The sequence below is a fragment of the Bradyrhizobium tropiciagri genome (genome assembly GCF_001189845.1).
Classification (GTDB): Bacteria; Pseudomonadota; Alphaproteobacteria; order Rhizobiales; family Xanthobacteraceae; genus Bradyrhizobium; species Bradyrhizobium tropiciagri.
Window position 1 is genome coordinate 1 of the sequence record NZ_LFLZ01000063.1, and the last position, 52,318, is coordinate 52,318.

Annotated in this window: 46 protein-coding genes and 1 pseudogene; 21 read left to right on the forward strand and 26 right to left on the reverse strand. The window is 65.2% G+C overall.

Going from position 1 to position 52,318, the window contains the following annotated elements:
- Positions 1-446 precede the first annotated feature (446 nt).
- The 6 genes and pseudogenes from AKN84_RS34110 to AKN84_RS34135 form a co-directional block, all read right to left on the reverse strand.
- Entirely contained in the window at positions 447-1,667 is a 1,221-nt protein-coding gene (locus tag AKN84_RS34110; protein WP_050424855.1) for an ABC transporter substrate-binding protein, read from the reverse strand.
- Positions 1,668-1,911: 244 nt separating this feature from the next.
- The gene (locus tag AKN84_RS34115; RefSeq protein WP_050424856.1) at positions 1,912-3,342 is read right to left on the reverse strand and encodes an amidase family protein; all 1,431 of its coding nucleotides are present in this window, start codon (positions 3,340-3,342) and stop codon (positions 1,912-1,914) included.
- 40 nt (positions 3,343-3,382) lie between these two features.
- Positions 3,383-4,801 (reverse strand): amidase family protein, encoded by a 1,419-nt coding sequence (locus tag AKN84_RS34120; RefSeq protein ID WP_050424857.1) that lies wholly within the window; start codon positions 4,799-4,801, stop codon positions 3,383-3,385.
- Between the two features lie 44 nt (positions 4,802-4,845).
- On the reverse strand, positions 4,846-5,640 hold the full coding sequence (locus AKN84_RS34125; protein ID WP_050424858.1) for a FadR/GntR family transcriptional regulator: 795 nt from the start codon (positions 5,638-5,640) through the stop codon (positions 4,846-4,848).
- 130 nt (positions 5,641-5,770) lie between these two features.
- Positions 5,771-6,891, reverse strand: a pseudogene (locus AKN84_RS34130) (amino acid ABC transporter permease).
- A gap of 1 nt (position 6,892) precedes the next feature.
- Positions 6,893-8,080, reverse strand: a complete 1,188-nt coding sequence (locus AKN84_RS34135; protein ID WP_050424859.1) for an amino acid ABC transporter permease — start codon at positions 8,078-8,080, stop codon at positions 6,893-6,895.
- A 95-nt stretch (positions 8,081-8,175) separates the two neighbouring features.
- Between AKN84_RS34135 and AKN84_RS34140 the strand changes: the two genes are divergently transcribed.
- The 5 genes from AKN84_RS34140 to AKN84_RS34160 all read left to right on the forward strand — a co-directional run bounded on the left by AKN84_RS34140 (position 8,176) and on the right by AKN84_RS34160 (position 13,415).
- Entirely contained in the window at positions 8,176-9,051 is an 876-nt protein-coding gene (locus AKN84_RS34140; RefSeq protein ID WP_050424860.1) for a MurR/RpiR family transcriptional regulator, read from the forward strand.
- 5 nt (positions 9,052-9,056) lie between these two features.
- Positions 9,057-10,406 carry an aspartate aminotransferase family protein gene (locus AKN84_RS34145; protein ID WP_050424888.1) on the forward strand — a complete coding sequence of 450 codons (1,350 nt, stop codon included), beginning with the start codon at positions 9,057-9,059 and terminating at the stop codon, positions 10,404-10,406.
- 48 nt (positions 10,407-10,454) lie between these two features.
- Positions 10,455-11,465: an amino acid ABC transporter substrate-binding protein gene (locus AKN84_RS34150; protein ID WP_050424861.1), complete on the forward strand. Its 1,011-nt coding sequence runs from the start codon at positions 10,455-10,457 to the stop codon at positions 11,463-11,465.
- 204 nt (positions 11,466-11,669) lie between these two features.
- On the forward strand, positions 11,670-12,302 hold the full coding sequence (locus AKN84_RS34155; RefSeq protein WP_050424862.1) for an aspartate/glutamate racemase family protein: 633 nt from the start codon (positions 11,670-11,672) through the stop codon (positions 12,300-12,302).
- Between the two features lie 171 nt (positions 12,303-12,473).
- Positions 12,474-13,415, forward strand: a complete 942-nt coding sequence (locus AKN84_RS34160; protein ID WP_128971414.1) for a YiiG family protein — start codon at positions 12,474-12,476, stop codon at positions 13,413-13,415.
- Between the two features lie 135 nt (positions 13,416-13,550).
- Here the strand turns inward: AKN84_RS34160 and AKN84_RS34165 are convergent, their stop codons facing one another.
- The gene (locus AKN84_RS34165) at positions 13,551-14,885 is read right to left on the reverse strand and encodes an MFS transporter (RefSeq protein WP_050424864.1); all 1,335 of its coding nucleotides are present in this window, start codon (positions 14,883-14,885) and stop codon (positions 13,551-13,553) included.
- Positions 14,886-15,201: 316 nt separating this feature from the next.
- Between AKN84_RS34165 and AKN84_RS34175 the strand changes: the two genes are divergently transcribed.
- Positions 15,202-16,401: a multidrug effflux MFS transporter gene (locus AKN84_RS34175; RefSeq protein WP_430649953.1), complete on the forward strand. Its 1,200-nt coding sequence runs from the start codon at positions 15,202-15,204 to the stop codon at positions 16,399-16,401.
- Positions 16,402-16,497: 96 nt separating this feature from the next.
- Here AKN84_RS34175 and AKN84_RS34180 read toward each other — a convergent pair whose 3' ends face one another.
- Positions 16,498-16,926 carry a DUF983 domain-containing protein gene (locus AKN84_RS34180; protein WP_050424889.1) on the reverse strand — a complete coding sequence of 143 codons (429 nt, stop codon included), beginning with the start codon at positions 16,924-16,926 and terminating at the stop codon, positions 16,498-16,500.
- A 95-nt stretch (positions 16,927-17,021) separates the two neighbouring features.
- Here AKN84_RS34180 and AKN84_RS34185 point away from each other — a divergent pair, with 95 nt between their 5' ends.
- Both AKN84_RS34185 and AKN84_RS34190 read left to right on the forward strand, forming a co-directional pair.
- Positions 17,022-18,398 carry an aminotransferase-like domain-containing protein gene (locus AKN84_RS34185; protein ID WP_050424867.1) on the forward strand — a complete coding sequence of 459 codons (1,377 nt, stop codon included), beginning with the start codon at positions 17,022-17,024 and terminating at the stop codon, positions 18,396-18,398.
- Between the two features lie 138 nt (positions 18,399-18,536).
- The gene (locus AKN84_RS34190) at positions 18,537-19,805 is read left to right on the forward strand and encodes a serine hydrolase domain-containing protein (protein ID WP_244485661.1); all 1,269 of its coding nucleotides are present in this window, start codon (positions 18,537-18,539) and stop codon (positions 19,803-19,805) included.
- Positions 19,806-19,928: 123 nt separating this feature from the next.
- On the opposite strand, the gene AKN84_RS46380 is transcribed toward AKN84_RS34190, so the two are convergent.
- On the reverse strand, positions 19,929-20,132 hold the full coding sequence (locus AKN84_RS46380; protein WP_128971416.1) for a hypothetical protein: 204 nt from the start codon (positions 20,130-20,132) through the stop codon (positions 19,929-19,931).
- Positions 20,133-20,308: 176 nt separating this feature from the next.
- Between AKN84_RS46380 and AKN84_RS34195 the strand changes: the two genes are divergently transcribed.
- Positions 20,309-21,376 (forward strand): NHL repeat-containing protein, encoded by a 1,068-nt coding sequence (locus AKN84_RS34195; RefSeq protein ID WP_128971417.1) that lies wholly within the window; start codon positions 20,309-20,311, stop codon positions 21,374-21,376.
- A 102-nt stretch (positions 21,377-21,478) separates the two neighbouring features.
- On the opposite strand, the gene AKN84_RS34200 is transcribed toward AKN84_RS34195, so the two are convergent.
- Positions 21,479-22,711: a rhodanese-like domain-containing protein gene (locus AKN84_RS34200; protein WP_050424868.1), complete on the reverse strand. Its 1,233-nt coding sequence runs from the start codon at positions 22,709-22,711 to the stop codon at positions 21,479-21,481.
- Positions 22,712-22,957: 246 nt separating this feature from the next.
- Between AKN84_RS34200 and glgC the strand changes: the two genes are divergently transcribed.
- Positions 22,958-24,220 (forward strand): glucose-1-phosphate adenylyltransferase, encoded by a 1,263-nt coding sequence (gene glgC / locus AKN84_RS34205; RefSeq protein WP_050424891.1) that lies wholly within the window; start codon positions 22,958-22,960, stop codon positions 24,218-24,220.
- A complete protein-coding gene (gene glgA, locus AKN84_RS34210) occupies positions 24,217-25,668 on the forward strand; it encodes a glycogen synthase GlgA (RefSeq protein WP_050424869.1) in 1,452 nt (483 codons plus the stop codon). The genes glgC and glgA overlap by 4 nt, the downstream gene beginning before the upstream one ends.
- Positions 25,669-25,758: 90 nt before the next feature.
- Here the strand turns inward: glgA and AKN84_RS34215 are convergent, their stop codons facing one another.
- The 11 genes from AKN84_RS34215 to AKN84_RS34260 form a co-directional block, all read right to left on the reverse strand.
- On the reverse strand, positions 25,759-26,076 hold the full coding sequence (locus AKN84_RS34215) for a hypothetical protein (RefSeq protein WP_050424870.1): 318 nt from the start codon (positions 26,074-26,076) through the stop codon (positions 25,759-25,761).
- 151 nt (positions 26,077-26,227) lie between these two features.
- Positions 26,228-27,358 carry a serine hydrolase gene (locus AKN84_RS34220; protein ID WP_128971418.1) on the reverse strand — a complete coding sequence of 377 codons (1,131 nt, stop codon included), beginning with the start codon at positions 27,356-27,358 and terminating at the stop codon, positions 26,228-26,230.
- A 511-nt stretch (positions 27,359-27,869) separates the two neighbouring features.
- On the reverse strand, positions 27,870-30,092 hold the full coding sequence (locus AKN84_RS34225) for a fused MFS/spermidine synthase (protein WP_202814717.1): 2,223 nt from the start codon (positions 30,090-30,092) through the stop codon (positions 27,870-27,872).
- Positions 30,093-30,266: 174 nt separating this feature from the next.
- Entirely contained in the window at positions 30,267-30,755 is a 489-nt protein-coding gene (locus tag AKN84_RS34230; protein WP_050424872.1) for a DUF417 family protein, read from the reverse strand.
- 141 nt (positions 30,756-30,896) lie between these two features.
- A complete protein-coding gene (locus AKN84_RS49475; RefSeq protein WP_244485662.1) occupies positions 30,897-31,205 on the reverse strand; it encodes a type 1 periplasmic-binding domain-containing protein in 309 nt (102 codons plus the stop codon).
- Positions 31,202-32,113 (reverse strand): ABC transporter substrate-binding protein, encoded by a 912-nt coding sequence (locus AKN84_RS34235; RefSeq protein WP_244485663.1) that lies wholly within the window; start codon positions 32,111-32,113, stop codon positions 31,202-31,204. The genes AKN84_RS49475 and AKN84_RS34235 overlap by 4 nt, the downstream gene beginning before the upstream one ends.
- A gap of 26 nt (positions 32,114-32,139) precedes the next feature.
- Entirely contained in the window at positions 32,140-33,114 is a 975-nt protein-coding gene (locus AKN84_RS34240) for an NAD(P)H-dependent flavin oxidoreductase (protein ID WP_050424893.1), read from the reverse strand.
- Positions 33,115-33,116: 2 nt separating this feature from the next.
- Entirely contained in the window at positions 33,117-33,890 is a 774-nt protein-coding gene (locus AKN84_RS34245) for a crotonase/enoyl-CoA hydratase family protein (RefSeq protein WP_050424873.1), read from the reverse strand.
- 9 nt (positions 33,891-33,899) lie between these two features.
- Positions 33,900-34,691 carry an SDR family NAD(P)-dependent oxidoreductase gene (locus AKN84_RS34250; RefSeq protein WP_050424874.1) on the reverse strand — a complete coding sequence of 264 codons (792 nt, stop codon included), beginning with the start codon at positions 34,689-34,691 and terminating at the stop codon, positions 33,900-33,902.
- Positions 34,688-36,238 carry a class I adenylate-forming enzyme family protein gene (locus AKN84_RS34255; RefSeq protein WP_050424875.1) on the reverse strand — a complete coding sequence of 517 codons (1,551 nt, stop codon included), beginning with the start codon at positions 36,236-36,238 and terminating at the stop codon, positions 34,688-34,690. The genes AKN84_RS34250 and AKN84_RS34255 overlap by 4 nt, the downstream gene beginning before the upstream one ends.
- The gene (locus tag AKN84_RS34260) at positions 36,235-36,885 is read right to left on the reverse strand and encodes a TetR/AcrR family transcriptional regulator (protein ID WP_050424876.1); all 651 of its coding nucleotides are present in this window, start codon (positions 36,883-36,885) and stop codon (positions 36,235-36,237) included. Before AKN84_RS34260 ends, AKN84_RS34255 begins: the two co-directional genes overlap by 4 nt.
- 96 nt (positions 36,886-36,981) lie before the next feature.
- On the opposite strand from AKN84_RS34260, the gene AKN84_RS34265 reads away from it, so the two are divergent.
- Together AKN84_RS34265 and AKN84_RS34270 are read left to right on the forward strand one after the other, a co-directional pair.
- A complete protein-coding gene (locus AKN84_RS34265) occupies positions 36,982-37,401 on the forward strand; it encodes a Zn-ribbon domain-containing OB-fold protein (RefSeq protein WP_050424877.1) in 420 nt (139 codons plus the stop codon).
- Between the two features lie 18 nt (positions 37,402-37,419).
- On the forward strand, positions 37,420-38,559 hold the full coding sequence (locus AKN84_RS34270; protein ID WP_050424878.1) for a thiolase family protein: 1,140 nt from the start codon (positions 37,420-37,422) through the stop codon (positions 38,557-38,559).
- A 25-nt stretch (positions 38,560-38,584) separates the two neighbouring features.
- Here the strand turns inward: AKN84_RS34270 and AKN84_RS34275 are convergent, their stop codons facing one another.
- Positions 38,585-39,220 carry a TetR/AcrR family transcriptional regulator gene (locus AKN84_RS34275; RefSeq protein WP_050424879.1) on the reverse strand — a complete coding sequence of 212 codons (636 nt, stop codon included), beginning with the start codon at positions 39,218-39,220 and terminating at the stop codon, positions 38,585-38,587.
- A gap of 252 nt (positions 39,221-39,472) precedes the next feature.
- Here AKN84_RS34275 and AKN84_RS34280 point away from each other — a divergent pair, with 252 nt between their 5' ends.
- The 8 genes from AKN84_RS34280 to AKN84_RS34315 are packed head-to-tail and all read left to right on the forward strand — an operon-like array spanning position 39,473 to position 48,247.
- Positions 39,473-40,783 carry a phytoene desaturase family protein gene (locus tag AKN84_RS34280; protein ID WP_244485664.1) on the forward strand — a complete coding sequence of 437 codons (1,311 nt, stop codon included), beginning with the start codon at positions 39,473-39,475 and terminating at the stop codon, positions 40,781-40,783.
- A 5-nt stretch (positions 40,784-40,788) separates the two neighbouring features.
- A complete protein-coding gene (locus AKN84_RS34285) occupies positions 40,789-41,643 on the forward strand; it encodes an ABC transporter ATP-binding protein (protein ID WP_050424880.1) in 855 nt (284 codons plus the stop codon).
- Positions 41,640-42,434, forward strand: coding sequence for an ABC transporter ATP-binding protein (locus AKN84_RS34290; RefSeq protein WP_050424895.1), 795 nt, complete (start codon positions 41,640-41,642; stop codon positions 42,432-42,434). Before AKN84_RS34285 ends, AKN84_RS34290 begins: the two co-directional genes overlap by 4 nt.
- On the forward strand, positions 42,431-44,368 hold the full coding sequence (locus AKN84_RS34295) for an AMP-dependent synthetase/ligase (protein WP_244485665.1): 1,938 nt from the start codon (positions 42,431-42,433) through the stop codon (positions 44,366-44,368). Before AKN84_RS34290 ends, AKN84_RS34295 begins: the two co-directional genes overlap by 4 nt.
- The gene (locus tag AKN84_RS34300) at positions 44,369-45,241 is read left to right on the forward strand and encodes a branched-chain amino acid ABC transporter permease (protein WP_050424881.1); all 873 of its coding nucleotides are present in this window, start codon (positions 44,369-44,371) and stop codon (positions 45,239-45,241) included.
- On the forward strand, positions 45,241-46,287 hold the full coding sequence (locus AKN84_RS34305) for a branched-chain amino acid ABC transporter permease (RefSeq protein WP_050424882.1): 1,047 nt from the start codon (positions 45,241-45,243) through the stop codon (positions 46,285-46,287). The genes AKN84_RS34300 and AKN84_RS34305 overlap by 1 nt, the downstream gene beginning before the upstream one ends.
- Positions 46,288-46,320: 33 nt before the next feature.
- Positions 46,321-47,481 (forward strand): ABC transporter substrate-binding protein, encoded by a 1,161-nt coding sequence (locus AKN84_RS34310; protein WP_050424883.1) that lies wholly within the window; start codon positions 46,321-46,323, stop codon positions 47,479-47,481.
- Positions 47,482-47,485: 4 nt separating this feature from the next.
- Positions 47,486-48,247, forward strand: a complete 762-nt coding sequence (locus tag AKN84_RS34315) for an NAD(P)H-dependent oxidoreductase (protein ID WP_050424884.1) — start codon at positions 47,486-47,488, stop codon at positions 48,245-48,247.
- Between the two features lie 231 nt (positions 48,248-48,478).
- Here AKN84_RS34315 and AKN84_RS34320 read toward each other — a convergent pair whose 3' ends face one another.
- Genes AKN84_RS34320 through AKN84_RS34335 form a run of 4 tightly spaced genes read right to left on the reverse strand, consistent with a single transcriptional unit; the run spans position 48,479 to position 52,153 of the window.
- The gene (locus AKN84_RS34320; protein ID WP_128971419.1) at positions 48,479-49,672 is read right to left on the reverse strand and encodes an acyl-CoA dehydrogenase family protein; all 1,194 of its coding nucleotides are present in this window, start codon (positions 49,670-49,672) and stop codon (positions 48,479-48,481) included.
- The gene (locus AKN84_RS34325; RefSeq protein WP_050424885.1) at positions 49,669-50,604 is read right to left on the reverse strand and encodes an alpha/beta hydrolase; all 936 of its coding nucleotides are present in this window, start codon (positions 50,602-50,604) and stop codon (positions 49,669-49,671) included. The genes AKN84_RS34320 and AKN84_RS34325 overlap by 4 nt, the downstream gene beginning before the upstream one ends.
- 1 nt (position 50,605) lies before the next feature.
- Positions 50,606-51,355, reverse strand: a complete 750-nt coding sequence (locus AKN84_RS34330) for an SDR family NAD(P)-dependent oxidoreductase (protein WP_050424886.1) — start codon at positions 51,353-51,355, stop codon at positions 50,606-50,608.
- 3 nt (positions 51,356-51,358) lie between these two features.
- On the reverse strand, positions 51,359-52,153 hold the full coding sequence (locus AKN84_RS34335; protein ID WP_050424887.1) for an enoyl-CoA hydratase/isomerase family protein: 795 nt from the start codon (positions 52,151-52,153) through the stop codon (positions 51,359-51,361).
- Between the last annotated feature and the right edge of the window lie 165 nt (positions 52,154-52,318).

Here is a 52,318-nt window from a genome sequence, read left to right on the forward strand (position 1 = left end):
ACCGTATTTGATTGTGAACGCGACCGTGGCCCCAGCGTCGTGCAACATTTGAGATTTGGGGTAATGGGTCCTGGCTTTCGCCAGGACGACGATGCGGACAGCTCTCGATTCAAGCCGCCAAACAACGCGGTGTCATCACCCGAAAGCGGGTGATCCAGTATTCCAGAGACAGCAGTGCTTGAGCGAGAGGCCGCGGCGTACTAGTCAAGCCGGGCGATGACAGGTGAGGATGAGGACGCCGCAGCGCATTCCTGATTTGCCCGACGACGGAAGCGCTCATTTGCCGGTCGGGGTGATTTGTCGCAGCCTTCTCCCCGCGTCATTCCGGGGCGCGCCTCTTGGCGCGAGCCCGGAATCCATTAGGCCGCATAGCTCGTGGAGAAATGGATTCCTGGTTCTCGCCTCGCGAGCCCCGGAATTACGAAGGAAGGATTGCCTTGCTCGCCTCAATGCGCCTTGGCGACGTAGGGGCAACCGCCTTCATCGAGCGGACGGAACGCCTGGTCGCCCGGCACTGTCGCGAGATACTCGTAGAGATCCCATTTGCTCTTGGACTCTTCCGGCTTCTTGATGCGCATCAGATACATGTCGTGCACCATGCGGCCGTCCTCGCGCACGACGCCGTTCTGGGCGAAGAAATCATTCACCGGGGTTTTGCGCATCTGCGCGATCACGGTCTCGGAATCGACCGAGTTGGTCGCGGCGACGGCCTTGAAGTAGTGCCTGAGCGCCGAGTTGACGCCGGCCTGGTACGCGGTCGGCATCGCGCCGTGGCGCTTGAAGAACTCCTGGGCAAATGCGCGGGTCTCGGGCGTGCGATCCCAATAGAAGGAATCGGTGAACAGCAGATCGTGCGCATGCGCGAGGCCGAGCGCGGGCACGTCGGTGAGCGTCACCTGCAGCGCGACGAGCTGCATGCTGGCGCGGATGTTGAACTCGTCGGCCTGCGACACCGCGTTGCGGAAGTCGGAGCCGGCATTGGCGAGCGCCAGGATCTTGGCGCCGGAGGACTGGGCCTGCAGCAGGAAGGACGAGAAATCGGCGGTGTCGAACGGATGGCGGACCGCCCCCATCACCTTGCCGCCGGCCGATGTGACGGCCTTGCTGGCGTCGCGCTCCAGCGCCTGGCCGAACGCATAGTCGGCCGTGAGGAAGAACCAGGGCGTGCCGCCGCGCGCAACCACGGCCTTCGCGGTGGCGTTCGAGGAAGCATAGGTGTCGTAAGTCCACTGCACGCTGGTCGGCGAGCATTGCTTGCCGGTGAGATCGGATGAACCGGAGCCCGAGATCAGGAACAGCTTCTTGCGTTCGCGCGTCACGGTCTGGATCGCGAGCGCCACCGCCGAATTGACGCCTTCGGCGATCACGTCGACGCCCTTGTTGTCGATCCAGTTGCGCACGATGCCGGTGGCGACGTCAGGCTTGTTCTGGTGATCGGCCGAGATGATCTCGATCTTGCGTCCGGCGATCGTGCCGCCGATCTCTTCCGCAGCCATTTGCGCCGCAATCACCGATCCCGGGCCGTTGCCGTCGGAATATTGCCCGCTCATGTCGGTGATGATGCCGACACGTAGCACACCATCCTCCGCGCGAGCCGCGCCGGCGGCAAAGGAGAGACACACCGCAGCAATTGCGATCAGGACATGCGAGCGTTTCGTGATGGACATTTCGTTCCCAGGGATTCGGATGGTTCGGACGATCTCCTGAAGCAATCAGGGATCGCCGACAACCCCGCTGGCCGGCATGGCGCTCTGCGAATCCGCGATCAAAATTCCGGGAGGAGGAACACGGCAGCGGCGCGGGCTTACGCTCCTCGCTAATCATGCGAACGCCGCGACGAGATTTCGCCGCGGCGTTCCTTGGGACGTACGATTGGACGAATCGGCAATGCGAGATGGCGCCGAGATCGCCTCAGCGCCGCTCCCACAATTGCCTTGTGAGGATGCCGACCTTGCGCTCGATCGCCTCGGCGGCATCGAGACACATATCCTCGCGATAGCGCGAGCCGACGATCTGGACGCCGACCGGCACGCCCTCATGCAGGCCGACCGGCACCACGGCCGCCGGCAGCCCAAGCACGTTGATCGACGAGATGAAGCGCAGATCGTTCCAGAACAACTCCTTGACGCGCTGGTCGCCACCGAGATCGGCATTGACCTCCGGCGTCTTGCGCACCGAGGTCGGTGTCAGCACCAGCGGATATTGTTCGAGGAACGTCATCCAGTTCCTGATGTGACGGGACCGCTCGGCGATCGCCTTCATGTAGCCGGCCTGATCGAGCGGGTTCGCCAGCGCCATGAAGCCGTGGAACGTCTTCTGGAAGTCGGCGCTGGTGGTCGCCAGCATCTGGTCCTGCTGCAACACGCGGGTCTCGGTCATGATCAGGTCGCACCAGAGCTGCCAGACCTTGTTGAGATCGGGCACCTCGACCTCGCTGACCGCATAGCCGGCATCGGCCAGATGATCGGCCGCCTTGCGTTGGAGCGCGATCACGCCGCGATCGGTCGCCATGTCCTCCGGGATCTTCGCGAGCGCGACCTTGACCGGTGCGGCGGGCTTCGGCCCCGTCAATGGCGCCGGCACATACCAGGGATCGCGCGGGTCGCGCTGCGCCATCACCTCGAGGCCGAGGCGGACGTCAGCGACGTGGCGCGCCAGCGGTCCCTGCGACGACATGAACTGCGCCATCAGCGGCCGCTCTGCCGTGGCTGAGGGATTGAATGCCGGAATCCGGCCCTGGGTCGGCTTGATGGTGGCGATGCCGTTGCAATGCGCCGGCCAGCGCAGCGAGCCGCCGATGTCGTTGCCATGCGCGATGGTGCCGATGCCGGCCGCGATCGACGCGCCGGCGCCGCCCGATGACCCGCCGCAGGTCACGTCCGCGTTCCAGGGATTGCGCGTCAGGCCGTGCAGCGGGTTGTCGGTGAAGCCGCGCAGCGAGAATTCCGGCGTGTTGGTCAGGCCGATGATGATGGCGCCGGCCTTCTTGAGATTGGCCGTCACCGGCGAGTCGCCCGGGGCGATGTTGTCCTTGAAGGCGACCACGCCGTTCGAATTGGCCTGGCCCTCGACGTCGATGTTGATCTTGATCGTGACCGGCACGCCGTGCAGCGGTCCGACGGCGCCGCCCTTCCCTTTGCTCGCCGCCAGCGCCGCATCCGCCGCCTTGGCGGCCTGCATCGCCGATACGCCGAGATCGACGACGACGGCGTTGAGCGCCGGGTTGGCCTCCTGCATGCGGTCGAGATGGGCGCGAACCACCTGCTCCGAGGTCGCCTCGCCGTTCCTGATCGCCGCCGCCGTGTCCACGGCGGACCATTGCCAGATCGGTGTCTTCGTCACGTGGTATTCCTCCCGTTATGTTAGGTGCTTTGTTGTTGGTTCAGTCGCGCGGATCGATCGGCGTCAGCGTCGACGCACGCGCCTCGATCACCTCGGCGACGGCGAGACAGACATCCTCGCGGAAGCGGCCGGCGATCACCTGCACGCCGACCGGCACGCCGCCGGCGGTCCCTGTCGGCACCACGACCGACGGAAAGCCGAGCGCAGGCACCGCAAGCAGCGGCCGCTGCGCGTCGAGCAGCGCGTGCACCACATCAGCGTCTTCCTGATCCTGATCGAAGCGGAACGGCAGTTGCGCCGAGACCGGCAGGATGATGACCGGGCAGCGCTCCTGGAACAGCTGCCAGGCCCGCACGATGGCGAGCCGCTGCTCGAAGCAGGCCAGCACCTGATCGCCATCGAGCTCGGGCGCATACGCAATATGGCCCTCGAGATTGTAGCGGCTCCGATCGTCGCCGAATTTGCGGATCATCGGCGCCAGCACGCGCCGCTCTTCATTGATGACCAGGCGATGCCAGAGATCGGCAGCCTCGGCGAGCCGCGGCGGGGTGGTCTCCTCCACGGCAAAGCCGGCCTCCGCGAGCCAGCGTCCGGCGGCGCGGACCGCGGCGTTCACCTCCGGCGCCTCGTCGCCGAACGGCGCCGGCGCGATCGCAACCCCGATCGGCCGCTCGAGCGGCGCACCTTGCAGCGGCACCGGCAGCCAGGTGCCGTCGCGCGCATCCGCCTGTGCCATTGCGGCGAGGCCGGCGCGCAGATCGGCGATCGAGCGCGCGAGCGGCCCCTGCACCGACATCATCTGCGCCGTGATCGGACGATCGCTGGTGGCTGACGGATTGAAGGCTGGGATCCGTCCCGGCGTCGGACGCAGGCCGGCGACGCCGCAGGCGTAAGCGGGATAGCGGATCGAGCCGCCGAAATCATTGCCGTGTGCGATCGCGCCCATGCCGGAAGCGACCGCCGACGCGGCGCCGCCGCTGGAGCCGCCCGGCGTCAGCCGGCGGCCCCACGGATTATAGGTCGCGCCATGCAGATCGTTGTTGGTGAACCAGCGGTGCGAGAACGCCGGCGTGTTGGTGCGACCGACAATGACGGCGCCAGCCTTGCGAAGATTCGCGACCACCGGGCTGTCCTCGGTGGCGATGACGTCGCGGAAGGCGACGACGCCGTTGGTGGTGGCGTGACCGCGCTGATCGACATTGACCTTGATCGTGACCGGCACGCCGTGCAGTGCGCCGAGCTCCGCGCCGGATTTCACCGCGGCGTCCGCGGTATCCGCGGCGGCCAGGGCCTCATCCGCCAGCACCTCGACAATGGCGTTCAACGCCGGATTGACTGCGGCGATGCGGTAGAGGCTGGACTGCACGGCGTCCCGGCTGGAAATCGCACGCGTTGCGATCGCGCGCGCCAGGTCGACGGCCGACCAACTCCACAACTCATTCTCGCGCCGCGTGACCATTGTTGTTTCCTCCAACGCGTGATGCAGCAGTCTGCCGATGCGGTTCAGTCGAGCCGCAACGGCTGGTGAAAGACGGGCAGATCCATGCGCCGGTCTTCCGCGGGGACGACCACGGTTTCGGCGCTCAGCACATGATCGAGCATCACGCGCCGCGCGCGCGCCGCGTTGCCGGAGCGGAACGCAGCCATCAGGCGCTTGTGAAACTCGATGTTCTCGCAGGTGAAGCTGGATGCGAATTCCTGCACGCCGAGCTTGCTGATCAGATGGCGGATCGCCTCGTTGACGAAGCGGGCGACCAGGCCGAGCAGCGGATTGGGACAGGCCTCGATCAGGATGTCGTGGAAGTCGATCTCGGCGTGACGGTGATGCTCCCAGTCCTCCACGCCGCCGGGATGATGCTCCTGGACCGCGATCGCCTTGTCGAGCGCCTTGAAATGCTCCGCCGTGAGGTGGCCGACCACGCTGAAGGCGAGCTCCGGCTCGATCAGGCGGCGGATCTGGTAGATCTGCGCCGTAGAGATCGACTGGAAATAGAAGTAGTTGCTGAGCAGGCCGACGATCCGGTTGATCGACACCGGCGCCACCCGCGCGCCGCCGCCGGGACCGGTGGTGTTCTGCACCAGCCCCTGCACTTCCAACGATTTGAGCGCCTCGCGGATGGTCGAGCGGCTGCAGCCGAACATCTCGATCAGTTCGGATTCCTGCGGCAGCCGGTCGTTCGGCTGCAAGCCGGCCTGGAAGATGTGGCTGCGGATCAGGTCGGCAACCGCGTCCGACCGCTTGCGCTTGATCGAAGCGCGCCGCGACGGGTCCAGGGACGGAAGGGTCGATTTATCCATTTTATGATCATAAATAGGATCGAGACGGCTTGGCAAGGGGCGATCGCCCCAAAGGGCCATCGTGCCCCGGGGGCTCATCCCGGGCATGACGGCAGACCAAACATTTGAGGAATTGGCGAGCGACGATCGCTCAGTTGGTTCCGCGTTGCGCCTCGAGGCTGCGGCTGTAGCGCGACATCGCAAAGCAGAACACGAAGTAGATCACGCCGACGAAGACATAGACCTCGACGCTGAACGACTGCAGGCCGGGTCGACGATCGCGGTCTTGGCGGTCGTCAAGAGGTCGAAGATGCCGATGATCAGGACGAGACTGGTGTCCTTGAAGAAGGCGATGAAGGTGTTGACCAGCGGCGGGATGACGTGGCGGATCGCCTGCGGCAGCACGATCAGCGCGTGCTTCTGCCAATAGGACAGGCCGAGCGCATCCCCCGCTTCATACTGTCCGCGCGGCACCGCCTGCAGGCCGCCGCGCACCACTTCGGCAAGGTAGGCGCCGGCATAGAGGATGAAGGCGATCTGCGCACGCAAGAGTTTGTCGATGTTGACGCCGTCAGGCATGAACAGCGGGAACATCACGCTCGCCATGAACAACAGGCTGATCAGCGGCACGCCGCGGATCAATTCGACATAGAGCACGCAGAGCGAGCGGATCGCCGGCAGTTTCGAGCGGCGGCCCAGCGCGACGAGGATGCCGAGCGGGAAGCCGAACGCCAGGCCGAAGGTCGCAAGGATCAGCGTCACCGGCAAGCCGCCCCAGCGGTCCTGCGTGACAAAGGACAGGCCAAGGAAGCCGCCCCACATCAGGCAACCGATCACGATCAGGGCTGCGGCCCACAGCAGGAACAGCTCCTTGCGCCAGAAGCTGCGGCGGCTCGATACCGCGAATAGCGCGATGAAGATCACGACCGCGAGCGCCGGCCGCCACTGCTCGTCGAATGGATAGGTGCCGAACAGGATGAAGCGATACTTCTCCGGCACGACGGCCCAGCAGGCGCCGACGCCGCGCAGCGCGCGGCAGGCGCTGCTGTCGTTGCCGGAGACGATCCAGACCGCGTTGGCGATGCCCCATTGCCAGAGGCCGATGCACGCCTTGCCGAGCAGGAACAGCAGGAGCAGCGTCATGATGCTCGAGGGGATCGAGGCGAACAGATTGGCGCGCAGCCACGCTGTGAGCTGGCCGCCGAGCGCCTGCGGTGCGGGGCGCGGACCGATCGGCAATGGATCCTGCGGCAGATGGGCGACCGAGCTCATGTCAGCGCTCCACCAGCGCGATGCGCGCATTGTACCAGTTCATGAACAGGCTGATGCCGAGGCTGATGGTGAGGAACACCATCATGATCAGCGCGATCGACTCGATCGCCTGCCCGGTCTGGTTCAGCGTGGTGTTGGCGACCGAGACGATGTCCTGGTAGCCGACCGCGACTGCGAGCGAGGAGTTTTTCGTCAGGTTCAGGTACTGGCTCGTCATCGGCGGAATGATGACGCGCAGCGCCTGCGGCAGCACGATGTGCTGCAACACGAAGCTGCGCTTCAGCCCGAGCGCCTTGGCGGCGTCCGACTGGCCGCGCGGCACCGCCTGGATGCCGCTACGCACGATTTCCGCAATAAAGGCCGAGGTGTAGGTGACGAGCGCGATCAGCAGCGCGAAATACTCCGGCGCCAGGGTCAGCCCGCCGACGAAGTTGAAGCCGCGCAGCTCCGGCAGCGTGATGCTCCAGCTCGCGCCCGAGAGGAACGACACCAGCGCGGGCAGCGCGACGACGAGACCGAGCGCATAGGGCCAGGCCGGCCGCGCCCGGCCATCCAGCATCTGCTGCGCGATCAGGCGGCGCCTGACGAAAGTGAAGACGATCAGGCCTGCGACCAGCGCAAGGATGGTCCACCAATTGGCCTCATGCAGCGGGACCGACGGCAGGATCAGCCCGCGATTGGAGAGATAGACGCCCTCGACCGGCTTCCAGGCCTGGCGCGCCGCCGGCAGGCCCTGCATCAGCACGTACCAGAACAAAAGCTGCAGCAAGAGCGGCAGGTCGCGCAGCACCTCGACATAGACGGCGGCGAGCCGCGCCAGGAGCCAGTTCGACGACAGCCGCGCGATGCCGACCAGCGTGCCGATCACGGTCGCCAGCACGATGCCGATCACCGCGACGCGCAGCGTGTTGACGATGCCGACGATGAAGGCCCGCAGGTAAGTGTCCTTCGGCGTGTAGTCGATCCAGCTGTCGGCGATCGGCATGCCGGCTTCGCGGCCGAGGAAGGCGAAGCCGGTCGAGATGCGCCGTACCGAGAGATTATGGATCGCGTTCGACCACAGGAAGGCGACGACAGCGACCGCGATTCCGACCACCAGGACCTGCCAGAACAACCCGGCGACGCGGGGATCGCTGAGCGAAAGCCGCCAGGGCCGGGCGGGAGGGCGTTTCGGCGTCGATGTCGTCACAGCACAGGATCCCAATGAGAAGCGATCTTCTGCCATGCGCTTTTCTGCGCGCGTCATATGTTGCACCAAATTAACAACTGTGCAACATATGTTTCATGGCCCAGGCTCAGCCGAAACCATCGCCCCTCAACGAATTGTGCAGCGCGCTGCCGTCGCTGCCGATGCGGTTGCAGGAGGTCGGCCGGTTCGTCGCCGCCAATGATTACGACGCCACCACCCGCTCGATGCGCGAGCTTGCCTCCGTCGCCGGCGCCGATCCAGCTTCTTTCACTCGTCTGGCAAAGGCGCTTGGCTATTCCGGCTGGGACGAATTGCGCGCTGCACTCACCGAGGCGCGCAGGCCAGCGCAGGGTTCCCCGTTCTCCGGCCGCGCCAAGAGCCGCCGCGGCGGGCCGAATGCCGATGTCAAACTGGTGCACGACAAGCTCGAGGCGGAAGCTGCGGGCCTTGCGCGGATTTCCGCGAACGCGATTGCCGACGCCGCGCGTGCGCTGCACACGGCCAACCGGATCTGGATCACGGGATTTCGCAGCTGCCGCAGCGTTGCGGAACTGCTCACCTATCAGCTCCGCCTGTTCCGGCCCGATGCCGTGCAGCTGGTCGGCGGTTCCGGCCCGTTCGATCTCGACCACGGTGCCTTCCGTGCGGACGACGCGGTGGTCGTGATCGGCTTTGCGCCCTACACCCTGGTCAGCGTCGAGACGGCGCGTGCGGCGCATGAGGCGCGCGCCACGCTGATCGCAATCGCCGACACGATCGCAGCGCCAATGGCCGAGGGCGCCGATCACCTGCTGCTGTTCGAGGCCGCCTCCTCGCCCGGCTTCTTCCCCAGTCTCACGGGCGCGATCGCGGTGGCGCAGTCGCTCGCCGCCGTCGCCTTCACGCTGGGCGGCGCCGGGGCAAAACGCAAGCTGGAGGAGACCGAGGCCAGGCTTGCCAAGATGTCGCAATACACTGTCGAGAAAGGATGACCGTCATGGCCGCCAACAAGAGCCGCGTGATGCATCGAAGCCTGCGCGAGACCCCGCCGAAGGCGGTTGGCGGCGGAGGTGTCTGGTTGATTGGAGAGGATGGCCACCGCATTCTCGATTCCTCCGGCGGCGCCGCAGTGTCCTGCCTCGGCCATCAGCATCCGCGAATTCTGGCAGCCATCGCCAAGCAGGCCTCAAAGCTTGCTTACGCGCACACCAGCTTCTTCTCATCGGAGCCTGCTGAAGAGCTCGCCGAGCGCCTGGTCGGCCATGAGCCCGGCGGCCTCGGCTATGTCTATTTCGTCAGCGGCGGATCGGAGGCGATCGAGGCCTCGATCAAGCTGGCGCGGCAATATTTCATCGAGCGCGGCGAGCCGAAGCGCGCGCGCTTCATCGCGCGGCGGCAGAGCTATCACGGCAATACGCTCGGCGCGCTGTCGGCCGGCGGCAATGCCTGGCGTCGCGAGCCCTACGCGCCGCTGCTGTCGCCGTCGTTCAGCCACGTCACGCCGGCCTACGCCTATCACGAGAAGCGCGACGATGAATCGGAGGCCGCCTTTGTGGCCCGGCTCGCCGCCGAGCTCGAGGCCGAATTCCAGCGGCTCGGCCCGGAGAATGTTGCGGCCTTCATCGCCGAGCCCGTGGTCGGCGCCACCGCCGGCTGCGTGCCCGCGCCGGAAGGCTACTTCAAGGCGGTGCGCGAGATCTGCAACCGCCACGGCGCGCTGCTCATCCTCGACGAGGTGATGTGCGGCATGGGCCGCACCGGCACGCTGCATGCGTGGGAGCAGGAAGGCATCTCGCCCGACATCCAGGCGATCGCCAAAGGCCTCGGCGGCGGCTACCAGCCGATCGGCGCAATGCTCGCGCGCGGCGGCATCGTCGACACCGTGCGCAACGGCTCCGGCGCGTTCCAGCACGGCCATACCTATCTGGGGCATCCGCTCGCCTGCGCCGCCGCGCTCGCGGTGCAGAAGGTGATCGCCGAGGAGAAACTGCTCGACCAGGTCAAGGAGCGCGGCCGCCAGCTCGAGCAGCGGCTGGTCGAACGCTTCGGCAATCACCGCCATGTCGGGGACATCAGGGGCCGCGGCCTGTTCTGGGGCATCGAGCTGGTCGCCGATCGCGGCACGCGGCAGTCGTTCGATCCCAAGCTGAAATTGCATCAGCGGATCAAGTCCGCGGCGTTCGCCGGCGGGCTCGGCTGCTATCCGTCGGGCGGCACGGCCGACGGCCAGCGCGGCGACCATGTGCTGCTCGCCCCGCCCTATATCGCAACTTCCGGCGACATCGACATGATCGTCGAAAGATTAGGCGCTGCGGTAGACAGCGCATTGAAGGACATCGGTCACTGAGCATGAACCGGACAGGATCATGCTGAAACAAGGAGGGAGGAGGACAGAATGAGGAACGTATTGATCGCGGCGAGCCTGCTCGTCGCAGGGCTCTCGACCGCAAGCGCGGCGACGCTCGACACCGTCAAGCAGCGCGGCACACTGGTGTGCGGCGTCTCGACGGGCTTTGCCGGTTTCTCGGCGCCGGACTCGCAAGGCAATTTCAAGGGCCTCGACGTCGATTATTGCCGCGCGCTTGCTGCCGGCATCCTCGGTGATCCCGCCAAGGTGCGTTACGTCGCGCTGACTGCGCAGAACCGCTTCACCGCGCTGCAGTCCGGCGAGATCGACGTGCTCTACCGCAACTCGACGCAGACTTACTTGCGCGGCACCACGCTCGGCCTGCGCCAGGGTCCGGTCAATTTCTACGACGGCCAGGGTTTTGTGGTGAAGAAGGACCTCGGCGTGAAGGAGCTGAAGGATCTCAAGGGCGCCACCGTCTGCGTTGCGCAGGGCACCACGCATGAGGTGACGCTCGGCGATTACGGCCGGGCCAACGGCATCGATTGGAAGCCACTCGTGTTCGACCGTCCCGACACCATGTACCAGACCTTCTTCGGCGGCCGCTGCGATGCCATGACCCAGGACGCCTCCGCGCTCGCCGGCGCGGTCGCGACCGCGGCACCGAAAGCCGACGATTATGTCGTGCTGCCGCAGACCATCAGCAAGGAGCCGCTCGGCCCGTTCACCCGCAACGGCGACGAGGTCTGGAGCGACATCATCACCTGGCTGCATTACGGCCTGGTCGAAGCTGAAGAACTCGGCGTGACGCAGGCCAATGTCGACGAGATGACGAAGTCGCAGGTCCCGGCGATCCAGCGCCTGCTCGGCGCATCCGGCGATCTCGGCTCCCGGCTCGGCCTCGACAACAAATGGCTGGTCGCGACGATCAAGGCCGGCGGCAATTACGGCGAGATCTTCGAGCGCAATGTCGGCAAGGCGAGCCCCCTGAAGCTCGAGCGCGGCCTCAACGCCACCTGGAGCAAGGGCGGCTTGATGTACGCGATTCCGTTCAAGTGATGACCTGAGAATCGATCTCTCCCGTCATTGCGAGCGAAGCAAAGCAATCCATCGCGCAGCAAGTACAGAGATGGATTGCTTCGTCGCTATCGCTCCTCGCAATGACGAGTTGATAGATTTATGACCTCGCCCCGCTCGCGAGGAAAGAGCCCTCACCCCAACCCCCTCCCTGCAAAGAGCGGGGAGAGGGAGAAGAAAGAAGTCATGCGCATCACGCTCATTCACGCCCTGAAGCATTCGATCGTGCCGATCGAGGCCTCGTTCGCGCGGCATTGGCCGGAGGCGCGGCTGATGAACCTGCTCGACGACAGCCTGTCGGCCGACCTCGCGCGCGACGGCAAGCTGACCGAGCGCATGACCGAGCGCTTCCTCACTATGGGCCGCTATGCGGCCAGCACCGGTGCCAACGGCATTCTGTTCACCTGCTCGGCATTCGGGCCCTGCATCGAGGCGGTGGCGCGCGCGCACGCGCCGATGCCAGTGTTGAAGCCGAATGAGGCAATGATCGAGCAGGCGGTCGCGAAAGGAAAACGGATCGGCCTGCTCTCGACCTTCCCGCCGACATTGGTGTCGATGCCGCCGGAATTCCCAACGCCGGTGACGCTGGTGCCGAAACTCGCTGAGGGCGCGCTGGCCGCGCTCGATCGCGGCGACCGCGCCGAGCACGATCGGCTCGTGGTCGAGGCGAGCAAGGAGTTGCGCGACTGCGACCTGATCGCGCTCGCCCAATACAGCATGGCGCCGGCGGCCGAGCGCGTCGCCGAGGTGACCGGCCGGCCAGTGCTGACGACGCCGGACAGCGCGGTGCTCAAGCTGAAGGCGATGCTCGAGAAGTAGGCGCCGCCATCAACGCAGATCGATGGCTTTTGCCCGTAGCCGACAAACAAGTCTATCGATAGTGTGCCGCGCGGCCTCAGTGGAGGCTCGTGTGACGTCACGTTTTGCGTCACATAACCTCCCAGGCTGAGGCGCGGCCAACTTCCGGCCGAGATGAGGGGCAAACGCCTGATGCGAAATATCTGTTTCCTTGTGGTTGCAGCCATCGCTGCTTGTCTCGAACCGGCCGCCGGCCAACAGGCCCCGCCAGCGTCATCGGCGAGTGCGCAACTGACGCATAAGATGAATGCCTATGTCGGGTGCATCAACCGTCTCTCGTCGCGATCGTACGAGTCCCGCGACCGCTACTTCTCCTGGGCCGCCAAGAGCGGTCCCACCGGCAAGGAGCGGATCATCTACGGCACCTATACGATCTACGACACGTCCGACTGCAAGACGAACGTCGCGGCCGCCAATGCGGCGGACCCGCATGATGCCGAGCTTGAAGCCGCTGCGAATGCCTATGTTGCGGCCGTCACCACGCTCGAGCCGCTGTTGAAGGAGGCGGACGACTATTACAGCCAGGAGAATTACAAGGACGACAAGATGGCCAAGGGCAAGGCGCTGCATCCGCGCCTGGTCGCGGCATGGGACGCCTTTGCCAGCGCCGACAAGGCGCTGCGCGCCGGCGTCGAGGCGATCAATGACAAACGCGCCGCCGAACAGCTGGCCGCAATCGAGGCGAGCGAAGGCCGCAAGTCGCACTACTATGTCGAGGCCCTGATGATCCAGGCCAAACGCGTGCTGCGCGCGCAGCAGGCCGACAAACCCGACATCGACGCGATCACCCAGGCGCTCAACGAGTATGAGGCCACGGTGAAGGCAACCGAGGACGCCTCCGGCAAGGACGGCGACGTCAAGCTCGGCTCGATGTTCATCGGCAGCGCCAAATCATTCCTCACCACGGCGAAGCAACTGATGCGCCGCGTTCGCGACAAGGTGCCTTACAGCTCAGGTGAGAAGATGATGCTGAGCAACGCCGGCTCCGGCTGGATGGTGGAAGGATCGCCGGCTCGGCTGATGCGCGACTACAACCAGCTCGTCGACGGCTACAACCGCGGCGCCCGCATCTGAGTGACAGCGCCGACGCTTCAGCTACTGCGTGGGGTGGATTAGCCCATCGGGTCCGCGCGAAGCGTGGAGCCGATGGGCGTAATCCGCCTCGACATAAGAGGCGGATTACGCCTCGCGGCTAATCCGCCCTACGATTCACGTACCCGCATCATTCACGTTCAGGTCGACGCCCTGCGGGTCTTTGATGGTCGACACCGTGATCAGCGAGATCAGCGACAGCACCGCGATGTAGACGCCGACGCGCCAGGACTCGCCGTAGGTGCCGATGATCCATTGCGCGATCATCGGCGCGAAGGCGCCGCCGAAAATGGCGCCCAGCGCGTAGCCGATCGAGACGCCGGAATAGCGCACCTTGGCCGGAAACAGCTCGGCATAGAGCGCCGCCTGCGGGCCATAGGACAAACCAAGCGCGATGGTGAGGCCGACCGCGCTGATGAAGAACAGCAGGAGGTTCTTGCTGTCGATCAAAAACCACATCGGCACCGCCCACAGCACCATCAGGGAGTAGCCGATCTGGAAGCAGCGGACGCGGCCGATCTTGTCGCCGAGGATGCCGCCCAGCAGCGTGAAGATGAACCAGCTGACCGCCGCGAGCGTGCCGATCAGCAGCAACTGGTCGGACGGCATCTTCAGCGTGTTGGCGCCGTAGCTGATGATGAACGCGATCAGGATGTAGCCGGCCGCATTGTTGGCCATGAAGATCAGCGCCGTGCGGAAAATCTCCTTGGCATGATTGCGCATCAATTCCTTCAGCGGCGCGGAGGATTCCCGGTGCCGGCGCTGCATCGCCTTGAACACCGGCGATTCCTCCACGGTGCGGCGGATCACGATGCCGACGACGATCAGCAGGATCGACAGCAGGAACGGAATGCGCCAGCCCCATTCGATCATCGCCTGCTTGCCGAGCGTCGTCGTGAGCACCCACAACACGCCGGTCGCCAGGATCATGCCGAGCGGCGTGCCGATCTGCGGGAACGAGCCGAAGAAGCTGCGCTTGTCGCGGGGTGCCGATTCCACCGACATCAGCGCCGCGCCGCCCCACTCGCCGCCGGCCGAGAAGCCTTGCAGGATGCGCAGGAGAATAAGGAGTGCCGGCGCCCAGGCGCCGATCTGCGCGTAGGTCGGCAGCAGACCGACCAGCGCGGTCGCAGCGCCCATCAGCAGCAGCGTGACGACCAGCATGTTCTTGCGCCCGAAGCGGTCGCCGAGATGGCCGCAGACGACGGCGCCGAGCGGACGGAACAGGAATGACAGGCCGAGCGTCGCGAACGAGACGATCTGCGCCAGCAGCGGATTGTTGGCGTTCATCGGCGCAAAGAACAGCGCGCCGAACACCAGGCCCGCCGCCTGAGCGTAGACGAAGAAGTCGTACCATTCGATCGTGGTGCCGACGAGCGTTGCGGTGAGGACCTTGCGCTCCTCATCCGACAGCGTAGCGCCGCGCGAGCGCGCGGACATTTCGATGGACATGTGGCCTCCCCAAAAACGTTCTTGGCCGTGCGGGCGTGGTCGGCGGCGATGCGCCTGCCCTGCACGGATGCTGGTACCGGGATAGCAGAGCTTTCCGCGCGGCACGAGGAAATAGTTGCAGAAGCAACGATAATGCGCCAAACCGATGCCCGCCGGGCCGGTTCCATGACCGGATTACCTCACCGGCCGCCGACGGTCTCCCATCCCGAAACGTCGATTGTGCAACGCAACAAGGCCACTATGATCCTTGCTCTCCAAGAGGTCTTAAGTGTCTGACATCAATGCCGATGCCTGGGTATCCTCAGGCCACCGCCCGATGGGCTTTCCGGAATTCGTCGTCGTCATCGCTTCCATCATGGCGCTGAACCCGCTGGCGATGGACATGATGCTGCCGGCGCTGCCGAACATCCGCTCCGCGTTCCAGATCGCCGACGCCAACCGTCCGCAGATGGTGCTGTCGATCTTCCTGGTCGGCTTCGGCGTCGGCCAGTTCGTGATGGGCCCGCTGTCCGACCGCTTCGGCCGCCGCCCGGTACTGCTCGGCGGCATGACCGTCTACACCATCGCCGGACTGCTCGCGATCATGGCGCCCTCGTTCGAGACGCTGCTCTTGGCGCGCGCGCTGCAAGGGATCGGCACCGCGGCAACCCGCGTGATCGCAACCTCGATCGTGCGCGACTGCTATGCCGGACGGCGGATGGCAAGCGTGATGTCGCTCGCGATGATGGTGTTCATCGCAGTGCCCGTGATCGCGCCGTCATTCGGTCAGGCGGTGATGCTGCTGACGCACTGGCGCGGCATCTTCGTGCTCTTGATGATCTACGGCGTGATCGCGCTGGCCTGGAGCGCGATGCGGATGCCGGAGACGCTCCCTAAGGAACTGCGCAAGTCGCTGGCGATCCCGGAGGTGCTGTCCGCGTTCCGCCAGACCGTCACCAACCGCCAGACGCTCGGCTATGCGCTCGCCGCCGGCGGCGTGCAGGGCTCGCTGTTTGCCTTCGTGTTCTCGTCGCAGCAGATCTTCACCGAGGTCTTCAAGCTCGGGCATTACTTCCCGGTCGCCTTCGCCGCCTGCGCGGTCGGCGTTGCGATCGCCGGCTTCCTCAATTCGCGCATCGTCGGCCGCATCGGCATGCGCGTGATCTCGCACGCCGCGCTGACCGGCTTTGCCGTGGTCGCCGGGGTGCTGTTCCTCACCGTGAAAACCGGCATGCTGTCGCTGCCGCTGTTCATGGCGCTGTCGGGCCTGATGATGTTCGCGTTCGGGCTGATGATGGCGAACTTCACCGCGCTGGCGATGGAGCCGCAGGGCAAGATCGCCGGCACCGCCTCCTCGCTTTATGGCACCATTACGACCTTGCTCGGGATCGGCGTCGGCACCACGATCGGCCAGGATTACGACGGCACGCTGCTGCCGTTCGCGACCGGCTTCCTCCTCTGCACGCTGGCCGCGCTTGCGGTCGTGCTGGTGACGGAAAAGGGCCGGATGTTCCGGCCCCATCATCATCCGATTTGATCTTCGTAGGGTGGGTTAGCCGACTACGTCCCCGTAGCTCAGCGAGCGAAGGCGGAAGGCGTAACCCACCATCTTTCTCGCAAGCGGCACGGCGGATTACGCTTTGCTAATCCGCCCTACAGAGCCCACGCCGCTCCGCACCGGCACAGCACGGCGCCGCGTCGCCGCGAATCCCTCCATGCCGAGCTGCCACTGCAGGCCGACGATCGCACCCTTGGTCGGCTGCAGCAGCGCGAGCGCGCTGAACAGGGTCACCGGCAGCCAGATCGCCAGCTGCAGCCAGGCCGGCGGCGCGTAGGTCATCTCCATCCAGAGCAGCGCCGGCACCACGACGTGGCCGACCACGACGATCACGAGATAGGCCGGGAAATCGTCCGCGCGCTGCGGGGTGAAGTCCTCGCCGCAGACCTCGCAATGGTCAGCGACTTTAAGGAAGCGGCCGAACAGATGGCCGCGCCCGCAGTTCGGGCACTTCATGGTGAAGCCGCGCAACATCGCCTTTGGCAGGGAAACCGTCTCGGTCATTGTCGTGATCCTTTGGTCGTTGTCCTTGACCTGATCTGATGATCCATACAATATGCCTCGAAGAGCATACAATCAAAGACAAAGCGTCGGATTGCATGGATTGGATCCCTACAGTTTCGGAATGGCACGGCCCGATGTTCCTGCGCATCGTCGATGCCCTGGCCGCGGATATCGCGAGCGGCCGGCTGGTCCGCGGCCAGCGGCTGCCGACCCATCGCGCGCTGGCGACTGCCCTCGACATCGATCTCACCACGGTGACGCGCGCCTATGGCGAGGCGCGGCGGCGCGGGCTGCTCGACGCCCGCGTCGGCCAGGGCACCTTCGTGTCGGAGACCACGGCGCGCGCGGCGTCCGACCTGCCGACACCGGTGAACATCGACCTGTCGATGAACCTGCCGCCGCAGCCGGTCGAGGCCAATCTCGACCTGCGCATCGCGCAGGGACTTGCCACCATCCGCTCCGAGGCCGGGTTCTCCGCCTATCTCGGCTATACGCGGCCCGGCGGCACCGCCGACGAGCGCGAGGTCGGTGCCGCGTGGCTGGCGCCGCGCGTGCCCAATGCTTCGGCCGACCGGATCGTGATCTATCCAGGGTCGCAGGCGATCATCTTCAACGCCCTGCTGGCGCTGACTTCGCCCGGCGATGTCGTGCTGACGGAGACGCTGACGTTTCCCGGCATCAAGGCTGCGGCCGCGCGGCTCGATGTTAGGCTTGTCGGCGTTGCGATGGACGCTGAGGGCGCAAGGCCCGACGCGCTCGACGAGGCCTGCCGCAAGCACAGACCGAAGGCAGTCTATCTGATCCCGACGCAGCAGAACCCGACCACGGCGACGATGGGCGCTATCAGACGCAAGGCGATCGCCGACGTCATCAGGAAGCGCGGCTGCGTGCTGATCGAAGACGACGTCTACGGCCCACTCGAACCGCAGGTGGCACCGATTGCCACGCTGATCCCCGAACGCACCTACCTTGCCGCGAGCATCGCGAAATGCATCGCGCCCGCCTTGCGCGTCGCCTATCTGCTGGCGCCAGACGCCGCCGCCGAGCAGCGGATGCGCGCCGGCATGCAGGCCACCATGCAGATGCCGCCGTCGCTGATGGTGGCGCTGGTGACGCAATGGCTGCGCTCCGGCGTCGCCGCCGACATCATCCGCGCCATCCGCAACGAGGCGGCCGCCCGCCAGCAGCTCGCGGCCCGCTTCCTCAAGGGCGTGACCTTTGCGGCGCGGCCGGCCAGCCACCATCTCTGGATGCCGCTGCCGAAACATTTCGACGGCACCGACCTGCTGTCGCATCTGATGCGCAACGGCCTCGCGGTGGTCGGCGAAGACGCCTTTACGGCCGGAGAAGCCGCGCCGCGCGGCTTGCGCGTGTCGCTCGGCGCCGCGCGCAACCGCGCCGAACTGAGCCAGGCACTGCAGGTGCTGTCGAATGCAGTGCGCACGCCGGTTGGCGCAACGCAAATTGTGTAAATTTTCGATAGTCGTGCGGGAATAATCTTGCTCGAAAATGATTATGGTGCGCGGAGCGCTCTGACTTAAAAAGGGCGTTCAGGGCATCAGGCAGGGGCGGGCTTTTCAATGTCATGCGGATATGACCGGGCGATTGACATGCCCGTGCGGACGCTTCGTAGGGCAATAGTCGCGATCGGGTGTCTTGCGCTTGTCACATCGGGCGCGGCGCGCGCCTCCGATGCCCCTGCCCCGTCGCCGGACAAGCTGGAACGCATCACCGCGTTCTTCGACAACGAGGTCGCGAGCGGCAAGCTGCCCGGCGCGGTCATCCTGATCCAGCAGCATGGCAAGCCGGTCTATCTGAAAACCTTCGGCTACCGCGACGTCACGACCAAATCGCCGATGCGGCCGGACACGATGTTCGCATTGCATTCGATGACCAAGCCGATCACCAACACCGCCGCCATGATGCTCGTCGACGAGGGCAAGCTGTCGCCGCAGGACCCGCTGTCGAAATACATTCCGGCCTTCGCCGACGTGAAAGTCGCGATCGAACCGGATGGTGGCAACGATCCGGCCAAGGTGGAGCTGGTGCCGCCGATCCGCCCCGTCACGATCGAAGACCTGATGCGGCACACCTCGGGCATCACCTACGAATATATCGGCGCCGACTGGATCCAGAAGATCTATCGCGACGGCCATCTGTTCGACGGCAAGTTCGACAACAAGGAATTCGCCGCGCGGCTGGCCAAGCTGCCGCTGTCGCGGCAGCCCGGCACGCTGTGGCGCTACGGTCATTCCACCGACGTGCTCGGCCGGGTGATCGAGATCGTCGCGGGCAAGACGCTCTATCAGTTCGAAAAGGAGCGCATCTTCGATCCCCTCAAGATGAACGACACCAGATACGTGCTCGATGCGGAGACCGAACGGACCCGGCTGGCCGAGCCGCTGCCGTCGGACACGATCCTGATCGACGGAGAGAACGACCGCCGCGCGCATCCTGAGTGGGAATCCGGCGGCGGCGGCTTGGTGTCGACCATTCTCGATTATGCCCGCTTCGCACAGATGCTGCTCAATGGCGGCGAGCTCGACGGCAAACGCTATCTGAGCCCGGCTGCGTTCAAGGACATGACGAGGGATCATATCGGACCAGGATCCGGCGTTGGCCGCGACTACTGGTACTTTCCCGGCGACGGCTTCGGCTACGGCTATGGCATCGCCGTGCGCACCGATCCCGGCATCGCCAAGCCGCCGCCGCCCGGCTCGATCGGCGAGTTGAAATGGGACAGCGGCAGCGGAACCTATTTCGGCGTCGATCCGAAGCTCGACATGATCTACATCATGCTCGAGCAGACCCAGAACGAGCGCCAGCGCATCACGCCGGCGTTCCGCAAGCTGGTGTACGACGCGTTCAGCCCGGACTGAGTTCCGCTAGTGGCCCCGTCATTGCGAGGAGCGAAGCGACGAAGCAATCCATCCATCCGCGTACTCACGGATAGATGGATTGCTTCGCTTCGCTCGCAATGACGGAAACGGAAACGTCTCTCCTTACAACCTCCGCCGCACCACTTCCTGCCTGCGCCGTGCTGCATCCGCGATCAGGCTCGCGGTGCATTCGTTGCAGACGAACGCACACGCGTCGGTAAACAAGCCGATCCGTGCATCCAGTCCGACCGCATCGTCGTCGGTGAGGCCGTCGATGACCCCACCGCAGCACACGCATTGGTGGCGCGACGCAAACGCTCGCTCCATGACGCGCTCTCCAGCCGTCGCTTCCCTCGCGGTATATACTATCGTATATATCGAACCCGACAAGGCAGGCGGGTGAACAATCCGGTCGGGAACCCTGCACACAACAACCATCGACCGGAGACGATCGCCTCACAATTCCTGCCTGGTCCAACCAGGTTCATCGAGGAAACGCGATCATGATAAGAAAGAATGGCGACGCGGGGCATCCGCGCGCAACGGGAGAACTGCTCAAGATCCGCCGCGCATCGCTGGAGCGTTTTCGAGCGAAGTGGTTACCGGTTCGCGCGAGGAAAACACGTCAAACTAAGAATCTGCTGAGCGCTGCGGCTACCATCCTCGCGCTTGGCGCGGCCGACTACGTGCGCGCCGAAACCGCTCCGGTCGACGTTCCCGACAAGAGTTTCCCTGAGAGCGTGACCTCGACCTCCGACGGCACGCTGTATGTCGGCAGCTTCAACCATGGCGGCGTGACCAAGATCTCCGGCGGCAAGGCCGAGCAGCTGGTCAAGCCGGGGGCCGCCGACAGCCGCTCGACGCTCGGCGTGCTCGCCGACGAGAAGAGCGGCACGCTCTATGTCTGCTCCAACGACATCAGCGCGATGGGCGTCGCCGGGCCGAGCGACGTCAAGGGCGCCTGGCTGAAGACCTTCGATCTCAAGAGCGGCGCGCCGAAGGGCAGCTTTGCGTTGAGCGATCCGAAATCGTTCTGCAACGACATCGTGGTCGGCGCCGATGGCACCGCCTATGTCAGCGATTCCTTCGCGCCGTTCGTCTATAGCCTGAAGCCCGGCGGCACCGCGCTGGCGACGTTCGCGACCGATCCGCAGCTCGCGCCGGCCAAGGACGGCGTCGGGCTCGACGGCATTGCGATCGGCGCCGACGGCAATCTCTATGTCACGACCTTCATTCCGGCCAAGCTGTTCAAGATCGAGATGAAGGACGGCAAGGCGGGTGCCGTGACTGAGCTGAAGCCGTCGCGGCCGCTCGACCACGCCGACGCGCTGCGCGCCCGCGGCAGCGGCTTCCTGCTGATCGAGGGCAACGGCAAGCTCGACAAGGTCACGGTGAAGGGCAGCGACGCCACGATCGACACCATCAAGGATGGCCTGGCCGAGCCGGTCTCGGTGACGCAAATCGGCGACGTCGGCTGGGTCGCCGAGGGCAAGCTGTCCTATGTGATCGGCGACAACAAGAGCAAGGACCCCGGCCCGTTCAAGCTGACGCCGATCGCGCTGCCGAAGTAAGGGCCGAGTTTAGTATCTCGACAAACTCGGTGCACCTCTCCCGCTTGCGGGAGAGGGGGCGCAGTCTCTCCGTGGTCAAGGTCCGACCACATCTCATATGTGCTAGATCACATAAAACCCGTGCGTGCCGTCGCGGCGGAGCTGGTCGACGAGGCCGTATTCCCACTCGAGATAGGCCTGCATCGCCTGCTCCGCGACGCCGGTGCCTTCATAGGGCCGCCGGTAGCGATGCGCGGGGTCGGGCCGCGGCACGACGCGCGGCGGCCCGACTTCGAGCCCGCCGTCATAGCCGCCCTCGAGCACATAGACTTCCCACGCCATCTGCGCGAGCCAGGACGCCGTCATGTCGGCGCGGATGCTCCTGTCGTCGGTCAGCACGATGCGCGCACCGCGCACCGGTGCAGCCATATCGATCTCCTGGACCAGCTGGCCACCGGCATAATGGCGGAAGCCGATCAGGTGACCCGCGGCATATTCTTCCGCATCGCGCACGTCGAAGCGATAGAGCGTGCGGTGCGCGTCGTTTTCCAGCGCGGCGAGCTCGGCCGTGCCGATATGACGAACGCCGGCCCGATACGCGACGTCGCGGGCATTATCGGCGGCGCCCGCGAACGGACCGACATCGCCGCGCTTACCAGCGCCGTGCTCGAGATCGTGCTTCGCCAGCGTCCAGCCGATCGTGCCGTTGCGCAGCGCCCGCACCTTGTTCGGCAGCCCGGCATTGATCAGCGACTGCGTGCCGATGATCGAGCGGGTGCGGCCGGCGCAATTGACGATGATGGTGGTGTCGGGATCGGGTGCCGCGCCGCCGGCGCGCAGCACCAGCTCGGCGCCGGGCACGCTGACCGAGCCCGGGATGTTCATGGTGGCATATTCGTCGAAGCGGCGGACATCGAGGATCGCGATGTTGGCCTTGTCGGAGATCAGCGCGGCGACCTCATCGGCGCTGAGCGAGGGCGTGTGCCGGCGCGCCTCGACCAGCTCGCCGAACGCCTTGGCGTAGGAATTGACGTCCTCGAACACCTCGTAACCCGTCGCCTTCCAGGCCTTTAGGCCGCCGGCAAGCGCCGCGACGTTGCTATAGCCGAGCTCGTGCAACTGGTCGGCCGCGGCAGCGACCAGGTCCTCGCCATTGTCATAGAGCACGATCGGCGCGTCCTTGCACGGCAGTCGCAGCTCGGCCTCCAGCGCGATCCGGCCGGCGGCCATGTTGGCGGCAAACAACGGATGGCCGGTGGCGAATTCCGCCTCATGTCTGACGTCGAGCAGCGCGATCTCCCGGCGCAGCAGCAGCGTCGCACGAATGTCCTGGGGGGTGACGGAAGAAACTGTCATGAGATGCTGGTCCGGGCGGGAAAATGCGCAGGCCTGCTCTAGGCCGAAATCGCGCGTCGTCAATAGGTTTAACCAAGTCGCAACCCCGCTCCCCGGCAGCTGAAATCCAAGGAACGAAAACCCGCCATCCCGCTTTGCCCAACCGGGACGCTCTTGCTACGTTCCAATCGGCCCCGTTGGCGTCCGATCAGGCCTTCCGGACAAGAGAAGGCAGCGGGGCCAGCCTGAAGTTCTGGGAGGATGACCATGAGACCAGTCGGAAATGAACCATTGTCGCGTCACGCCCTCGCTTTCGTGCTGGCCGGCGGACGCGGCAGCAGACTTCAGGAGCTCACCGACAAGCGCGCCAAGCCGGCAGTGTATTTCGGCGGCAAGTCCCGCATCATCGATTTCGCGCTCTCCAATGCGGTGAACTCGGGCATCCGCCGCATCGCGGTGGCGACCCAGTACAAGGCGCACAGCCTGATCCGGCACCTGCAAGGCGGCTGGAACTTCTTCCGCCCGGAACGAAACGAGAGCTTCGACATCCTGCCCGCAAGCCAGCGCGTTTCTGAAACGATGTGGTATGTCGGCACGGCCGACGCGGTCTACCAGAACATCGACATCCTCGAGGCGCACGGCACCAAGTACATCCTGGTGCTCGCCGGCGACCATGTTTACAAGATGGACTACGAGATCATGCTGAAGCAGCATGTCGAGAGCGGCGCCGACGTCACGGTCGGCTGCCTCGAGATGCCGCGCGCGGAATCCAGCGCCTTCGGCATCATGCACATCGACGACACCGGCCTGATCCAGTCCTTCCTGGAGAAGCCGGCCGATCCGCCACCGATGCCCGGCAAGCCCGACAAGTCGCTGGCCAGCATGGGCATCTATGTCTTCAATTCGGAATTTCTGTTCGACGAATTGCGCCGCGATGCCGCCGACCCGAACTCGGCCCACGATTTCGGCAAGGACATCATCCCCTATATCGTGAAGCACGGCCGGGCGATCGCGCATCAGTTCAACGATTCCTGCGTCCGCTCCGGCGACGATCCCCGCTCCTACTGGCGCGATGCCGGCACCGTCGATGCCTATTGGGGCGCCAACATCGATCTTACCGACGTGGTGCCCGAGCTCGATCTTTACGATCGGTCATGGCCGATCTGGACCTACGCCGAGATCACCCCGCCCGCCAAATTCGTCCACGACGAGGACGGACGGCGCGGCCAGGCAGTGACCTCGCTGGTCTCGGGCGCCTGCATCATCTCGGGCGCATCGCTCCGACGGTCGCTGCTGTTCACCGGCGTCCATGTCAATTCCTACGCCAATGTCGAGAACGCCGTGATCATGCCCTATGTGAATGTCGGCCGCGGCGCGCGGCTCAGGAACGTCGTGATCGATCGCGGCGTGCGAATTCCGGAAGGACTCGTGGTCGGCGAGGATCCCGAATTCGACGGCAAGCGCTTCCGCACCACCGAGAACGGGATCACGCTGATCACGCAATCGATGATCGAGAGGCTCGGCACATGACGCCCATCCGCGTCCTCGCGGTCGCCTCGGAAGTCTACCCGATCGTCAAGACCGGCGGCCTCGCCGACGTGGCCGGCGCGCTGCCGGCGGCACTGCAGCAGCATGGCGTCACGACGCGGACGCTGGTGCCCGGCTATCCGGCTGTGCTGAACGCGCTGGCCTCGGCGGAGACGCTGCTGCACTGGGGCGAGTTCTACGGCGGGCCGATCCGCGTGCTCGCCGGCACCCATGACGGCCTCGATCTGCTCGCGCTCGACGCGCCGCATCTCTATGCGCGGCCGGGCAATCCCTATGTCGGCCCCGACGGACGCGATTGGCCCGACAACGGCATCCGCTTCGCGGCGCTGTCGCGGGTGGCGGCGGAAATCGGCCGCGGCGCGATCGCCTCCTACGTCCCCGACATCGTCCATGCCCATGACTGGCAGGCCGGCCTCGCGCCGGCCTATCTGCATTATGGCGGGCAGCCGCGGCCGGGCACCGTGATGACCGTGCACAACCTCGCCTATCAGGGCCAGTTCTCGCTGGACATGCTCGCGACATTCGGCCTGCCGGGCGAGTCCTACTCGCTTCACGGCGTCGAATATTACGGCACCATCAGCCTGCTCAAGGCCGGCCTGCAATTTGCCGACCGCATCACCACGGTGTCGCCGACCTATGCGCAGGAGATCCAGAGCGACGAGGGCGGCATGGGGCTCGGCGGCCTGCTGCGCGAACGCTCCGACGTGCTGAGCGGCATCCTCAACGGCATCGATATCGCGGTATGGAATCCGGCCACCGACCCCGATATCGCCGCGCGCTTCAGCGCCGAGCAGATAGCAGAGCGCGCCGCCAACAAGGCGGCGTTGCAGCGGCGCTTCGGGCTCGATCCGACGCCGGATGCGATGCTGCTCGGCGTCATCAGCCGGCTGTCATGGCAGAAGGGGCTCGACCTGCTGCTCGACAACATTCCGACCTTGCTCGGCGAAGGCATCCAGCTCGCGCTGCTTGGCAGCGGCGATCGCGATCTGCAGGATCGCTACACAGAGCTAGCGCGCGACAATCCCGGACGGATCGCAGTCGTAATCGGCTATGACGAGGCGCTGGCACATCTGATTCAGGCAGGCTCCGATGCGCTCGCGGTGCCGTCGCGGTTCGAGCCCTGCGGCCTCACCCAGCTCTGCGCGCTGCGCTACGGCGCGGTCCCGATCGTCGCCAATGTCGGCGGCCTCGCCGACACCGTGCAGGGCTTCGACGAAGCCGCAGTCACAGGCAGTGCTGCAACCGGCGTCAAGTTCGCGCCCGTCACCTCGGAGGCGCTCGCCCATGGCTTGCGCACAGCGAACCTGCTGTTCAACGACAAGGTGACCTGGCGCCGGCTGCAGCTAGCCGGCATGGCCACCGATGTCTCCTGGCACAATCGCGCCGGCCGCTACGCCGCGCTCTATCGCGAGCTTGCCGCCAGAGCTTGATCCGGAAAAGTGCGACGCGGTTTTCCCTCGCGACAAACGCGATGCGTTTGCGCCGAGATCATGCTCACAAGGTGAGCAGGTAAAGCGCGCTCAGTTCAACAGATCGCAGGACGCGATGCGGTTGATATCGGCGAGGCGTCGATCGGGATTGCCCTTGAGATCGAGGCTCGCGACGAGATCCAGCAGCCGGCCATAGGCGCGGTCGGCGACCGCGACCGGCAACGGCTCCTCGTCAAAGGTTTCGACGTAGTTGCCGACGAGACCGCTCAGCAGCCGGCAAACGCCGCGTTGCTCGGGGTCGTCCTTGCTCAAGGTCTCGAGTTTTTGCTGGAAGGTCCTGAAGGTCCGCAAGCCATGCGGCTGCTGCGAAAGCCAAGAATGTAAATCAGGAGTATGCAAATCGGTCATATCAGCCTCTTCAACATGGAGAAGAAGCTACCGGCTTATATAGCCGATCAGTTTACGGTGCCATTACAAATTTCGCATGCATCCCCTGCTCCAGCCGCGCAAGCCGTGTCATCGGATTGGCACGCATTATCCTTAAGATAAGTTCGTTTGGTCAAAGCCGCGCGAGCGCCGGCAAAATCCTGTAGCGCGCGATCTCGTGCGGATAGTCGCCGCGATTGGCGAGCAGCACGATGCCGAGCCTGCGCGCAGGCACCAGGCCGGTATAGGCGGAGGCGTTGTTGAGACCGCCCGGCTTGTCGATGACGGTGACGCCGTCGAGCCGCACATGCTCCCATGCCATCGCCTGCCCGAACTTCGCATCGACACGAAAACTCTCGCGCATGGTCATCTGCAATGCCGCGCGCAATTCGGGATCGATCACTCCGCCGTCAAGACAGGCCCGCAGCAGGATGCCGAGATCGCGGGCCGAGGAGAACATCTGGCCGGTGCCCGGAAAATCGTAATAGCTCTGCTGATCGCCGATTGGGCCGATCGTCGCTCCGTCGTGGGAGTAACCCTGGACCATGCGCTGCATGATCTCCGGCATCATCGCCGCGCGATTGTCCTCGCCGCGATCCGCAACGAAGGTCGACGTCATGCCGAGCGGCTTGAGGATGCGGCTCTCGATCAACGTCGCGATCGGCATGCGATAGCGCCGCTCCAGCACCAGCTGCAGCAGCACGTAGCCGGCATGGCTGTAGACGCGTTGCTTGCCGGGCTCGACGTCCTCAGGCGGCGTCCACGCATTGAGCATCGCGATGAACTGGTCGCGGCTGAAGGTCTCGTTCGGCCACGGCGGATGATCGGTCGGCAGCAGCAGCCCGGACGTATGGTTGACCAGCTCGCCGACGGTGACGTGGCTGATATAGTCGCCGTGCAACTCGGGCAAAATCTTGCCGACCGGATCGTCCAATCGCAATTCGCCACGCTCCGTGCCAAGCGCGACCAGCGTCGCCTCGAACAGCTTGCGCAGCGAAGCGAGGTTGAACAGCGTGTCCGACGTGACCGGCTGCTTGGCCGCAGCGTCGGCGAAACCGTAATTGACGAAGGTGAGCCGGCCGCCGGCATACACCGCGGCGGCGAGGCCGCCCGGATCGGCTGCGGTCGCGGTCGGCGCGAGTTCCGACGTGACGATGTCCCTGATCAGCGCATCCATGTCGGAATCCGCACGCGCCCCCGCGAGCGCGCTAGCTGCGACGGCAAGCACGACGGCCGCGATCCGGACAGGGAGCCACTGTTTCATCAAGAGCGAAATCAGGACGATGTTGCGATGTCTGATTTGTTCAGGCACCGCGAGATGGCGACATCGCGATCCTAGCGATGGAACCTAAGCGTCCGCGTTCACGATTGCGCGCACTTCACCGTTACCTGTCCCGGCTGGGAAGGGGCGGCCCGATCGCTGTTCCAGGGGTCACTACCGGAAACCGCGATCGCGACCGCCCTCCCACTCCAGCCACGGTGCGGGAACTGCAATGGAATTAAAAAAAGCGGGATCTTTAAAAATGCAGCGAAGGTGCTTGGACGGAACGGCAATACCGGCGTCTGCCGGGCGGACCACCGCTATGTCTGACTTCGTCACATTCCGCTCCCAACTGGGGACCGTTTCTTACTAGCGACAATTCGTCAATCAACGGTTGCATAGGCCGATGAGATTCGATTGACAAGACATGGCTGCCTGCGACGAATTGTCCGGTTCAGGTTCCGAGTTCCAGGTTCCCGATGACGCATGCGTGACCGCATACACCGGGATGCCGCTACTCCAGGCCGAGATAATAGCGCCACTCGGTTCCCATGTTGTCGTCGGTGACAAGAACCTGATCGGTGGTCCGCGACAGCAGCGTCGGACACTGCTCGATCATATCACCGTCGAGGCGGAACTCGTGCATCAGCTCGTCGAGGAAATCACGATCGGACTTGTCGGCCGGATCGAACTGCCGCTTTCCGTCAATGGTGTAGGCCTCCAGGACCGCCCGCCAGCGTGCATAGTTCCAGTCGAGCGGCGCATTCGACGCCACCATGTGGTTGGTGAACCGCGCTCCATAGGGAAACGCGGTGCATGCCGTCTTCTGGATCCGTCGCGACGAGGTCGTGTTGTAGAACACGATGCCGCCGGGATTGAGATGGCCGCTGACCAGCTCGAGAAACTCGACCGAGAGCAGGTTGGTGGCATTGGCGCGGAAATTCCAGGTCGTGTTGGAGATGACCGCATCGAACTGCCGTCCCGGGTGGCGGCGCAACCAGCGGCGTCCGTCATCCGCGATGATGGTGACCTTGGGATTGTGCAGCAGCGATTGCACCTCGGGCCGCTCCGCAATCAGCTGGGTGTAGCCCGGATTGATCTCGACGATGGTGAGCGATTCTACCGCCGGATTGTTCGCGATGACCTGCGCCCACGACCCCGACGCAAGCCCGATCACCAGCACATCGCGCGGCGCCGGGTGAAACAGGCTGAGCGCATAGGCGCGGATGACGCCGTTGCGATCGGATTTCAGGCTGGTGTTGAAGCGGCCGTCATACATGCCGTTGCCGTAGACGACGCCGTCGGCGTCGACGGTAATCACGCCGCTCCGGTTCTCGCCCACACGGACGAACGTCTGACCGGAATTCGTATGGGTCTGGAGGTTTTCGAACAGATGCCGCGACAGCGGCGGCGCGACGAGCATTCCGGCGCACAGAACAGCGACCGCGATCGCGGCCGCCCTCCTCCGCGCACCGGTCACGCTGGGGGACTTGTAGATCAAGAGCAACGAGCACAGGGTGCCGATCCCGAGCAGCAGCATGCTGATCTGCTGCAGACCGAGGTAATTCGTCAGCACGAAGCCGGTGACGACTGCACCGATGGCGCATCCGGCAATGTTCGCGCTGTAGAGCAGCGCCGTCTGCATGCCAGCTCGATCGTCGGCCGCGATGCCGAAATGCGACAGGAACGGCAGCAGCGCGCCCCACTGCCGCGCGATCAGATAGATCCCGGCGAGCACGATCAGGATGAATCCGACACCCATTCCGGCGGACTGGTTCGCGAGCGGCAGAAAGGCCGCGCCCGCGGCATTGGCCCAGATCAGGCCCTTGGCAGCCTCACCCATCGCATCCGCAGGGGAAAGCCGCGCGCAGACCTGCGCCGTGTTGTACGCGCCGCCGGCAACGCCCGCCAGAAAGCCGCAGAGCACGAAGGCAAACGCCATCGAGCTCGATCCCGAGGCAAAGGACACCGTCCGAAACAGAAAGATCTCGTAGGACAGCGAGACAAAACCGCCGACTGCGGCAAGCAGCATCACGAACGGCATTGAGAGGATCGGCGGCGCAGCTCGCAGGCGCTGCGGAACGATGCTCGCGTCGTCCAGTTCCTTGCGCCGATAATGGGCGATGAACGCACCGGCAGCGACCGCGACATTGATCCCCGCCGCGATGATCACCGCCGCGTGCATCCCGAGATGGGGAAAGATGACGATGGCGCAAAGCAGGCAGGCGGCCGAGGCGCCCAATGTGTTGACGTAATAGAGAAGGCCGACCGAATGAGCCGTCTGTCCCGACGTTCGCACCAGGTGCGAAACCAGGATCGGCAGCGTCGCGCCCATCAGAAGCGTCGGGATCAGCACCAGCAGCAGATTGACGGCGCCGATGGCCGGCAACGACCATTCGAGCGCGAGGTCGCCGATCCATTCGAAAATCGCGAGCGAGACGACGCCGAACGCCGCGGTGAGCAGCTCGATGACACCGAGCAGCAGCAGAGGCTGCACAACTCGGCGTCGCGTGATCCATCCGCCGGCAAGGCTGCCGAGCCCCAGGCCGAGCATGAACGCGGTCACGACGATGGTGACGGATTCCGTATTGACCCCGAAGATGCGGAACAGGCTTCGCTGCCAGGTGAGCTGGTAGACGAGTGCGGGAATTCCGGAGAAGAAGAACAGGATCGGCAGGATCCGATGGCGCACGGCCGATGAGGCCGAACTCGCCGTCGACAGTTCAAGGGCAGTCACGTTTATCCCCCAGTTTCGGGAGATTTCTCATAGCAACAATAGGTCAATCGTCGGTTGCACTGGTCCCTTGCATTCGAGCAACGGGACGAGGATTTCGGTCGAACGTCTCAAGACTGGCGCGTTTGGGTCGGAACGAGACACCATCGATTCAGCAAACGTTAACCAAGGCGGTGGCTATCCGGTCCGCGCCCGGACGATCGACCGCGGCAGCGAGGCCAACAGCAGCACGAGGCAGACGCAGAGCAGCACGATGTCCTTGAACAGGAACTCGCCGGCCAGGTTCCAGGCCATCGGGTCGGTCGACAGGCTCCATTTCACCACCCCGGGTGTCGTGAAGAAGAACGACCAGGTCACCGCAAAGGTGATCACGCCCATCAGCGCACCGATCGCCGACAGGATCGGGCTGAAGGCACCGGCGGCCAGCAGCACCGCGATGCCGAACTCGACGACGCCAAGCACATAGGCCTCGCCGCGGAGACCGAACACCGACAGCCACGAGACGAACGGGCTGTTGCTGATGAATTGCACGATACCCTGCGCGGATTGCAGCGTGAATTTCTGCATGCCGAACGACACGAAGATCACAACCATGACCCAGCGCAGGATCGCGAGCAGACGAAAGGACCCCTCGCCCCGTTCGGCGATGTTGAACGACAGATTCATGCGGATGTTTCTTCCCTTGCTGCGATACCACGATCGGCCGCTGTTGCGGCGTTCGTGGCAGGACTACGCAGCGTGCCGCGCGCGTGTTACGCGCGGCACCCCACGACGCCCATCACAAGGATGTGCAGGCGACGTGATGGGTCAGGCCGCGGTGAGCAGCTCGCCGACCTTCTCATAGGCCTCGCCCTTGAACCGCATCAGCTGAAACTGCTTGATCGGCACATAGTCGCTCGGCGTGGTGTTGAGGGTGATGCCGGGAATCAGCAGCGGCGCGGCGAAGTTCTTCAGGTTGGTCGCCTGGTGCAGGATGTTGGCGCGCGTCAGCTGGTCGCCGCATTGGCTGATGACGTGGGCCGCGGTTGCCGCGGCGGTGTAGCCGATGGCGTAGAGGTCGTCCGCGCGGTCGGCATTCGGGACGTAACGATCGAGGAACGCCATGTACTGCTTCATGTCCGGCGTCTCTGCCCAGAGCGGATTGCCGGGGTCCATCCGGGTCGCGAAGGCGAGAATGCCTGGGCAGTCTCGAAACCCGCGGGCTTCAGCGTTGCGCGTACCGAGGCATTGCCGGCGCCGAGAAACACCTGCGGCCGCCATTCGAGCGCGGCCATCTTGCGCAGCGCCTGGCTCGCCATCTTCGGGATGGTGATGAGGAACACCACGTCGGCGCCGGACAATTTCATCTGGACGATCTGGGAATCGATGGTGGGACCGCCGACCGAATAGTTCAGCTCGGAGACGATCTGTGCGGTCTTCGCGCCCAATCCCGCCTTGAGGCCCGACAGCGTAGCCTTGCCGGCATCGTCGTTCTGATACAGCACGCCGATCTTCGCATCGGGCGTTGAGGCGGCGATGTAGCGGCCGACGACACCTCCTTCGATCTCGTAGGTCGATCCGCCGACCATGGTCCACGGATTGGTGGCCGGATCCGACAGCTTGCTGGCGGCCGCCGCCAGGAACAGTTGCGGGACCTTTCGCGCGTTCAAATATTTCTGCACGGCGATGTTGCCCGGCGTTCCCATCGCGCCGGCGATGAACAGCACCTCGTCGCCTTCGACCAGACGCCGCGCCGCTTCGACCGATTTCGGCGGGCTGTAGGCGTCGTCGTAGTTGATGAACTTGATCTTGCGGCCATTGATGCCGCCGGCGTCGTTCAGCATGCGGAAATAGGCATCCATCGCATTGGCGAGCACACCGAACGACGACACCGGGCCGCTGAGCGGTCCGAACTGCCCGATGCGGATTTCCTGATCGCTGGCGCCAGGATCATAGGAAGCGCCGGCAAATGCCTTGCCGCCAATCGACGCCGCGAGCGCGGCCGCCGTCGTCCCGAGCAGCGTTCGACGGCTGATCGTCATCATGGGTTTCCTCCGTTGGATTGGGCGCCTTATGCGGCGCCTCTTTCGAATGCCAATTGATATTGCGCGGCGATCTCGTCGACGATGGCGGCCGCTCCCGTCACCGCACGGACGCCGGAGACCGAATGCCCGGCGCTCCAGACCTCAATCCAGCGCCGTGGTCCTTCCGCGTCGCTCTTGCCGCCGAACCTTTCACGCGCACGTGCCTCCGACACGGACTCGTCGAGATTTGCGGGATCGAGGCCCGCGGCGACGATCGAGGGCCGCAGCATGCTGGCGCCGAGCCCGGTGAAGGCCTTCGTCAGCATGATGTCGTCGAGCGTGCTGTCGACCAGCATCCTCCGATAGGCATCGCTCGCCATGCTCTCGCGCGCCGCGATGAAGCGCGTGCCCATATAGGCAAGATCGCAGCCAAGCAGCCGCGCCGCGGCGAGCGCGGTGCCGTCGGTCACGCCGCCCGCGAGCACGACCGGACCGTCGAACATGGCGCGCACCGCGCGCACGAAGGCGAATGGATTGGCCCAGCCGGTCTGCCCGCCGGCCCCTGCGGTGAGCAGGATCAAACCATCGGCGCCCGCCTCGATCGCCTTCTCGGCATGCCGCAGCGAAGCGATATCCGCGAACACGAGGCAGCCGACATCATGCAGCGGCTGAACCGCCGCGGCCGGCGAACCGACGCTGGTGATGACCAACTCGACCTTGTGCCGGACGAGGCAGGCGAGATCATCCTTGAAGCGCGGCTGGCGGATGATGAGGTTCGGACAATGCGGTGCAGCCGGGCGGCCGAGCTCGGCGACGCCGCGCTCGATCTGGGTGAGCCAGGCATCGAGCTCTTCGACCGAGCGCGCGTTCGCGGTCGGAAACGCACCGATCGCGCCGGAACGGCAGACCGCGGTGACGAGATCGACGCCGGATACACGCAGCATCGGCGCTGCGATCAGCGGCAGCCGAAGCCGCTGCGCGATCGCGGCCGGAAGCGCGCTCCGGCGGCTGGAGGCCTGCATGATCAGCGCCCCTTCCACACCGGCTTGCGCTTCTCGGCGAACGCCTTCAGCCCCTCGACGCGGTCTTCGGAATTGAAGGCGCGTTCCGCAATCGGCGCCTGTGCGGTCCACCCCGCTTCGTCGGTCCAGTTCGCGGCCTGGAACACGATCTCCTTCGAGGCGGCCAGCGCCGTCGGGCCGTTGACCAGGATCTCGTTGCCGAAGGCAATCGCGGCGTCGAGCGCCTGCCCGGGTTCGACGAGCCGGTTCACGAGGCCAAGGCGCTCGAAATACTCCGCGCTCTTGAACTGTCCGGTCAGCGCCAGCTCCATGGCGACGTGATAGGGAATCCGCTTCGGCAAGCGGAACAGGCCGCCACCGACGGCGACGACATTGTGCCGGACTTCCGGCAGGCCCATCTTGGCGTCGCGCGCGGCGACGATGAGATCGCAGGACAGGCAGAGCTCAAGCCCGCCGCCGACCGCATAGCCCTCGACTGCCGCGATCAGCGGCTTGCGCGGCGGCCGCCGAAACAATCCGAAGCCGCCGCGCTCGGTGACGCCGCGCTCGCCGCGCGCCACCGCCTTGAGATCGGCGCCGGCCGAGAAATTGCCGCCCGCACCAGTGATAACGCCGACGAACAGCGCGTCCTCCGCATCGAGCAGGTCCATCGCATTGGAGATGCCGCGCGCGAGCGCAAGGTTGCACGCGTTACGCGCTTCGGGGCGATTCAGGGTAACGACGAGGATGTGGCCGCGCCGCTCGGTCAGAACGACCTGTTGGTTTTCAGTGGTCATCGCTGCGCCTCACAATGCGAAGGTAAAGCCGCCGTTGACCGGGTAGGTCTGGCCGGTGATCCACGCGCTCGCATCGGAGGCGAGGAACAACACCATGTTGGCGACGTCGGACGGCAGGCCTGGACGACGGATGACGTATTTCTCCATCATCTTCTTCTGCATCTCGGGATTGGCCTTCAGCCGCGCCTCGATCGCAGGCGTCAGGGTCGCGGCAATCGCCACGCAATTCGCCGTGATGTTGTGACGGCCGAGCGATCGCGCGACGGCGCGGGTGAAGCCCGCGGCGCCCGCCTTTGCACCCGAATAGACCTCGAGGCCGGCTTCGCCGGCGCGGCCGGCATCGGAGATGATCGTGACGATGCGGCCGCCCTTGCGCTCGATCATCTGCGGAATGCAGGCCGAGGCGCAGTTGATGACGCCGTAGAGATTGACGCCGATGAAGCTGTTCCAGACCTCGGGGCCGGTCTCCCAGAACGGCTTGCGCGCATCGGGATCGGGCGTGGCGCCGGCATTGCCGGCATTGTTGACGAGCACGTCGACCGGGCCGAAGGCCTGTTCGGCCTTGCCGATCATCGCCTTCACCGACGCGAGATCGGTGACGTCGGCCTGCGCCGCGATCGCCTTGCCGCCGGCGGCATTGATTTCGCGCGCGACCTGCTCGGCGCGTTCAAGGAAGTAATCGTTGACGACGATGCCGGCCGCGTTGTGCGCGGCGAAGTGCAGCGCGATTTGGCGCCCGACGCCCTGGCCCGCACCGGTGATCAGCGTCACCTTGCCGTTCAGATCGAGGATATCACTCATACGTTTCTCTCCCGTCCCTTCCAGTAGGGCTCGCGCAATTCGCGCTTGAGCAGCTTGCCCATGGTGTTGCGTGGCAGTTCATCGACAATCGACAGCGTCTTGGGCCGCTTGTACGAAGCAAGGTGGTCGCGGCAGAACGCGAGGATCGCGGCCTCATCGGTGGTGTGGCCGGGCTTCAGCTCGCAGAACGCCTTGACCTGCTCGCCGAACTCGTCGTCGGGGATGCCGATGACAGCGACGTCCTGCACATCGGGATGACGGAGGATCGCAGCCTCGATCTCGGCCGGGTAGATGTTGACGCCGCCGGCAATGATCATGTCCTTGGCGCGATCGGTGATGAACAGATAACCGTCGTCGTCGAGCATCCCGACATCGCCGACGCGGAAATATCCGTCGTCGTCGCGCGTGTCGGCTCCGAGCGGCTTGCCGTTCAGATAGGAGCGGATCGTCACCGGTGTCCTGATCCAGATCTCGCCGGACCGGTTGCGCGGCAGCTCGCGCCCCTCGGTATCGCGAATGGAGATGTCGACATGCTTGTGCGGACGGCCGCTCGAGCCCGGCTTGAGCTCCTGCATCTCGGGCGGCAGGAAGCTGATCATGCCGACCTCGGTGGCGCCGTAGCCTTCGCCGAGGACGCCGCTGCCGAAATAGCGGATGATCCAGCGCTTCAGCTCAAAGGGCACCGGGGCCGCACCGACCGAGAGCGCACGGATCGACGACACGTCGTAGCTATCGAGCACGTCCTTCGGCAGCGCCGCGAGGCGCTTGTACATGGTGGGAACGCCGGTCCAGTTGGTGACGCGATGCGTCGCGATCAGGCGAAGCGCGCCTTCGGGGTCGAAGCGGCGCATCATGACGGTCGGATTGCCGAGCTGGATCGCACCCCAGACCTGGGAGGGGCCTGCGCCATGGTGCAGCGGCAGCGTCAGCAGCGACACCCCGCCCGGCTGGCCGCGCCGGGTCGATGCCACGTCGGAGAGATATTCGCTGGTGCGGGCATCCATCTGGACGCCCGGCTGCAGCACCGAGACCACGCCTTTGGGCAGGCCGGTGGTGCCTGAGGTGTAAAGGATCAGCGGCGGCCGGCCGGTCGAATGCAGCGCCGGCTCGGCAGACGCCTCGAGCAGTTCGGAGAATGCGACGAGGCCGGGCGACGCCGCGCCGATCGAGACCGCGAGCTTGATCGGCAAGCCCTCGAATGCGGGCTTTAGCGCCGCTGGATCTTCATCGTCGCAGACGAGGACCTGGGCGCCGCTGTTGGACAGCACATACTGCGTCTCCGACGGCGTCAGCCGCCAGTTCAGGCCGAGCAGCGAGCAGCGCAGCTTGCCGATCGCCTCGCTCAGGATCGGCCACTCGATCCGGATCTGGGTTCGCAGCACCACGATGTCGCCCGCGACGACACCGCGGGCCGCCAGGCCATGCGCAACGCGGTTCGCCGCATCGTTGAGCTGCGACCATGTCATCTGGCGATCGCCTTCGATGAAGGCGACATCATCGGGACGATTGGCCGCCCAATACTCGACGCTGTTCGGCAGAATGCTCATTTCGCCAGCCTTCCTTCGACCGTGGCAATGAAGCGCGCGCTGATGGCCTCGAGATCGACGCCCTCCGGATCGACCAGCCACTGCGCCACCGATCCGCGCAGTCCGGCGAGGATCAGCGCGCTCTCGGTCTCCAGATCGATGTCGGCGCGCAACCGGCCTGCGGCGATCCCCGCCCTGAGGCCGGCGGCGATCTCGCCTCGCGTCTCGCGGTTGAGCTTGGCAACGGTCGCCGTAATCGGCGGCACGGTGAGCGCGCCCGCCAGCACGGCGTGAAACGCGCGCGCCATGACTGGCGTCCGCGCCGGCATCACGAAGTAGTATTTGAACGATGCGATCAGGCCGTCATAACCGGTCAGTTCCGGCGAAGCGGCGCGGCGATCGGTGATGAACGAATCGATGATGTAGGCGCCGAGCGCCGACAACAGATCCGCCTTGGTCTTGAAATAGTGCGACGGCAGCCCGCGGCTGTAACCGGCGCGCGCACCGGCCTCCGCCAGGGTGATCGCATCGAGCCCGTTTTCGGCGACGATCTGAGCGGCGGCTTCAAGGATCCGCCGCTCCGCCTCGTCGCGGCGCTCGACCTGCGTCCGCCGTGACGCCGGTGCGTCATCCCGCGGCTCCTGCGCGCGTCGAACTGCTCGTGCCATTCAGCTTCGCTCCCTTTGCCGTGCGGCTACTTCTTGCTTGCATTCAAGCTAGAATAATGTTTGTTGGTCAGTCAACAAATTTCTTTGGAGGAAACCATGCAACCGAACAAGCTATTGAAACCAGACCTGTATTTCGAGGGGTCGAACGATCGGGAAGGGGCGACGGTCCGCCTCAAGGGCGGCCGGTGCCGCTGCGGATACGTGTTCTTCCCGATGCAGAGCTATGGCTGCGAGCGTTGCGGCAGCCATGGCAATGCGCTGACGTTGTGCGAGCTATCGGCCAATGGAACGCTGCTTGCGGAGGCGACCGTTCACCTGCACGCCGACAAGAACCGCCCGGCCCCCTTCACCATCGTCAAGGTTGCGCTCGACGACGGGCCTGTGATCCGCACCCTGCTGGCCGATGACAGCGCACCGGTTGCGCCGGGCCAGCGCGTGACCGGCCGGCTCGCACCGGTTGGACAGAGCGAGAGCGGCGAGACCGTGCTCGATCTCCGCTTCAGCATCGCATCCTGATCGACCCGGAGCTTCGCCATGACACGATCACTCAACGAACTGCGGCCGGTCTACGTCGTCGGCATCGGCTGGCACCGCTATCAGAACCCGAGCGAGACGCCCTATGTAGAGCTCGGCCTCACCGCGATCCGCTCTGCACTGGCGGATGCGCGCATCGAATGGCCCGCGGTGGAATCGAGCTATGTCGCGACCGCGCTGCTCGGCATGGCGTCGGGGCGGCCGATGCTGCGCCATCTCGGCGCGACGGGCGCACCGCTGATGCATGTCGAGAATGCGTCGGCCTCCGGATCGACCGCGTTCCGCCACGCCTGCATCGAGGTCGCAAGCGGCATCTCCGACGTTGCGCTGGCGGTTGGCGTCGACAAGCGCAACCCGGTGCGGCGTTCGGACACTGGCATCGGCCACCTCGCCGAGGACGCCATCGTCCCCTTCACCCATTTCGCGCTGCTGACCAATGAATACGCGGTCCGTCACAACGCCACGGCCGAGGACATCGCGCTGGTCGCAGTGAAGAACCATCGCAATGGGGCGAAGAATCCCAATGCACAGCGGCAGCAGGAGCGCACGCTCGACGAGGTGCTCGGCGGCAAGCGGGTGTCGGGATCGCTGACTGCACTGCAATGCACGCCGATCGGCGAGGGCGCCGCCGCCGTCATCGTCGCATCCGAGGACGGCATTCGCAGATTAGGCATCGACGCCGGCCGCGCCATCCGCACCACGGCGTCCGTCGGCCGCAGCGAGCGGGTCTATCCGCCCGGCACCGGCTTCGACGCAGCGCTCACCAAGGAGACCGCCGACCTCGCCTTGGCGCAAGCCAAGCTGGCGCCGAAAGACCTCGACATCATCGAGCTGCACGACGCCTTCACGGTCGAGGAGTTGCACTACATCGAGAGCATCGGCCTCTGCCCGGAGGGGCATGGAGTTCGCATGCTGAAAGACGGCGCGCTCGATATCGGCGGGCAATGCGCGATCAATCCCTCCGGCGGCCTGATCGCGATGGGACATCCGATCGGCCCGACCGGTATCGGCCAGATCGGCGAGATCGTGATGCAGCTACGCGGTGAAGCGGGCCCGCGCCAGCATGGCGGCGCGCGGACCGGGCTCGCGCACATGGTGGGCGTGGGCGCGGTCTGTTACGTGCACATTCTGCAGAAGTGACGCCGCCGCGCGATAACGCGCCAGCTCACGCGCGCTGGCGCAGCGGCCGGGCGGCGTCCTTCGCCGGCACCGGCATGGTGAAACCGTACAGGAACAGGTCGACCACCATGTCAGCGAATTCGTGAGGATCGATGCCGCCCTTGGGGTCGTACCAGGTGTGGCTGAAGTTCAGGATGCCGAACAGCATCATGCTGTAGATCTTCTTGGTCCGCTTGACGATCTTGCCTTCCTTGTCGAGCTTGACCAGAAGATCGGAGACCGTGTCGACCAGCTGGCGCTCCAGCGCCTTGATCGCATCCTGCTCGGTCTCGCCGAGGAACGAGAGGTCGTTGAGGATCACGCGCTGCTCGTCGCTCGAGCGCGCGTTGAGCGCGACGATGGCCTGGATCGCGGCGCGGAACTGCTCCAGCGTCGCCGTCTTGCCGGCCATCGCGACCTCGACATCGGCGATCATCTCGCGGATATGCGCATCGAGGATCGCGAACAGGATCGCTTCCTTCGAATCGAAATAATGATACAGCGCGCCGCGGGACAGCTTGCAGGCATCCGCAAGGTCGGCGATCGAGGCACGCATGTAGCCTTGCCGCGCGAACAGGCCGCAGGCGGTGGTGAGAATGCCCCGCTGGATCTCGTCGTAATTTTCTGAGCGCGTCCGCGCCATACCTGTCTCTCTCGTCCACCATCGGCGCCGCCGGAATCGGGCAGCCGCCGTCTCTCTATACTACTGCCGCTCCGCGCCCTCCTCCCCTTTGCGGGCACCATCCACCAGAACTGTTCGACCGCTCGCGTCCAGGCTTTGACCTGCGTCAAAAAATAATTTGAACGACCGGTCGGATTATATTAGACTGCCTGCCATCAAGCAAGCGGATTGCGCACGCCGGGACCAACCCGGCGGCATCGAGGGAGGCTGCGCGTGGATACTCAGAGGATCGATGCTGTCGTGATCGGAGCTGGCGCCGGCGGGCTGTGCGCCGCGGCGCGCCTCGCCCATGGCGGGCTGCACACGCTCGTGGTCGACGACAAGGACCGGCTGGGCGGCCGCGCTTCGACCGAAGAGATCGACGGCTTCAAGGTCAATATCGGCGCGATCGCGATCGAGTTCGGCGGCGTCTTCGAGGAGACCTTCCACACCGTCGGCGCGCCGCTCGACATCCGCGCGCCGGAGCCTGCGAGCTCGTTCTTCATCGATGGCAAGGTGATCGATGTCGGCCGCGGCGGCTGGTCGCTGCTGCTAGGGCAGCTCACGAAACAGGCCTCGCGCATCCTGGAGAAATTCGCCGACGCCCGCTCCGGCAATCTGCCCGACGGGCGGCAATCGACCGAGGACTGGCTGAAGGGCTACACCAGCAACGCCACGGTGCACGCGCTGTTCCGCAACCTCTGCGCGGCCATCTTCGCCTGCAACGCCGCCGAACTGCCGGCCCGCGCCTTCCTCACCTATTTCACCAGCAAGGGCGCCTTCAAGAAGTTCGGCTTCTGCCCGCAGGGCACGATCGGCGTCTGGAACAGCCTCGGCAGCGCGATCCGGCGCAATGGCGACATCTGGCTCGGCACGCCGGCGACCACAATCCACACCGCCAATGGCCGCGTCGCAGGCGTCACCGTTCTGCGGAACGGCGAACGGGTGCGGATCGACACCGATCTCGTCATCAGCAATGCCGGACCGAAAGCCACCGTCGCGCTCGCCGGCAGCGAGGCCTTCCCGGCGGATTACATCGCCAAAGTGAAGAACGACCTCCGCCCGGCCGCCAACATTGTCATCAACGTCGCGAGCCGCGAGCCGCTGATCAACCATCCCGGCATCGTCACCTTCGGCAAGACGCGCCGCCTCTGCAACATGGCGAACCTCTCGGCCACCTGTCCGGAGCTGGCACCACCCGGCTGGCACCTCTATGTCGCCTATGCCGTGCCGGTGCCCGCGCTCGGCGACTTCGACTCCGATGCCGAGGTTGCGCTGGCGCTCGAAGATCTGCGCGAACAGTTCGCCAATTTCGACCAAGCCAAGATCCTGTCGATCCGGGTGATGCGCGACGACTGGCCGGCGCAACGCAGCTGCGCCGGCTACGATCTGCCGCGCGAGACCGGCATCGAAGGCTTGTGGTGCGTCGGCGACGCGGTGAAGCAGTATGGCAATGGCGGCACCCAGGCCTGCGCCGAGACCGCCAAGATCGTCACCGACGCGATCCTCGCCGCGCGCCCGCGCCGCTCGGCCGGCCGGGTCTGAGCAAGATGCCGACGACGATCCCGCATCCGACGCCGCAGGCAGCGCCGCTCACGGCAACGGCGACGGATGCCCTGCTCGAATTCCGCAACATCCGGATCGTCTACGACAACGCGATCGAGGCGATCCGCGATGTCTCGATCGCGGTGCCCGAGGGCAAGATCGTCGCCTTGCTCGGCTCCAACGGCGCCGGCAAGTCGACGCTGCTCAAGGCGATGTCCGGCATCCTCTATACCGAGGAAGGCGTGATCGAGAACGGCAGCATCCGCTTCCGCAATGACGAGGTGCATCACCTTGCGCCGGATGAACTGGTTCGCCGCGGCATCGTCCAGGTGCCGGAGGGACGCCGCGTATTCGCCGCGCTGACCATCGATGAGAATTTGCAGATGGGCGGCTATATCAGGACCGGCGCCGAGGCACGCGAGCGCCGCGACAAGGTGTTTGCGCTATTTCCGCGGCTGCATGAGCGCCGCGACCAGATCGCCGGCTACATGTCCGGCGGCGAGCAGCAGATGCTCGCGATCGGCCGCGCGCTGATGACCGATCCCGTGCTGCTGGCGCTCGACGAGCCGTCGCTCGGCCTCGCGCCGCTGATCATCGACCGCATCTACGAGGTGATCGTCCGCCTGCGCGACGAGCTGAAGATGACGGTGCTGCTGGTGGAGCAGAACGCGCAGCGCGCGCTCGACATCGCCGACTACGGCTACATCCTCGAGACCGGCCGCGTCGTGCTCGATGGCACGGCCAAAAAGCTCACCGCCAACGAGGACGTCCAGGAATTCTATCTCGGCGTCTCCTCGTCCGGCCGCAAGAGCCTGCGCGACGTCAAGCATTACAAGCGCCGCAAGCGGTGGCTGTCGTGACCGCTTTGCTGACGATCGAGAACCTGTCAAAGCGCTTCGGCGGCCTGCAGGCCGTCGCCGATGTCAGCATGCAGGTCAGCCCCGGCAAGATCTGCAGTGTGATCGGCCCGAACGGCGCGGGCAAGACCACGCTGTTCAACATGATCTCGGGCGTGCTGCGGCCGAGCGGCGGCCGGATCACCTTTGATGGCATCGACCTTGCGACGATTTCGCCGTGGAAGTTCGCCGCCGTCGGCATCGGCCGTACCTTCCAGAATCTGGCACTGTTCAAGCACGGCACGGTGGTCGAGAATATCCTGACCGGCCGCCACACCCACCTGCGCTCGACCGTGCTCGACGCCGTGGTGTTCTTTGGCCGCACCCGCAACGAGGAGATCGCGGCGCGGCAGCGCGTCGAGCACATCATCGAATTCCTCGAGATCGAGCATATCAGGGACGCCGTGGTCGGCACGCTGTCCTATGGCCAGCAGAAGCGCGTCGAGCTCGCCCGGGCGCTCGCCTGCGAGCCGAAACTGCTGCTGCTCGACGAGATGGTCTCCGGGATGAACCAGGAGGAGACCGAGGACATTGCGCGCTTCGTGCTCGACATCCGCGACGAGCTCGGCATCACCGTCGTGATGATCGAGCATGAGATGCGCATCGTGATGGACATTTCCGACCGCATCCATGTGCTGAATTTCGGCCGCAAGATCGCCGAGGGCACGCCCGACGAGATCAGGCGCGATCCGGCCGTCGCGGAGGCCTATCTCGGCGGCCAGCGCACTGAAGCGATCACAAAGGCAGGCGCATGATGTCGACGCTGGACAGCCTGCGCACCACCCATCCGCCGCTGCGCGCCAGTGCCGTGCGCAGCGCATCTGCGGCGGAAGCCGACACGCTGCAGGCGGCTCTCGCGGATGCTGCCATCACCATCCCGCAATTGCTTCGGCAGCGCGCCGCCATGCATGGCGAGGCGCTGGCGCTGCGCGAGAAAGACTACGGCATCTGGAACCCGTATTCCTGGCGGCACTATTACGAAACGGCGCGCGCGGTCGCGCTGGGCCTGCTCTCGCTCGGCATCAAGCCCGGTGACCGTATCGCCATCGCCGGCGAGAACACGCCGGAATGGTTCTACGCCGATCTCGGCGTCCAGATGATCGGCGCGGTCGCGGTTGGCATCTATCCGACCAATCCCTGGGTCGAGCTGCAATATATCGTCAAGCATTCCGGCGCCCGCATCGTCGTCACCGGCGATCAGGAGCAGACCGACAAGGTGCTCGACGCGATGGCCAACAATGGCGGTCTGCCGGATCTCGAGGCCATCGTCTGCATCGACATGAAGGGCCTGCGGCACTACCGCCAATCGCAGCTGATGTCGTTCGCGGCACTCTGCGAGCGCGGCACGACATATGCGCGGGAGAATCCGGAGGCCAACGCCACCCTCGATCGCCTGATCGGCCAGGGTGCGCCCGACGATGTCTGCATCCTGGTCTACACCTCGGGCACGACGGGCCCGCCCAAGGGGGCGATGCTGACCCATCGCAATCTCGTCTACGCCGCCTATGCCTACGCCAAAACCGTCGGGATCGCCGACAAGCCGTTCGAGGCGGTGAGTTATCTGCCGCTGTGCCATGTCGCCGAACGCTGCTACGGCACGGTGACGCATCTCGTGCTCGGCGGCACGGTCTCGTTCGCCGAGTCGATCGACACAGTCGCGATCAACATCCGCGAGATCGCGCCGACCTTCTTCGTCGGCGTTCCCCGCATCTACGAGAAGCTGCAGCAGGGCTTTCTGTTCAGGCTCGGTGAGAGCGGCCGGCTGCGGCAGGGTTTCACCAAGGCTTGCCTCGCCTGGGGCCGCACGCTGTCCGACCGCCGGCAGGCCGGCAAAGCCAATTGGCTCGATCACGCCGCTTACGGCCTGCTCTACCTTTTGATGTTCCGCAATTTGCAGCGCCATCTCGGCTTCGCCTACAGCCGTCACCGGCTGTGCGCCGGCGCCTCGATCTCGCCGGAGACGCTGCGCTTCTTCGACATCATCGGTCGTCCGGTGTCGCAAGGCTATGGCCTCACCGAAAGTGGCGGCGTCGCCTTCATCCAGACCGGGGGTCACCACAGGATCGGTGGCTGCGGCGTGCCGTTACCCCAGACGGAATGGAAACTCGATGCCGACGGCGAGATCCTGCTGCGCAACCCCGGCGTCTTCAAGGGCTACTTCCTCGACGAGAAAGCCTCGACGGCGTCGCTGGAACAAGACGGCTGGCTGCGCACCGGCGACATCATCGAGATAACAGACAATGGTGAGATCGCCGTGGTCGACCGCAAGAAGGCGATCATCATCACCGCCGGCGGCAAGAACATCGCGCCATCGGAGATCGAGAACGCTTTGAAGGATTCCGAGTTCATCAAGGAAGCGATCGTGGTCGGCGAGGCCAGGAAGTATCTCGGCGCCATCATCCAGATCGATTACGACAATGTCGGCCGCTGGGCCCGCGACCGCGCGCTGGCCTACACCAACTACAAGTCGCTGTCGCAGCTGCCGGAAGTGCACGAGCTGGTCGAGGGCATCGTGGGTGAGACCAACAAGCGCTTCGCCCGGGTCGAGAACATCAGGCGCTTCGCCATCCTCGAGAAGGAACTCGACCATGACGACGGCGAATTGACCGCCACGCAGAAGGTGCGCCGCGCCATGATCGAGAAGAAGTTCGCGCGCGAGCTTGCCATCATCTACCGGGCGGAGGGCTGAATGCAGTATCTCGTCCAGCTCCTGATCTCCGGCCTTGCAATCGGCGCGATCTATGGCCTGATCGCGATGGGCTTTGCGGTGATCTACAAGTCCACCGGCCTGGTCAATTTCGCTCAAGGCGAGATGACCATGATCACCGCCTATATCGCCTGGACGATCTCGACCACGGTCAGCGGGAACGTGTTCGTGGTTGCTATCGGCGCAATCCTCGCCGCGGTCCTGCTCGGGCTCATCATCGAGCGGCTGGTGATGCGGCCGATGCTGGGCGAGCCGGTGTTCGCGACCGTGATGGTCACGATCGGGCTCGCGGTGATCCTGCGCTCGGCGATCAACTTCATCTGGGACGCCTATCCGCACGGCCTCGATATCGGCATGGGCCGCGGCATCGTGCATCTCGGCGGCATCGGCGTGCGCACCGGGCAGCTCGCGGTCATCGCAACGCTGCTTCTGCTGCTCGCTGCGATCTGGGCGTTCTTTCGCTACAGCAAGGTCGGCGTCGCGATGCGCGCGGTCGCGGCCGACGACCGCACTGCGCTGCTGATGGGCATCAGCGCCACAAGAGTTCATGCGCTGGCCTGGGCCGCCTCCTCGGTGATCGCCGGCATCGGCGGCGTGTTCTTTGCGCTGTCCTACGATCTGTCGCCGGCGATGTTCCAACTCGGGCTGAAGGCGTTTCCAGCCACGATCCTGGGCGGGCTCGACGCCGTGCTCGGCTCCGGCCTCGGCGGCCTCCTGATCGGCATCACCGAAAACCTGGCGGGCGGCTATCTCGGCTCCGGCATGAAGGAGGTCGCGGGCTTTGCCATGATCATCGTGGTGCTGATGGTCCGCCCGTTCGGCATTTTCGGCGAACGCGATATCGAGAGGGTGTGATGCGGACCGGCGATTACAAGCAGACCTATGGCGAGCTGGTTGCGCTGATCGATTCCCCGCCGGTGTGGCTGTGGTCCGCCGTGCTGCTGCTGGCGCTGATCGCGGCGCCCTATTTGCTGAACTCCTACACGCTGTCGTTCCTGATGATCATCCTGATCACGGTCACCGGCGCGCTCGGGCTCAACATCCTGACCGGCTATACCGGCCTGATCTCGCTCGGCCATGTCGGCTTCCTCGTCACCGGCGCCTATGCCTATGCGGTGCTGGTGTCGAAATATCACATGCCGCCGCTGGTCGGCTTCCTCGGCGCCGGCGTGGTGCCGGCACTGGCGAGCCTGATCGTCGGCGCGCCATCGCTGCGGCTCAAGGGGCTTTATCTCGCCATCACCACGCTCGCCTTCTCCTTCATCATCAACACCGTGATCCTGGAGATGCGCTGGCTCACCAATGGCGCCCGCGGCATTCAGGTGCAGCGGCCCGAGATCTTCGGCATCAGCTTCGATAGCGATGCCGCTTTCACCTATCTCTGCCTCGCGATCGCGGCGCTGACGCTTTTCGCCACCCTCAACATCCGCCGCAGCCGGGTCGGCCGCGCCTTCGTTGCGATCAGAGACAACGACACCGCGGCCCGCGTCATGGGCATCAATCTGCACGCCTACAAGCTGTTCGCCTTCGTCACCTCGGCCTTCATCACCGGGATCGCGGGCGCACTGTACGGCATCTACCTCTCCTTCGTCAGTGTCGAGGGCTTTCCGTTCCTGCTCTCGATCGAGGCGCTGGCGATCCTGATCGTCGGCGGGCTCGGCTCGGCGCTCGGCGCGGTGCTCGGCACCGTCCTGATCGTGCTGCTGCCGGAGGCGACACGGCTCGTCTTCAGCCTGTTCAGCGCGCAGATGGACGCGACCTTCACGACCGGCGCGCAGGAGCTGAAGAGCATGCTCTACGGCCTCGTCATCATCCTGTTCCTGCGCTTCCAGCCCAGGGGGCTGGTCGGCGCCTGGCACGATATCAAGCGAACCTGGGTGCACTGGCCGCTGCGCTACTAACAAGAAAAGACACAACACCATGAGGAGGAAACAATGATCAAACATCTGGCGGCGGCCGCGCTGCTGCTTTCCACCGCCCATCTTGCCATCGGCCCGGCTGTAGCCGCCGATCCCGGGATCACCGACACCGAGATCCTGATCGGCGACGTCGAACCCTTGACCGGCCCCCCGGCGCTGCTCGGCGTCGCGGCCTCGATCGGCCACAAGATCGCGATCGCGGAGGCCAATGCCGCCGGCGGCATCAACGGCCGCAAGATCAAATATGTGCTGGAAGACGACGGCTACGTCACCGCGCGCACCATCCAGGGCGTCAAGAAGGTGATCGACGTCGACAAGGTGTTCGCGATGATCGGCATCTCCGGTTCGGGCCAGTCGATCGCTGTCATGCCGGTGCTGGAGAAATCAGGCATTCCGACCGTGATCGACGTCGCGCCGGTCAAGTTCCTGTGGGAGCCGCCGCGCAAGAACGTGTTCGTGGTCGGGCAATCCTATGAGGAAGGCATCATCCACCTCATCAATTTCCTCGCCGACAAGAACCCCGGCAGGAAATGGGGACTGATCACCCAGGACGACGATTACGGCATCACCGTGCGCGACGGCTTCGATTCCGTGGTCAAGGCCAAGAAGCTGAATGTCGTCTACAGCGGCAACTACAAGAAGGGCCAACAGGACTTCTCGTCCGACATGCTGCAACTGAAGGAGTCCGGCGCCGAAGTGTTCCTGGCCGGCGGCATCATCGCCGAGAACATCGCGATGATGAAGGAGCTCGAGAAGCTCGGCATCAAGCCGGTGACCGGCATCTTCTGGCCCGGCCGCATCGAGCCGGTGCTGAAGCTGATGGGGCCGGCGGGCGACGGCATCTACGCGGTCGATTATGTCGAACCATTCGCCGGCACGGCCGGCAAGGCGTTCCTGGAGAAGGCCAAGCCGCTGGTCTCGGAGGCCGAGTTCAAGGGCATCAACCGCTACACCATGACCGGCTATGCCGCCGCGAAGGTCCTGATCGCGGCGATCGAGCGCTGCGGCAAGCAGCCGACCTGGGCCTGCACCATCGCGGAGTTGGAGAAGACCAAGAATGTCGAAACCGGCGTGATGGCGCCGATCAGCTTCGGCCCCGGCGTCCGCTTCTCCAACCAGAAGCTGCAGATCATGCAGGCTGACGCGAAAACGCCCAGCTTCAAGCCGGTGGACTAGAGCGATGAAGGTCCTGATCGTCTTTGCCCATCAAGAGACGCAGTCGTTCAATGCTGCGCTGCTGGCGCGGTCGGTCGCGGAATTGACCGCGCTCGGGCACACAGTCAGGATCTCCGATCTCTACGCCATGCGCTTCAACCCGGTGGCGACCGCCGAGGATTTTGGCGAGCGGCGGTTTCCCGACCGGCTGCAATATGACCGCGAGCAGAAACACAATCTGCAACATGGCGCGCTCAGCGGCGACATCACAACCGAGATCGAGAAACTGTTGTGGTGCGACCTGCTGATCCTGCAATTTCCGCTGTGGTGGTTCTCCGTCCCCGCCATCATGAAGGGCTGGATCGATCGCGTGTTCGTCAACGGCGCGATCTACGGCAGCGGTCGGCGCTACGACACCGGTGGTCTCGCCGGCCGCCGCGCCATGGTCGTGACCTCGACCGCCGCCTATCCCGGCATGTGCGCGCCCGACGGGCTGGTCGGCGCGCTCGATGTCGTGCTGTGGCCGATCCAGAACGGCATGCTGGCCTATGCCGGCTGCAAGGTGCTGCCGCCGTTCGTCTCGTATTCGGTGAATTTCGTCGATGAGGCCACTCGGCACCGCTACCTCGACGACTACGCTGCGCGGCTGCGGCAGCTCGAGACCACCGAACCGTTGTTCTTCCATCCACTGGCGGATTTTGGCGAGGACTGGCGCTTGAAGCCGGGCGTCGCGGCGCAGGCGGTCGGTCAGGGCAAATCTGCAACCTCCTCGAACGGCGCAAAGTAAGGTTGCCGCGACGGAAGTGCGCTCCCTCGCCCCGTTCTTACGGGGAGAGGGTTGGGGTGAGGGGCTGCTTTCCGCAGACATGGTGATGGAAGGACTCGCGGAGACTCCCCCTCACCCGGATCGCACCTGCGATGCGACATAGCCGAAACTTCGTTTCGGCGTCCCTTCCATAGACGGCCGCCGAAAGGCGGCCTATGCCTCTCCCCGCAAGCGGGGCGAGGTAAGGAAGAATCACATCCGCTTGGCGACTTCTTCCAGCATCACCTCGGTGGCGCCGCCGCCGATCGTCAGCACGCGGGCGTCGCGCACCATGCGCTCGATCGGCGTGCCGCGCATGAAGCCACTGCCGCCATGTAACTGAAGGCAGCCATGCACGACCTCGTGCAGCACCTCCGGCGACAGCGCCTTCACCATCGACACTTCGCGAAGACATTCCTTTCCGGCCGCGGCCAGCTCGGCGGCCTGATAGGCCAGCGCCCGCGCGGCAGCCGCCTTCGCGGCGAGCTGGGCAAGCTTGATCCGCACGCCCTGCTGATTCCAGAGCGGGCCGCCGAATGCCTGCCGTGTCTTCACATAGTTCGTCGTCAGCTCGATCGCCTTGGCGGATTCGCCGGCGCAGATACCGCCGATGCAGATGCGCTCGTTCTGGAAGGTCTCCATGATGCCATAGAAACCCTTGTTCTCCTCGCCGAGCAAGTTCTCCGCCGGCACGCGCACATCCTGGAAGGCGAGCTCCGCGGTGTCCGAGCAAAGCCAGCCATGCTTGTCGAGCTTGGTTGCCGTGATGCCGGGCGTGTTGCGCTCGACGATGAACAGCGAGATACCGCGGCTACCCTTGGCATGAGGATCGGTGCGCGCGGCGACGATCAGGATATCGCCATAGACCGCGTTGGTGATGAACATCTTGGCGCCGTTGATCACCCAGACATCACCATCGCGCCGCGCGCGCGTCTTGAGGCCCGCGACATCGGAGCCGGCATCGGGCTCGGTCACCGCGATCGAGCAGACCGTCTCGCCGCGGATAATCGCCGGCAGATACTTCTGCTTCTGCTCCGGCGTGCCGCGCAGGCTGATGTGCACCGCCGACATGTCGGTGTGCACGAGGATCGACGAGGTAAAGCCGCCGAAGCTCGAGCGCCCGAGTTCCTCGGCGAACACCATCGAGGCCAGCGGCCCCATGTCGGTGCCGCCATACTCGGCCGCGTGGCGCATGCCGAGGAAGCCGAGCGCGCCCATGCGGCGATAGATCTCGCGCGGGATCTTGCCGTCGCGCTCCCACGCCTCGGCATGCGGCACCACTTCCTTCTCGACGAATCGACGCACCTGCTCACGCAGCATGCGCAGCTCCTCGGGCAGATTGGGCGGCTCCGAGAAATGGAATTCGGCTTCGGTATGCTGGCGCGGATCCGAGGTCATGACGTTCATTGTGGCGCCCTCTCATGGCCGATGTGAAGATGGTTGCGCAGAAAATCTGCGATGGATGCGATCGCCTCTCGCGCCTGCGGAATCTCGGGGAACATCTGGAAGACGTGAATCATGCCGTCCCAGACCTGGAGTTCGACGTCGACGCCGACGGCCTTCGCCTTTGCAACCAGCTCCGTTGAGTCGTCGCGCACGGTTTCGCGATCGCCGACCTGCACCAGCAGCGGCGGCAGTCCGGTGAGATCGGCATAAAGCGGCGAGGCCAGCGGATCACTGACATCGCCGTCCTTGCCGACGTAGTTCCTGGCGAGCGCCAGGATCATCGCACGCTGATGGATCGGATCGGCCTCGGCCCGGCTCTCGTAACTTGCACCGGTTGCGGCGAGATCCGTCCAGGGCGACATCAGCGCGCCCGCCGCGGGAAGCGGCAGGCCGCGGTCGCGCGCCGCCAGCATCGCAGCGAGCACGAGGTTGCCGCCGGCCGAGTCCCCGGCGAGGGCGATGTCCGCCGGGCGTAATCCCTGATCGCACAGGTACTGATAGGCAGCCAGCGCATCGTCCAGCGCGGCGGGAAAGCGATGCTCCGGCGCGAGCCGGTAGTTGATCGAGAGCACGCGGCAGCCCGATGCATCCGCGATCCGCCCGGCCAGGTCGCGATGCGAGGCGACCGAGCCGATGCGGAAGCCGCCGCCGTGAAAATAGAGCATCGCCTTGTCGCGCGCCGCGCCTGACGGTACGAGCCATTCGCCGTCGACGCCACCAGTGGAGACCGGCTGGCACGTCACCGGCACCGGGCAGCCGGCAAAGGCTTCGTCCCAATCGCTGCGCATTTGCGCCACGGTGGTGTCACGGGTCCAGCCGCGATAAATCGCACGCAAGCGCTCGATTGCGCGATCGACCGGGACGTGTGCGGTATCGTTGCCCGCGCTGTCCATCTCAGCCGCCGATGCCCATGCCGCCGGACACGCCGAGCGTCTCGCCGGTGATATAGGCGGCCTGATCGGAGGCCAGGAACAGCGCGGCGGCCGCGACCTCCTCGGGCTCACCGAGGCGGCCGAGCAGCGTCGCGCCGGTCATCGCCTGCAGGATCTTGTCGCCGCCTTTCGCGACCGCCTGCTCCAGCATCGGCGTGCGGATCGGTCCCGGCGCGATCGCATTCGCGGTGATGCCATAGCGCGCATTCTCGCGCGCGATGCTGCGGGTGAAGGAGATCACGCCGCCCTTGGCCGCGGAATAGACCGCGCCGCCCCTGGAGCCGAGCCGCGCCGCCTCAGACGTAACATTGATGATGCGGCCGAAGCGCGCCGCCTGCATCGCCGGCAGCGCGGCGTGGGTGCAGGCCAAGACCGAGGTGAGATTGACTGCGATCAGACGGGACCAATCTTCGACACTGGTATCGGTGAAGAAGGCGTGCTGGTCGATGCCGGCATTGTTGACGACGATGTCGAACGGGCCGTCCTGCGCCATCACGGTTTGCACCGCCGTCGCATCGCTGACGTCGAGCCCTGCGACGTGAGCCCCCGTCTCGCGCGCGAGTTCCGAGGCCGCGGCCACATCGAGATCGGCGATCACGACCCAGCGCCGCGCGGCAAAGCTACGGACGATCGCGGCACCAATGCCGCGCGCGCCTCCGGAGACGAAGGCGCGGCGACCATCGAGACGCCCGAATGGCAAGGTGCCCGCCACTTCTCAGCGTCCCGTGAAAACTGGCTTGCGCCGTTCGATCACGGCGGCGAGCCCTTCGCGGGCATCGGCCATTCCCGAGAGTTCGGCGACGGTGCGCGCCTCTTCCGACAGGCACTGCTCGATGCTGGTGCCGGTGCCGGCCCAGACCAGCCGCTTGGTCGCCGCCAGCGCCTTCGGCGCACCGGCCGCAAGCTCGCGCGCCAGCGCCAGCGAAGCGTCGGCAAGCTCGGCATCGGGCACCACCTTGGTGACGATGCCCATCTGCAACGCTTCGGCCGCCGGGATCACCGGGTTGGTCAACAGGATCGACATCGCCCGCCGCAACCCCACCAGCCGCGACAGCGTGACGGAGACGCCGGCATCGGGCGCCATCGCCACCCGCGTCGCACCGGCGAGGAACTTTGCCGACTCCGCCGCGATCACGATGTCGGAGGCGCAGACCAGGCCGAAGCCGCCGCCGCCCGCGGCAAAGCCCTGCACCGAGGCGATGACAGGCGCATCCAGCCTCAGCAACCCGGTTACCGCATTCTGCAGATAGGCGGTGGCCTGCCGGATATAGTCCGGCAGCTTCTGGCCCTTGGAGGCAAACGCGCGGACATCGCCGCCCGCGCAGAAATTGGCGCCCTCGCCGCTCAGCAGCACGACGCGCAGATCCGGATGGCCGTGGCAGACCATGATGGCGTCGCACAGCGCGCTCAAGAGCTCGGCGCTCATGCCGTTGGCCGCATCGGGACGGTTGAGCCGCAACCGCGCGATGCCGTCGGTGATGTCGAGCAGAACGGGGCCCTTGTCGATCATGGCGAGACACCTTTCCTAGAGCAGGTCAGATCGAAGCGGATGGCGATGGTGCGCTCCCTCTCCCCGTCCTTACGGGGAGAGGGTTGGGGTGAGGGGCTGTCTCCGCATAAGCGGCGACAGCTAGATTCGCGGAAACTCCCCCTCACCCGAAACGCATCTAACGAT

What these genes read in the sequence shown, in the direction of transcription:
- AKN84_RS34110 (WP_050424855.1), bottom strand. Translation starts at nt 1,667, where the DNA reads ATGTCCATCACGAAACGCTCGCATGTCCTGATCGCAATTGCTGCGGTG.
- AKN84_RS34120 (WP_050424857.1), bottom strand. Translation starts at nt 4,801, where the DNA reads ATGGTCACGCGGCGCGAGAATGAGTTGTGGAGTTGGTCGGCCGTCGAC.
- AKN84_RS34125 (WP_050424858.1), bottom strand. Translation starts at nt 5,640, where the DNA reads ATGGATAAATCGACCCTTCCGTCCCTGGACCCGTCGCGGCGCGCTTCG.
- AKN84_RS34140 (WP_050424860.1), top strand. Translation starts at nt 8,176, where the DNA reads ATGGCCCAGGCTCAGCCGAAACCATCGCCCCTCAACGAATTGTGCAGC.
- AKN84_RS34145 (WP_050424888.1), top strand. Translation starts at nt 9,057, where the DNA reads ATGGCCGCCAACAAGAGCCGCGTGATGCATCGAAGCCTGCGCGAGACC.
- AKN84_RS34150 (WP_050424861.1), top strand. Translation starts at nt 10,455, where the DNA reads ATGAGGAACGTATTGATCGCGGCGAGCCTGCTCGTCGCAGGGCTCTCG.
- AKN84_RS34155 (WP_050424862.1), top strand. Translation starts at nt 11,670, where the DNA reads ATGCGCATCACGCTCATTCACGCCCTGAAGCATTCGATCGTGCCGATC.
- AKN84_RS34160 (WP_128971414.1), top strand. Translation starts at nt 12,474, where the DNA reads ATGCGAAATATCTGTTTCCTTGTGGTTGCAGCCATCGCTGCTTGTCTC.
- AKN84_RS34165 (WP_050424864.1), bottom strand. Translation starts at nt 14,885, where the DNA reads ATGTCCATCGAAATGTCCGCGCGCTCGCGCGGCGCTACGCTGTCGGAT.
- AKN84_RS34175 (WP_430649953.1), top strand. Translation starts at nt 15,202, where the DNA reads ATGGGCTTTCCGGAATTCGTCGTCGTCATCGCTTCCATCATGGCGCTG.
- AKN84_RS34180 (WP_050424889.1), bottom strand. Translation starts at nt 16,926, where the DNA reads ATGACCGAGACGGTTTCCCTGCCAAAGGCGATGTTGCGCGGCTTCACC.
- AKN84_RS34185 (WP_050424867.1), top strand. Translation starts at nt 17,022, where the DNA reads ATGGATTGGATCCCTACAGTTTCGGAATGGCACGGCCCGATGTTCCTG.
- AKN84_RS34190 (WP_244485661.1), top strand. Translation starts at nt 18,537, where the DNA reads ATGCCCGTGCGGACGCTTCGTAGGGCAATAGTCGCGATCGGGTGTCTT.
- AKN84_RS46380 (WP_128971416.1), bottom strand. Translation starts at nt 20,132, where the DNA reads ATGGAGCGAGCGTTTGCGTCGCGCCACCAATGCGTGTGCTGCGGTGGG.
- AKN84_RS34195 (WP_128971417.1), top strand. Translation starts at nt 20,309, where the DNA reads ATGATAAGAAAGAATGGCGACGCGGGGCATCCGCGCGCAACGGGAGAA.
- AKN84_RS34200 (WP_050424868.1), bottom strand. Translation starts at nt 22,711, where the DNA reads ATGACAGTTTCTTCCGTCACCCCCCAGGACATTCGTGCGACGCTGCTG.
- glgC (WP_050424891.1), top strand. Translation starts at nt 22,958, where the DNA reads ATGAGACCAGTCGGAAATGAACCATTGTCGCGTCACGCCCTCGCTTTC.
- glgA (WP_050424869.1), top strand. Translation starts at nt 24,217, where the DNA reads ATGACGCCCATCCGCGTCCTCGCGGTCGCCTCGGAAGTCTACCCGATC.
- AKN84_RS34215 (WP_050424870.1), bottom strand. Translation starts at nt 26,076, where the DNA reads ATGACCGATTTGCATACTCCTGATTTACATTCTTGGCTTTCGCAGCAG.
- AKN84_RS34220 (WP_128971418.1), bottom strand. Translation starts at nt 27,358, where the DNA reads ATGAAACAGTGGCTCCCTGTCCGGATCGCGGCCGTCGTGCTTGCCGTC.
- AKN84_RS34230 (WP_050424872.1), bottom strand. Translation starts at nt 30,755, where the DNA reads ATGAATCTGTCGTTCAACATCGCCGAACGGGGCGAGGGGTCCTTTCGT.
- AKN84_RS49475 (WP_244485662.1), bottom strand. Translation starts at nt 31,205, where the DNA reads ATGAAGCAGTACATGGCGTTCCTCGATCGTTACGTCCCGAATGCCGAC.
- AKN84_RS34235 (WP_244485663.1), bottom strand. Translation starts at nt 32,113, where the DNA reads ATGATGACGATCAGCCGTCGAACGCTGCTCGGGACGACGGCGGCCGCG.
- AKN84_RS34240 (WP_050424893.1), bottom strand. Translation starts at nt 33,114, where the DNA reads ATGCAGGCCTCCAGCCGCCGGAGCGCGCTTCCGGCCGCGATCGCGCAG.
- AKN84_RS34245 (WP_050424873.1), bottom strand. Translation starts at nt 33,890, where the DNA reads ATGACCACTGAAAACCAACAGGTCGTTCTGACCGAGCGGCGCGGCCAC.
- AKN84_RS34250 (WP_050424874.1), bottom strand. Translation starts at nt 34,691, where the DNA reads ATGAGTGATATCCTCGATCTGAACGGCAAGGTGACGCTGATCACCGGT.
- AKN84_RS34255 (WP_050424875.1), bottom strand. Translation starts at nt 36,238, where the DNA reads ATGAGCATTCTGCCGAACAGCGTCGAGTATTGGGCGGCCAATCGTCCC.
- AKN84_RS34260 (WP_050424876.1), bottom strand. Translation starts at nt 36,885, where the DNA reads ATGGCACGAGCAGTTCGACGCGCGCAGGAGCCGCGGGATGACGCACCG.
- AKN84_RS34265 (WP_050424877.1), top strand. Translation starts at nt 36,982, where the DNA reads ATGCAACCGAACAAGCTATTGAAACCAGACCTGTATTTCGAGGGGTCG.
- AKN84_RS34270 (WP_050424878.1), top strand. Translation starts at nt 37,420, where the DNA reads ATGACACGATCACTCAACGAACTGCGGCCGGTCTACGTCGTCGGCATC.
- AKN84_RS34275 (WP_050424879.1), bottom strand. Translation starts at nt 39,220, where the DNA reads ATGGCGCGGACGCGCTCAGAAAATTACGACGAGATCCAGCGGGGCATT.
- AKN84_RS34285 (WP_050424880.1), top strand. Translation starts at nt 40,789, where the DNA reads ATGCCGACGACGATCCCGCATCCGACGCCGCAGGCAGCGCCGCTCACG.
- AKN84_RS34295 (WP_244485665.1), top strand. Translation starts at nt 42,431, where the DNA reads ATGATGTCGACGCTGGACAGCCTGCGCACCACCCATCCGCCGCTGCGC.
- AKN84_RS34300 (WP_050424881.1), top strand. Translation starts at nt 44,369, where the DNA reads ATGCAGTATCTCGTCCAGCTCCTGATCTCCGGCCTTGCAATCGGCGCG.
- AKN84_RS34305 (WP_050424882.1), top strand. Translation starts at nt 45,241, where the DNA reads ATGCGGACCGGCGATTACAAGCAGACCTATGGCGAGCTGGTTGCGCTG.
- AKN84_RS34310 (WP_050424883.1), top strand. Translation starts at nt 46,321, where the DNA reads ATGATCAAACATCTGGCGGCGGCCGCGCTGCTGCTTTCCACCGCCCAT.
- AKN84_RS34315 (WP_050424884.1), top strand. Translation starts at nt 47,486, where the DNA reads ATGAAGGTCCTGATCGTCTTTGCCCATCAAGAGACGCAGTCGTTCAAT.
- AKN84_RS34320 (WP_128971419.1), bottom strand. Translation starts at nt 49,672, where the DNA reads ATGAACGTCATGACCTCGGATCCGCGCCAGCATACCGAAGCCGAATTC.
- AKN84_RS34325 (WP_050424885.1), bottom strand. Translation starts at nt 50,604, where the DNA reads ATGGACAGCGCGGGCAACGATACCGCACACGTCCCGGTCGATCGCGCA.
- AKN84_RS34335 (WP_050424887.1), bottom strand. Translation starts at nt 52,153, where the DNA reads ATGATCGACAAGGGCCCCGTTCTGCTCGACATCACCGACGGCATCGCG.